The 44,414-nt window shown below is 45.5% G+C and carries 34 protein-coding genes and 5 tRNA genes (1 of these 39 cut by a window edge); 2 read left to right on the top strand and 37 right to left on the bottom strand.

The window, feature by feature from the left end; all coding sequences use genetic code 11:
• The coding region (locus tag VQ048_RS05585) for a phage tail-like protein (protein WP_503619820.1) at window positions 1-1,113 on the bottom strand (1,113 nt) is incomplete at its 3' end.
• An 852-nt stretch (window positions 1,114-1,965) separates the two neighbouring features.
• On the opposite strand from VQ048_RS05585, the gene VQ048_RS05580 reads away from it, so the two are divergent.
• On the top strand, window positions 1,966-2,631 hold the full coding sequence (locus VQ048_RS05580) for a DUF6759 domain-containing protein (RefSeq protein ID WP_327610706.1): 666 nt from the start codon (window positions 1,966-1,968) through the stop codon (window positions 2,629-2,631).
• A 73-nt stretch (window positions 2,632-2,704) separates the two neighbouring features.
• Here VQ048_RS05580 and VQ048_RS05575 read toward each other — a convergent pair whose 3' ends face one another.
• The 36 genes from VQ048_RS05575 to rpsU form a co-directional block, all read right to left on the bottom strand.
• Window positions 2,705-5,596 (bottom strand): reprolysin-like metallopeptidase, encoded by a 2,892-nt coding sequence (locus VQ048_RS05575; RefSeq protein ID WP_327610705.1) that lies wholly within the window; start codon window positions 5,594-5,596, stop codon window positions 2,705-2,707.
• A gap of 67 nt (window positions 5,597-5,663) precedes the next feature.
• On the bottom strand, window positions 5,664-6,314 hold the full coding sequence (locus VQ048_RS05570) for a DUF6048 family protein (protein WP_327610704.1): 651 nt from the start codon (window positions 6,312-6,314) through the stop codon (window positions 5,664-5,666).
• Complete coding sequence (locus VQ048_RS05565) at window positions 6,280-6,747, bottom strand: DUF6452 family protein (protein ID WP_327610703.1); 468 nt, start codon at window positions 6,745-6,747, stop codon at window positions 6,280-6,282. Before VQ048_RS05565 ends, VQ048_RS05570 begins: the two co-directional genes overlap by 35 nt.
• A gap of 30 nt (window positions 6,748-6,777) precedes the next feature.
• On the bottom strand, window positions 6,778-8,208 hold the full coding sequence (rlmD, locus tag VQ048_RS05560) for a 23S rRNA (uracil(1939)-C(5))-methyltransferase RlmD (protein WP_327610702.1): 1,431 nt from the start codon (window positions 8,206-8,208) through the stop codon (window positions 6,778-6,780).
• 111 nt (window positions 8,209-8,319) lie between these two features.
• Complete coding sequence (locus VQ048_RS05555) at window positions 8,320-9,837, bottom strand: TlpA family protein disulfide reductase (RefSeq protein ID WP_327610701.1); 1,518 nt, start codon at window positions 9,835-9,837, stop codon at window positions 8,320-8,322.
• Between the two features lie 219 nt (window positions 9,838-10,056).
• Complete coding sequence (locus VQ048_RS05550; protein WP_327610700.1) at window positions 10,057-10,824, bottom strand: succinate dehydrogenase/fumarate reductase iron-sulfur subunit; 768 nt, start codon at window positions 10,822-10,824, stop codon at window positions 10,057-10,059.
• A gap of 21 nt (window positions 10,825-10,845) precedes the next feature.
• Window positions 10,846-10,980, bottom strand: a complete 135-nt coding sequence (locus VQ048_RS05545) for a hypothetical protein (RefSeq protein ID WP_327610699.1) — start codon at window positions 10,978-10,980, stop codon at window positions 10,846-10,848.
• Window positions 10,981-10,986: 6 nt separating this feature from the next.
• A complete protein-coding gene (locus VQ048_RS05540) occupies window positions 10,987-12,999 on the bottom strand; it encodes a fumarate reductase/succinate dehydrogenase flavoprotein subunit (protein ID WP_327610698.1) in 2,013 nt (670 codons plus the stop codon).
• 16 nt (window positions 13,000-13,015) lie between these two features.
• A complete protein-coding gene (locus tag VQ048_RS05535) occupies window positions 13,016-13,675 on the bottom strand; it encodes a succinate dehydrogenase cytochrome b subunit (RefSeq protein ID WP_327610697.1) in 660 nt (219 codons plus the stop codon).
• 132 nt (window positions 13,676-13,807) lie between these two features.
• Window positions 13,808-15,592, bottom strand: coding sequence for a ComEC/Rec2 family competence protein (locus VQ048_RS05530; protein WP_327610696.1), 1,785 nt, complete (start codon window positions 15,590-15,592; stop codon window positions 13,808-13,810).
• A 123-nt stretch (window positions 15,593-15,715) separates the two neighbouring features.
• Window positions 15,716-17,872 (bottom strand): TonB-dependent receptor, encoded by a 2,157-nt coding sequence (locus VQ048_RS05525; protein WP_327610695.1) that lies wholly within the window; start codon window positions 17,870-17,872, stop codon window positions 15,716-15,718.
• Window positions 17,873-17,955: 83 nt separating this feature from the next.
• Window positions 17,956-18,384, bottom strand: a complete 429-nt coding sequence (locus tag VQ048_RS05520; protein WP_327610694.1) for a hypothetical protein — start codon at window positions 18,382-18,384, stop codon at window positions 17,956-17,958.
• Window positions 18,385-18,494: 110 nt separating this feature from the next.
• Window positions 18,495-18,665 (bottom strand): hypothetical protein, encoded by a 171-nt coding sequence (locus VQ048_RS05515; RefSeq protein ID WP_327610693.1) that lies wholly within the window; start codon window positions 18,663-18,665, stop codon window positions 18,495-18,497.
• An 86-nt stretch (window positions 18,666-18,751) separates the two neighbouring features.
• A complete protein-coding gene (locus tag VQ048_RS05510) occupies window positions 18,752-19,057 on the bottom strand; it encodes a DUF3467 domain-containing protein (RefSeq protein ID WP_327610692.1) in 306 nt (101 codons plus the stop codon).
• 107 nt (window positions 19,058-19,164) lie between these two features.
• A complete protein-coding gene (gene rpoC, locus VQ048_RS05505) occupies window positions 19,165-23,430 on the bottom strand; it encodes a DNA-directed RNA polymerase subunit beta' (protein WP_327610691.1) in 4,266 nt (1,421 codons plus the stop codon).
• Window positions 23,431-23,574: 144 nt separating this feature from the next.
• On the bottom strand, window positions 23,575-27,411 hold the full coding sequence (gene rpoB / locus VQ048_RS05500) for a DNA-directed RNA polymerase subunit beta (RefSeq protein WP_327610690.1): 3,837 nt from the start codon (window positions 27,409-27,411) through the stop codon (window positions 23,575-23,577).
• A gap of 428 nt (window positions 27,412-27,839) precedes the next feature.
• Complete coding sequence (locus tag VQ048_RS05495) at window positions 27,840-29,093, bottom strand: sensor histidine kinase (protein WP_327610689.1); 1,254 nt, start codon at window positions 29,091-29,093, stop codon at window positions 27,840-27,842.
• Window positions 29,090-29,764: a response regulator transcription factor gene (locus VQ048_RS05490; protein ID WP_327610688.1), complete on the bottom strand. Its 675-nt coding sequence runs from the start codon at window positions 29,762-29,764 to the stop codon at window positions 29,090-29,092. The genes VQ048_RS05495 and VQ048_RS05490 overlap by 4 nt, the downstream gene beginning before the upstream one ends.
• Window positions 29,765-29,815: 51 nt before the next feature.
• On the bottom strand, window positions 29,816-31,261 hold the full coding sequence (locus VQ048_RS05485; RefSeq protein WP_442872812.1) for a TolC family protein: 1,446 nt from the start codon (window positions 31,259-31,261) through the stop codon (window positions 29,816-29,818).
• Window positions 31,242-34,418: an efflux RND transporter permease subunit gene (locus VQ048_RS05480; RefSeq protein WP_327610687.1), complete on the bottom strand. Its 3,177-nt coding sequence runs from the start codon at window positions 34,416-34,418 to the stop codon at window positions 31,242-31,244. The genes VQ048_RS05485 and VQ048_RS05480 overlap by 20 nt, the downstream gene beginning before the upstream one ends.
• Before the next feature lie 32 nt (window positions 34,419-34,450).
• Window positions 34,451-35,533 (bottom strand): efflux RND transporter periplasmic adaptor subunit, encoded by a 1,083-nt coding sequence (locus tag VQ048_RS05475; protein WP_327610686.1) that lies wholly within the window; start codon window positions 35,531-35,533, stop codon window positions 34,451-34,453.
• Window positions 35,534-35,671: 138 nt separating this feature from the next.
• Window positions 35,672-36,043 (bottom strand): 50S ribosomal protein L7/L12, encoded by a 372-nt coding sequence (gene rplL / locus VQ048_RS05470; protein WP_327610685.1) that lies wholly within the window; start codon window positions 36,041-36,043, stop codon window positions 35,672-35,674.
• 47 nt (window positions 36,044-36,090) lie between these two features.
• Complete coding sequence (gene rplJ / locus VQ048_RS05465; RefSeq protein WP_327610684.1) at window positions 36,091-36,627, bottom strand: 50S ribosomal protein L10; 537 nt, start codon at window positions 36,625-36,627, stop codon at window positions 36,091-36,093.
• Between the two features lie 13 nt (window positions 36,628-36,640).
• Window positions 36,641-37,333 (bottom strand): 50S ribosomal protein L1, encoded by a 693-nt coding sequence (rplA, locus tag VQ048_RS05460; RefSeq protein WP_327610683.1) that lies wholly within the window; start codon window positions 37,331-37,333, stop codon window positions 36,641-36,643.
• Window positions 37,334-37,344: 11 nt separating this feature from the next.
• On the bottom strand, window positions 37,345-37,788 hold the full coding sequence (rplK, locus tag VQ048_RS05455) for a 50S ribosomal protein L11 (protein WP_327610682.1): 444 nt from the start codon (window positions 37,786-37,788) through the stop codon (window positions 37,345-37,347).
• Window positions 37,789-38,065: 277 nt separating this feature from the next.
• Window positions 38,066-38,608, bottom strand: coding sequence for a transcription termination/antitermination protein NusG (gene nusG / locus VQ048_RS05450; RefSeq protein WP_327610681.1), 543 nt, complete (start codon window positions 38,606-38,608; stop codon window positions 38,066-38,068).
• A 26-nt stretch (window positions 38,609-38,634) separates the two neighbouring features.
• Complete coding sequence (gene secE, locus VQ048_RS05445) at window positions 38,635-38,841, bottom strand: preprotein translocase subunit SecE (RefSeq protein WP_327610680.1); 207 nt, start codon at window positions 38,839-38,841, stop codon at window positions 38,635-38,637.
• 12 nt (window positions 38,842-38,853) lie between these two features.
• Window positions 38,854-38,924, bottom strand: a tRNA-Trp gene (locus VQ048_RS05440).
• Between the two features lie 67 nt (window positions 38,925-38,991).
• Window positions 38,992-40,179, bottom strand: coding sequence for an elongation factor Tu (tuf, locus tag VQ048_RS05435; RefSeq protein ID WP_327610679.1), 1,188 nt, complete (start codon window positions 40,177-40,179; stop codon window positions 38,992-38,994).
• Window positions 40,180-40,453: 274 nt separating this feature from the next.
• A tRNA-Thr gene (locus tag VQ048_RS05430) sits at window positions 40,454-40,525 on the bottom strand.
• A 50-nt stretch (window positions 40,526-40,575) separates the two neighbouring features.
• Window positions 40,576-40,648: transfer RNA gene (locus VQ048_RS05425), tRNA-Gly, on the bottom strand.
• Window positions 40,649-40,725: 77 nt separating this feature from the next.
• A tRNA-Tyr gene (locus VQ048_RS05420) sits at window positions 40,726-40,806 on the bottom strand.
• A gap of 21 nt (window positions 40,807-40,827) precedes the next feature.
• Window positions 40,828-40,901, bottom strand: a tRNA-Thr gene (locus VQ048_RS05415).
• 100 nt (window positions 40,902-41,001) lie between these two features.
• Window positions 41,002-41,295, bottom strand: a complete 294-nt coding sequence (locus VQ048_RS05410; protein WP_327610678.1) for an HPF/RaiA family ribosome-associated protein — start codon at window positions 41,293-41,295, stop codon at window positions 41,002-41,004.
• A 34-nt stretch (window positions 41,296-41,329) separates the two neighbouring features.
• Window positions 41,330-42,211: a tyrosine-type recombinase/integrase gene (locus tag VQ048_RS05405; protein ID WP_327610677.1), complete on the bottom strand. Its 882-nt coding sequence runs from the start codon at window positions 42,209-42,211 to the stop codon at window positions 41,330-41,332.
• 75 nt (window positions 42,212-42,286) lie between these two features.
• Window positions 42,287-42,484 carry a 30S ribosomal protein S21 gene (gene rpsU, locus VQ048_RS05400; protein WP_327610676.1) on the bottom strand — a complete coding sequence of 66 codons (198 nt, stop codon included), beginning with the start codon at window positions 42,482-42,484 and terminating at the stop codon, window positions 42,287-42,289.
• A 97-nt stretch (window positions 42,485-42,581) separates the two neighbouring features.
• Between rpsU and VQ048_RS05395 the strand changes: the two genes are divergently transcribed.
• Window positions 42,582-44,414 carry the 5' portion of a UvrD-helicase domain-containing protein gene (locus VQ048_RS05395; RefSeq protein WP_327610675.1) on the top strand. The gene runs 1,320 nt beyond the window's last position, so only the first 1,833 of its 3,153 coding nucleotides appear in the window; it begins with the start codon at window positions 42,582-42,584; its stop codon lies off the right edge, out of view.

Genomic DNA, 44,414 nt, shown 5'->3' with positions numbered 1-44,414 from the left:
TAAGCCCAAACGGCTGAAGTTCGCCGTGAGCGTCCCTGCCGCAGTGGGGGTTCCCGAGAGTTTATAGGTCAGCACACGCGACTGCCCCGGGGTAATGGTTACATTCGTTGTGTTAGAATCTCCCACTACCGTAAGCCCATTGGCCACCTCCGCAGGTGTACCGCTTAAACTTACCGCAGCACTAAAGTCTAACGGTCCCACAGAGTTGAACGAGTTGTTGGTGACCGAAAACTTAACGACATTCGCCGCATCAAAGGCTTGCGTGGTAACATAACTGCCCTCGAAGGCATCAAACGACACACTGACATTAACCGCCGCGTTTGACACGCAACGCCACTCGGGAACCGAACCCACCCCAAGGGTGTAAATCTCCAAACAATGCTTATCGCTGTTGTAAATCATCAACCCTTCTTTTGGAGAGGTGATATTTGCTTTTTCAGCTTCGGCTAAAGTAGGGAACAACACCCCGCCCGTTTCGCCCGAATCTTTACCCAACTGCGCCACCGCCGAGTGGTGGACATCGGACACCCGAAGCCCCAAACGGTTACCGCCCGTAATCAACACCTGGGCATCGCCCGTGATGGTAAGTTTGCGGTCTAAATTCGATACCGTGCGGTCGGTCGCCAAAGTACCGTCGGCTTCGTAAAGGGTGGTTTTAGTCCGCCAAACGTATTGGTTGGTAGCAGCGTCCCAAGTCAAAACCTGACCGTCCGCCGTACCGGTAGGAAGGCTGAAAGGCACGCCTGCATTCAGCTTGACCCAAGTGCCGGGATCCGAAGAAGTTTCTTGGCTGTAGTAATAATACCCCACATCGGTAATCCCCGTAATCTTGCCACCTCCCATACCGCCGGTGAGGTTCACGTCCTTCACAAACACCAGCATCGAGTGCTGGTCGGGCGTCAAGGTCATGTGGGACACGGCTTCCAAAGTCAATCGGGGAATGAGAAGTCCCTTCGCCCGCTCTTTGGGAAGATTTTCATTCGGGGCAACCTCTAAGGTCGCTCCCGGTGTGGTCGTGTTAATCCCCACACGCCCGTCGTTCTGCCCGAAGGCGTAACTGCCAAGGCCTAAAAAAGCCAAAACAGCGAAAGATGTCGTTTTTTTCATCATCATATTACTTTTTAAGTTTGTTCTTATAAATTGTTTTTAGGATTCGGCGAAGCGAAAAGAAGCAAAGGGGTAAATAAGCCGCTTTACCTTTTCGACTCGCGTCGAAAGTTCTTCGTTCTTTTGTCTTGAAACCAAAGAACCAAACGATCAAGACCCGTTTTAGCCTGTGGCTCCGCTTTTATTTTAGACGGAAAACCAAAGAACAAAGTCTTGGGCATGAACGTCTGCACTGTTTTATTGTAGGAGTCGAAGGGTTTTGCAAGAAAGCCGGAAAGCCATGGGGCGGCCTTCCGGCGGCTAAAAGCACCGATACACTTAACCTTTAACTTATGAAAACAAAGAAGGGCTTTTAGCTTGGGATTTAGTATTAAAAATGATTTTTTCGAAAAAGGAAAAAGACTAACGGCCAAAACGACCACAAAGGCAGAAACCAAAAAAGCGTTGTTTTGAGAAATAAGATTCCTCAAAACAACGCCTAAAACCAAAGCCCAAAAAAAATAAAGTGCCGTTGGTTTTTCCGGAAAATTTTTGTAAGCTACACGTGCCTGCGCGCTTTTATAAGGACTTAGGGGACGTAAGTGGTGTGTGTGTGTGTGTGTGTGTGTTTACACGATTATCCGAAACCACCAAATTTTTCGGTTGTTTTTTTTCGTTTTTTCGGATGTGATTGGGTCCCAAAAGCATAACGAGCCAAATGTAGAAAACTATGAGGACATGCACAAGAGTTTGCCCCCTATTTTTTTTGATTTCCACCCCTACGCCAACTCAAAATTATGCCAAAACCCCTTAGCCTCCGCCTTTTTAAAGTCTGAAAAAAAACACGTACTTTTGTCCCAACATCAATATTTTTTTACCGTGAAAAAACTTATTTTTCTTTTCCTTTGCCTAAGCTGCCTAACCCTTTCGGCCCAGAAAAACAAAAAACAAGACATCCTGAAAAGCACCGACATCCAAGAAATCGAACGCTTCCTGGAAACCGCCCACCCCCACGACCCCAGACGAAACATCCTAAAATCCAAACTCATCACCCTGAAAAACGAAGCTTGGACCAAAGGAAAAGAAACCCACCAACCCATGGCCGCCAGACCCATCATCAACGAAATCCCCGATACCGTCCTCGCCAACCCCACCTCGGACGAAGCCGAAGAATTCAAACGCCTAATGGCCGAAACCTCCGACGCCAAAACCTCCAAAACCATTCAACTCCTCAATACCCTATTCGACCAAGACATCAATAAAAAAGAAGCCATCCTGCTGGTGCAAAACAATTCGGATTGCAACATGATCGTCCGCATCCACAGCAAAGACCAATCCTACAACCTGGCCGTCCCCTCCAAAGGACAAAACTCTGTGGTCGTGCAAAAAGGCGAGTACCAACTCACCAGCAACGTATGCAATTCCCAATACAGCTCGCTGAAAAACATCGAAAAAAGCCTGTGGATCACCCTGAATAACCCCACCGCAAGCCCAAACCCAACCACGACCACAACAACAACAACCACAACCACAACAACCAAATAAAAAAAAGGGATTCTGAAAAAGAATCCCTTTTTTCAAAGCTCTTACCGTAACTGCTTCATCTCCCAAAGCGGTTTTAGTGCTCTTTCATTATCTTCAACGTACCTCGTCCTTCCACTGCCAAAAGATAAACCCCAGGAATCAAAAAACCAAAATCCAATTTTCCCAAAATCACCGTCCCCGAAGCCACCAACCGTCCCGAAGCATCATACAACCGATACCCCGTACCATCCGGTACATTAGACACATTAATCTCATCGTAAAAAGGGTTAGGATACGCCACCATCCCCGCCCCATAATAAGGCACCTGATCCGAAATTACCACAAGGTAGTCTTCCACCTCTCCGAAATCAAAAACCCCGCAAACCGGGGCCTCCTCAGTGCCCGAGCGTAATGCCACCCGCATTTTAACTCCTTGTTCCCCCACCAAAGCCCCCTCAGGAACCGAAAAAGCCGAAACCACCGCTTCGCCATTGGACACCGCCGCCATGATTTTTTCGTCCGAAGTCCAAACCCCGTCCCCATTAAAATCCACCCACGCCGAAACCGAAACCGGCATCACCTCCACCGCCCATTTCGGCGTTACCCGAAGACTATGCAAACTCTCCCCCTTGTTGAGATGCATATAGCGGTAAGGCGTCGTACTAAAATCCGTATATTCGGATGCCCCGGAAGAAACCGAAAAACGCCCAAGTTCTACCCGCCCTATGTATTCAGAAACCCCACTGGTGGACGAAGAAACACATCCCCGAGAAGCCAAGGTTGTAAACCAAACCCCTTCCGAATAAGCCGATTCCTGCAAAGGACAAATACTCTTCACCCTCACCTCGTAGCGCGCGCCGCTCTCCAAACCGTAAAGCGTAACCGAAGCGATGCTCCCCTCAATCGGAGTGTAAAGCGCATCGCCCTCCCGACGGTACTCCAGCACATACCCCCTCACCCCCGCAAGTGCCCCCCAAGACACCACCGCCGAGTCGTAAGAAATCCCACTAACCTGCAAGCCCGAAGGCACAGATGCCAAACAAGCATTCCCATCCACCACATTAACTTTCGGCGAAACCGCATAAAACACATTCCCCAAAGCCTCTACCCGAAACTGCAACGACGAAGTCCCCAGCAACGCCTGCGGTAAAACCACCGATGCCAAACCGTTATTCGGCACCTCGTCCAAAAGCACCGTCCAATGCCCGCCACCGTCCACCGTATAAGATACCCGCACATTCGCCACACGATAAGGCGCCCCCACCGTATTGGCCACCTCCCAAGCAAGCGCATTAGACTGCCCCGCATAAAAATTAGCCCCCTCGGAAAGATTAATCTTAAAAGGACCGTCCCCGCCCACGGTTATCGTTTGCGTTTCATAGCTCGTCTGTTGTTCGTCCGCCAAAGGATGATTATCCCTCACCGTTACCCGAAAATGCATCGGCCGAGCTACATGGGAAACCGTCTCCCAGTCTTCCGGAACCGTAAGGCGCCCCTGCATGACCGAAGAAAGTTTAGGAAAGTAACGCTCCGCCTCCGCCACCGGCAGCCACGAACGAAACAATGCCCCATCCACATTAGTCCCCGTTACAGAAGTATTTCTAAAAGTAGCCGCATCCACCTGCTCCCAAACGTAAGTGAGAGGATCCCCCTCCACATCCGTGGCCGTGGCCGTGAGAACAAAAGGAGTGGATTTAGGAATCGTATAAGCCGCCAAAGGCGAAATTACCGGAGGATAGTTCGACACCAGCTTCTCCCCCGCGCATGATTTAGCCGCCAAAACCGACTGAATCTGAGAGAGACTCAGCGAATGAAAATAAGGATCCGAATGCGGCTGGACATCCGCATTGGTAATGCCCGCATACCCCATAATCGTAGATCCCGATCCCGGCTCTACATTGGAAGAAAAAGACTCAATCGTATGCGAAAACGTATGGTATGCCCCCAACTGGTGCCCCAGTTCATGAATTACAAAATCAATATCGAAAGTCGCCCCCAAAGGACGACCGTCGGACGGAGAAGTAAAGCCCGACCCCTTATTGAGTTCGTCCTTCACCGTATTATCCTCGCACACACAGCCAATGCATCCCGAGTTGCCACCGCCCCCCGAAGCCCCAAACAAATGCCCAATATCGTAAGCCGCATTGCCAATGGTCGCCGTAAGGGTATTCTGCAATTCGGTACTCCAAACTCCTGAAGCCCCTTTAGACGCCTCCGAATAGGGATCCGTCGACGGATCGGTATAAATCAACTCAGGAAAGTCCTGAATCACCAATCGAAGCGCTAAATCTTTCTCCAAAACCCCATTAACACGAGTTAAGGTTGCATTCATCTGAATCAAAGCCTGAGAAACACCCCCAAAATACTGCGTGTACTCCCCCGTAACCGAAAGAGCCAAACGAAGTGTCCTAAATTTACGATCCGACAACCTGGAAAATTCCGTCGCTTGGTTAGAAAGCGATTTATTAGCCTTCCAAAAACGCTCCACTTGTGCCCTCGACACCGGATTTTCTTCCACAGAGCAAACCAGCCCCGTCTTCCCCGTCTTCTTAAACACCCCGTAAACCGCCTGTCCTTTGCCCAACGGCTCGATAAACTGATATTCTCCACGACGAATAATCATGGATTGAAAATCGTCCCCCGAAAGACTAAAACGAAGGTATTTCTCCGGATCATCCTTCCCACGCCCTACATAAGAGCCCAAACCATAAGCCGCCGCCAAAGAAGGAGCCACCACCGGAGAACTGTAAACCTCAAAACGCTCCAGCCGTCCCTCCAGAGTAGGAAGCTGAATCTCCACCCCCGAAGCCTTACGCCCCGTCTCGGAAGCTCCCGAAAGCAACTGTTTCATCGCAGAAACATCCAGCACATAACAGGCCTCCCCCTCCAAGGGCTTCATCGTTTCCGCTCTCAAAACCGGCCTCCACTGCGCAGCAAACCAGCTTCCCAAAAATAAAAAAAACCAAATGGTCCACCGGTATCCCATCCTTCAAACTATTCTTAAAAAATCTCCTAAAGTAAGAAACGAAAAAAATCAAATTTTATGCAGCCCGTTAAAAACGATAAGCCACATTCCAAGCAAAGCCCACCGCAAACCTCCCGGAAGATTTACCAAACCCCGGAACCACCATCGGCTGCATCCCACTCTGTTTCGTGGTGTACAAAAGATACCGCGGCTGCACGCCAACGTCAATATAAAAAGGACTTTCAAAAAGCTGAACCCTGCCGCCAATCCCCGCTTCCAGCCAATACGAAGACTGGGAAGAAGCATCAAAACTAAGGTAGGCATCCCCACTCTGACGCCCCCGAACCGGAACCTGAGCATACGTTTGCGAATAAAACGAAGCCCCGATTTTCGGCCCCGCGTAAAACCCGTTAAAATCGTTTTCCGAATCCCTCGAAAGCATATAGAACCCGCCAGCCTTCAAAAACCAACCGTTAATCCGAGCATCATACCCGTTCTTACGGTAAACGTTTTTATCATACCCCAACTCCACAACCGCGTGAATATCCTTGCGAATCTTGGAAGAAACAAACCCCTGAACCATCTTTCGATCAGAAAAAAAACCAATCCCCGCATTCAGAACATCCACCCCCACCATTACGTTCGGAACATAGCCCCGAGCCGCACGCAAACTGTCCTGCCCCCAAGAAAAAACCGAAAACAAACTAAAACAAAAGATAAAGATGGACGTAATCTTCATTGATAATTTCTTTTTGAACCAATTCGGTAGCGCTTACCGGATTTGCTTTCTGCAAATCCACCGAAATCTCCCGATAAAGTTTTTTGAACCCACAAGCCGGCGACACATATTGCGCCTCCCCAGAATAATTCACTCTGACCCGTGCCGTATCCCCCGAAGCCGAAGTCCTAATGTAAAGATCCGTATACGAACTACGATCCACCTTAAGAGGAACCAAAACCGAATCCGCCGAAATCTGGTTGACCACATTCGTCAAACCCGACCCATAATCCGCATCCACAATAATCCGATCCAAACGAGTCAATTTGCCATCCGAAGCCTTTTTAAACAAAATCTTCATCCGAGGCGTGGCTTCCCCGCTCACGCAAATATCATCGTCCGAGCCGCAAGAGCCCAGCATCATAAGCAACAAAAAAACAACTAAATATCTCATAACTGACCCAATCTCATCCATAACCACACGCTAAACCTCATCCTGAGAGTCCTCCAGCCGCTCCAACAAAGCAATATTCTCCACATGATGCGTCTGAGGAAACATATCCACCGGAAGAATCCTCACCAAACGGTACCGGTGTTTCATCAAAGCCAAATCCCGCGCCTGCGTCGCCGAATTGCAACTGACGTAAACCACTCGTTTCGGCAGGAGTTTCAAAATCTGCTCCACCACCTTAGGGTGCATTCCGTCCCGCGGAGGATCGGTAATCAAAACATCCGCCTTGGGATGAGCCGCCAAAAACGACTCCGTGAAAACCTCCTTCATATCGCCACAATAAAAAGACGTATTCGACAGCCCGTTGAGCTTCGCATGAGCCTCCGCCGCATCAATCGCCTCCTGAACCGACTCGATTCCGATCACCTGCTTGGCTTTCCTGGCCACATATTGCGCGATAGTCCCCGTACCCGTATAAAGATCGTACACGACCTCGTCCCCCTGAAGATCCGCAAACTCTAAAGTCTTACGGTATAGCTCCAAAGCCTGACGGTAATTCGTCTGAAAGAACGATTTAGGACCGATTTTAAACTCAAGTCCGTCCATCTCCTCCATCAAATACCCTTCACCGTAGTAAACCTGAATATCCAAATCGTAAATCGAATCGTTCGCCTTGGCATTAATAGCATACACCAATGTTTTAATCTGAGGAAAACGAGCCAAAAGCATCTCAAAAAGCCCCTCCCGATGCGCCCGCTCTTCACGGTAAAACTGGAAAAGAACCATCCACTCGCCCCGGCTGTTCTGACGAAGCATCAAAGTACGCAAAAAGCCCTCCTGATTACGAACATCAAAAAAATCCAAACCTTTCGCCTTTGCGTAATCCCGAACCGCTAAGCGGATTTCATCGGAAGGATCCTCCTGCAAATGACACTCCTTAAGATCCAAAATCTTACTCCACATCCCCGGAATATGAAACCCCAACGCATCCCGATCCTCAATCGATTCGGAAGAATCCACCTCGGACGGCGTTAGCCAACGGGCATTGGAAAAAGAAAACTCCATCTTATTGCGGTAGTGGTACTGCTGAGCCGACCCCAAGATAGGAAGCGTCTCAAACGTCTCAATCCCACCAATGCGACGGATATTGTTCTCCACCTCGTTTTGTTTAAACTCCAATTGCTTCTCGTAAGAAAGATTCTGCCACTTGCAGCCCCCACAAACCCCAAAATGAACGCAGCGAGGCGCCACCCTGAAAGCCGACGGACGAACAATCTCCAAAGCCTCAGCTTCATAGTATTTGGACCTGGACTTCTTTACCCGAGCATGAACCACATCCCCCGGTACCGCCCCCGAAACCAAAACGGTTTTGCCTTCCTCGGTTCGTCCCACGGCAACCCCTTTGGCTCCCGCACTAAGCAACGTAATATTTTCTAAAATAAAATTCTTTTTCTTTCTGGACATCAAATTGATTGCGTAATGATTAAATAACAAACGAATAAGTCGTTTGCAAAATTAAGGTTTTATCATAAAAAAACCTCATCAGACGATGAGGCTTGTCATTCTATCGGTAAGTTATTCGGTTTTAGGCGCAGGTTCAACCTTTTCCACCTCCAAGGGTTCTCCACCCAAATACCCCGGCAACTCAAGTTTTGCACTCGGCGCCTTAACGCCCGTCAATTTAGCCATGGTTTCCCCAAATTCCGGATCGTTCAGATTAAAGAAAGGACGTCCGTAAAGGCGACCGTCTTTATCCAAAACCACATAGCTCGGAAGTTTGAACCCATAAAGACCAAACGCCTTGGCTGCATTAGAATCAATGCCGCCTTCCACCCAATAATGCGCCCCAGAAAAACCTTTCAAAAGCGCCGCACTGGTCTTCTCAAACTGCGCTTTGGTATCGTCTAAATTCACGTAAACAAAATCCGCCTTCCCACGGTAAAGCGTCGTTACATCCCTTAGCGAAGGAACAGTCGTTAAAGCTATATTAGGATTCCATGAAGCATAAAAAACCACCACCGTAGGCTTCCCTTGGAAGTCCGACAATCCCCATGCATTCCCCTTCGCATCCGTCAACTTAAGCTCCGGCTTCGTCCCGGCCTTAAAGCCCATCAACACCTTCTGCAATTCCTTCAAATCCGCCTTAACTCCCGCATTCGAAATCGTTTCGTCTATCAATTTGGATAGCTTGTCGTAATGCTTCGTATTCATGAAATTAAGATCGGACTGCGCCAAAACATAAGCGTAAAAATAATCTTTAGCCGTTTGAGATAAATCCTTCCTCGTTTTCAAAAAGTCCGCAAAAACCTCTGCCATAAGAGGCTGCTCCTTAGGGTTTTGAGGTAGAGACGAAGCGTATTTCTGAAAATCCGACTGGAGTTTCCCCAACTTATAGTCCCTATACATCGGGAAATTACGAATCCATTTGTCGTCATTCTTCTCCATCTTCTTTTGGAAGGCCACAAAATCCTTAGACACGGTAAAGTTATTCTTCCCCGTCAGCCCCCCATGCTGCTCCTTGTAAGCATCCAAAAGCCCCATCAAACGAGCATTGGTTTCTTCGACCTTATAATCCAAAACTTCCCGGTCTGCTTTCAACTTTTTAGCCGTTTCACCCAAAGCCTTTTCAATGTCTTTCTGTATCTTCTCGAATTCCTTAAGGAAAGAAGACTCGTCCTTGGAAAGCAACTGCTTCATATCAATCTTAGAAGCATACGCCTCAAAAGTTTTTTGAGCCTCCTTAAGAAAGTCGTTATTCGCCTTAGCCTCTCCCGTAATGGTCATCTCCGAAGGAAACATCATCGCCTTGCCCGAAAGCTCCAACGTCTGCCCCCTTTTAAGATAGAGCATCGTGGAAGCCCCACCGTAAGTCAGCACATACATTCCGTTTTTCGGTGCTTTAAACTCTCCCGAAAACTGCCCTTTGGCATCCACTCCCATGTTAACCAAAGGCAACGTCCCAACGCCCGATGCTTCTATTACCTCGACACGCTCCAAAGGAGAACCTCCGGAAATCGTCCCCTTAACCGTAACCTTATCCGAACAAGAAACGGCGAAAATCGCCATCAATAACCCTAACAAATATCTTTTCATTGTTTGTTTTTAATACCGAGCAAAAATAAGATTTTCAAATTTTTAAACGAAACGATTTGACGAAAATTGTGAAAAGATTAACATGAAAAACCACCCCAAAATATCGACTATTCCTAAAAATATCCCCCAAAAAAGAATTACTTGCCTAAAAAAAATAAACCGCCTTCACAAACGAAAGCGGTTTAAATTCAATCAAAAAGGCGTTAACCCCAGTGAATCCTATCCTTTATCCACCAAAGCCGCCATATATTCGCGGTTCATTCTGGCGATGTTTTCCAAGGAAATTCCCTTCGGACATTCCACCTCGCAAGCACCAGTGTTGGAGCAGTTTCCAAAGCCTTCTTCATCCATCGCCTTCACCATATTCAACACTCTGCGTTTGGCTTCCACACGTCCCTGAGGCAACAAAGCATACTGAGAAACCTTAGCCCCTACAAACAACATGGCCGAACCGTTCTTACAAGTCGCCACACAAGCCCCACAACCGATACATGCTGCCGCATCCATCGCCTTATCCGCGTCCTCTTTCGGTACCAAAATCGCATTAGCATCCAAAGTATTCCCCGAAGTATTAACGGAAACAAAGCCGCCCGCCGCCATAATCCGGTCGAACGCACTACGATCAACCACCAAGTCCTTAATTACCGGAAAAGCCGTACTTCGCCAAGGCTCAATGGTAATGGTCTCCCCGTCTCGGAACATCCTCATGTGAAGCTGACACGTTGTAATCCCCGTATCCGGACCATGCGCACGCCCATTGATATACAACGAACACATCCCGCATATCCCCTCACGACAGTCGTGGTCAAAAGCCACCGGCTCTTTCCCCTCGTTCACAAGGTTCTCGTTCAGCATATCCAGCATCTCCAGAAAAGAAGAGTCCGGAGAAACATCGGCTATTTTATACACTTCGAATTGCCCTTTCGTTTTATTATTCTTCTGTCTCCAAATTTTCAGAGTCAGATTAAGTCCTTTTTTTGCACTCATTTTCTTTACTGTTTTTGGAGATTATTTTTCTTTTTTTGGTTTATCTGCATTTTCAAATTTCCAATCAGAAGGAGCCTCTATTGATTGAGCCGACAATGAAGAATGCAGTCCCAAAACCAAAGCTCCAAATAATAGTGTTCTATCTAAAACTTTCATTATCCTTTATTTATAGCTTCTGGTTTTCACTTCAATATTTTCGTAAATCAAATCTTCCTTGTGCATCACCTCCGCATTAATATCCTCGCCCTTATACTCCCATGCAGCCACATACTTGAAGTTTACATCATCCCTCTTAGCTTCCCCTTCTTCTGTCGCATGATCCCAACGGAAGTGCCCACCGCAAGATTCCTCACGGTTAAGTGCATCCATCGCCATAAGCTGACCCAATTCCAAGAAATCCGCAACTCTTCCTGCTTTTTCAAGCTCAGGATTCATTCCATCGGCTTCTCCCGGAACCTTCACATTCTGCCAGAACTCTCTTCTTACTTCTTCGATTTCCTTAATCGCTTCTCTCAAACCTTCCGGAGTTCTTCCCATACCAACCTTATTCCACATGATGTTTCCTAACTTCTTATGGAAGTAATCCACCGAATGCGTCCCGTTGTTGGTCATAAAGAAATTAATCCGATCTCTCACGGACTTTTCAGCCTCCTCAAACGCCGGAGAATCCGTAGGAATCGCCCCCGTACGGATATCCGCAGAAAGGTAATCCGCAATCGTGTAAGGCAAAACAAAATACCCGTCAGCCAATCCCTGCATAAGCGCAGAAGCCCCCAAACGATTCGCCCCGTGATCCGAAAAGTTAGCCTCTCCAATCACAAAACACCCCGGAATAGTCGACTGCAAGTTATAATCAACCCACACCCCACCCATCGTGTAGTGTACCGCAGGATAAATCTTCATCGGCGTTACATAAGGATCGTCCGCCGTAATTTTTTCGTACATCACGAAAAGGTTACCATACTTCTCTTCCACCCAAGCCTTACCCAGATCGTAAATCTGCTGCTGAGTCGGGTTATGAATATTTCTCTCCAAAGCTGCCTCTTTTCCTTTCTTCATAATCTCGGTGGAGAAATCCAAGAATACCCCTTCTTTCGTATCGTTATTCTCGATACCGTATCCTGCATCGCAACGCTCCTTAGCCGCTCTGGAAGCGACATCCCTAGGCACAAGGTTTCCGAATGCCGGATACCTTCTTTCCAAATAGTAATCCCGGTCTTCTTCCTTAATATTTTCCGGTTTAAGCCTTCCTTCACGAACAGCCACCGCATCTTCAATTTTCTTAGGTACCCAAATTCTTCCCGAGTTACGAAGCGACTCTGACATCAGCGTCAGCTTACTCTGCTGCGTCCCATGAACCGGAATACAAGTCGGGTGAATCTGAACAAAACAAGGATTGGCAAAATACGCCCCTTTCTTATGAATCTTCCAAGCCGCAGACACGTTCGATCCCATCGCATTGGTAGATAAGAAGTAAACGTTACCATACCCTCCGGAAGCAATCACCACGGCGTGCGCCGAATGCCTTTCAATCTCCCCTGTCACTAAGTTTCTGGCGATAATCCCTCTAGCTTTACCATCCACAATCACCAACTCCATCATTTCGTGACGGTTGTACATCTTTATGCGCCCCTTACCAATCTGACGGCTCATTGCAGAATAAGCCCCCAAAAGAAGCTGCTGCCCGGTTTGTCCCTTAGCGTAAAACGTCCGCTTTACCTGAACACCTCCGAACGAACGATTATCCAACTGTCCGCCGTACTCGCGCCCAAAAGGAACTCCCTGAGCCACACATTGGTCGATAATATTAGCCGAAACCTCTGCCAAGCGGTAAACGTTAGCCTCTCTGGCCCGGTAATCTCCTCCTTTAATCGTATCATAAAAAAGACGATAGGTGGAATCCCCATCCCCTTGATAATTTTTAGCCGCATTAATCCCCCCTTGAGCCGCAATAGAGTGCGCCCGTCTAGGAGAATCCTGATAACAGAAAGCCTTCACATTATAGCCCTGCTCCGCCAAAGTCGCCGCCGCAGAACCTCCCGCCAATCCTGTCCCTACCACAATAATATCAATTTTGTCGCGGTTATTGGGCGCCACAAGGTTCATATGGTCTTTATGATTTTTCCACTTGTCCTTTAGCGGACCTGCTGGAATTTTTGAATCTAATCTGCTCATATTTCTATTGATATTATTACAATTGTGTTACATAATGAAAAACAGCCACAAAAATGAAGCCCGCAGGAATAAGAACGGAATACCAATTCCCCAAAGCGGAAATCACCGGCGTGTACTTAGGATGTCTAGCCCCCACCGACTGGAATGACGACTGAAACCCGTGAGCCAAGTGCAACCCAAGCAACACAAAGCAAATCACATAAAATACCACTCGCCAAAGTTGGGTGAATTTCTCCTGCAAATGCTCAAACTCGGTCTCCAAACCGCCCGCTCCAAAATAATTTTTAGAAATCGTAGGCACCCAGAAATCAACCAAATGCAAAGCTAAAAAAGCCAAAACAACAGCCCCCGAAACAATCATATTTCTGGACATCCAACTGGAGTTAGACGCTGCTCCGTTCACGGCATACTTTACCGGTCTAGCCTTATTGTTTTTCAGTTCGAGAACAAAACCCATCACAAAGTGAAAAATCACCGCAAATAAAAGAATGGGCTGCATAAGATACTGAACTAAAGGATTCTTGCCCATAAAATGGGATGCTTCGTTGAAAGCCTCTGCATTGATCACCGACAAAAAATTAATCGCCAAGTGCATCACAAGAAAAACCAGCAAAAACATTGCAGACAATGCCATTGCGTACTTTCTACCGATCGTAGAACTCGTTAAACCTGCCATATAATTTGATTATTTTAATTTTCACAAAGTTAAAAAAATGTTAAGGTAACTGGAAGTGAGATTTATCAAAATCCTATAGTTTATAATCTTTCTAAATAACAAAACAAACCAAGCTCCAATACCGCCTAACTATTAGTCTTCCGCCGCCGACAAATCGTAAACCCGCCCTCTCCAACGCACCAAACGGGCATGTTCCGGCATTCGTTTCACCACACAATGCCCAAGCCCAACCCTTCGGTAATGCAGATAGGGTTTAATCACACGCTCCTTCGCCGCCGCCCAATCCACACGGTCATCCACCCAAACCACCACGTTTCCGCCTGTCTTCACAGAGAACAAACGTCCCGAATAATGCGAATGCACCACCAGTTCCTCGCACGTTTGATGATAAATCCCTACCGCCGTACGCCCTAAAACCAAAGTCAACACCGAAGCCCATAAAATCAAACGATTTTTCAGTGTTCCGAACCTCAAAACACGGTAAAGAGCTCCCAAAACACAGAAAGCCAAAACCGTTTCCCCCAAAGAAAAAGAAACCGAATCGTTAATCCCGGCCTCCACGTTTCCGAACCACCGCACCGCAGCCAAAAACCAACCGATAACTACGTCATAGACCTTTTCCAAAAACAGCCATTTCAGCCCTAAGCCTAGCCCCAAAGCCATGACCAAAGAAGCAATAATCACCGTTTGGGCAAAAGGAAACATCAAAAAATTAGCCCCAAAGGAGACCACCGAAAACTGATGAAAATGAAACAAAAGCAAAGGCAGTGTAGCCAATTGAGCTGCCACCGTTACCGCTGCCGCCGAATAACAAAATTTCAAAAAAGAGTTTTTAGACGCTGGGAAAAGGCGAAGCAAAGGGCGAGCCAGCCCCAAAATTCCCGAAACAGCCGCAAAACTCAACTGAAACCCCACATGAAACAATTGATTCGTATCCAACAAAAGAATAACCAAAGCCGCCAATCCCAAAGCATGAACTCCATCCGACTTGCGCTGCAACACCATATACCCAAAATAAGAAGTCAACATGATACAAGCCCTAAGCACCGAACTGCCCCAACCAATAAAAAAAGCAAACAACCAAACCATCACCAAGCTGCCCATTACGGCATAACGCCGATAACGCCCGACGCCAATCCGAAGAAACAAAAAATAAAACACCCCGAAGATAATGCCGATATGCGTTCCCGAAATCGCCAGCAGATGCGCCAGCCCACTCCGGCGAAAATCCCGAACCACCTCCTCGTCCATCCCCGTACGATCCGCCAAAATCACCCCTTTGAGAAAAGCCGAACTATGCCGCGACAACGAAGCCCCGTCTATCCGCGCCAAAGCCTCCAAACGTTTCTGCCTGACTTTTTCCGCCAAAGACAAATCCTCCCGCAAAGCCGACGAAACCCGCCCCGAAACATAAGCCTGAAAATAAATCCCCTGCCGGGATAAAAAACGGGCATAATCAAATTGATAAGAATTTCCAGCCCCTTTTACGCGATAAACCTTCCCTCTAGCCTTATAATAATGCTCATAATCCAACGGCGCTTCGGAAAGAGGCACCGAAATCACCAAAGGCACCCTTCGCTCATTGGTAGACCATAAGACTTCATACCTATTGTATTTGGCATTGGTATTTAGTTTTTTGGAAAGTTTAAAAACCATTTCGTTTTCCCCCTCCAACGGCGGCCACTCCGGTATACGCCAATGACGGTCGTGCAACACCACTCCCAACAACAAAAAAAGCAACGGAAGCCCAACAGCCAAATAAATCCCCCGAAGCCTTCCAAAAATCAAAACCAAAGCCAGTAAAACCAACAATATAACAGCAGCCACCACCATCCCGAAACTCCATACCGTATACTCCCGCAGCAAAATACCGCAAGCCAAACCAATCGCCACGACCACCAAAGGCTGCTTTCCCATTCGTCAGACTTTGAGGTTAAATATACTTATTTTCCGTCAATTACATTCCTCTCTTTTATCTAAACAAAAAAAAGAGCCCCCTTCTTTCAAAGGAGGCTCTTCTTTCAACTTCTCGAAAACGCATTAAAAAGTATATTTCACCGTCGTACCACCAAAAAAATAAGCCCTGGAAGGCCCGGGATTCACATCCGTAGTAACTCCGACAGGATACCCGTTGCCCAAATCCGTATCACCCACCGCATTACCCACGAAAAGAAACGAATAATTCACCCTGTTGGTCAGGTTATTCCCCGTCAAATAAGCCTCCAAAGCCCAACGTCCAAACTCTTTTTTATACCCCACTTTCGCATGGTATTGGTGAAATCCTTTCACATTAATTTCATTTGCAAAATCCGTGTAGACATCGCTGAGATAATTGAACGTCTGACGCAAATAAAACCCGTATTTCGTTTCAAAATCCAAGCCCAAAGAGTACTTCACCGACGGAACACCTACCACCTTGTTGCCCGAATAATCTACCCCTCCCGTATTGAACGAACGGTATCTAAAATCGTACTTGGAAAAATTGAAATAAGGCAAAATCTTACTCACCAAACCGGCCGTATTATAAGCATACCCCAAGCTCAGTTCCAGCCCCCGATTCACTTGATGCCCCGTATTTCCCCAATAGGAATAAACGCCTCCCGCACCATCATCCGCCCATAGCTGCGTCAGTTTGTCCTGCACCCGAATATCGAACAACGAAACCTGATAATCCAGCCGGGTCTTATCCAAAAGCCCATGAACCGAAAAATCCCACATCCTAGCCCGTTCTGCCTTTAGGGCATCGTTGGCCAGCCCCGTAGCCGAAACAAAAGCCGTAGAAGCCGTGGGCGCATTATACCCTTCACTATAACTCAAATTAAAGAGCTGGCTTCGCCATTTTTTCTGCAAAGCCACGTGAGGCGTAAAAACCACCGGAAACGATTTTTTAAACGAAGTGTCTTTATCATACCCGTCCAAAAGCCCCGGATAGGCCAACAGATCCGTACGATCATACCCCAACGTATTTGCGCTAACCCCGAGTAAAACAGACATCCCCAACGGACGATAAGTCAAACGGTTGGTCAAAAACAAAGAAAAGTTATAATTATCATACTTGAAGTACGTCCCTCTTCTAGCCAAAGGACGGGTCTGCAAATCCGGCTTATCCAAGCTGCCATCAAAACGATAATTGGAAATCAAAGCACGGGAAACCAAATACTCTCCGCCGACTTCCATTTCGTTTTCGAAATGTTCCGCCATAGGCCTAACCCATTTAAGCTCAGAGCGAACACCGTATCCCGGCTGTTGGGAATGTTCGGCCGCTCCCGCTGCCGTTCGTTTGGTATCCAAAAGACTAAAAAACACCGAGGTAGACTGGGTAAACCCCGTATTAATTTTCCACTGATGCCCCACAATCATCCGACTCGCAATAAAGTGATTTGCCGCATTTTTCCGAGCATAGGCCCCGTTTCCGGGATCTCTGCCCTCATAATAATCCTGAAGGGAAATCTGTCCCGTGACCCCCTCAAACGAGTTGTTATGGCTGGCATAAACCGTTAAACGATGGGATGGAGCCAGCTTAAACTCCCCCATGAATGCATAATTATTTTTTCTCGTATTTCCTCGAGGCCTAAACCCTTGGCTTTCCACATGCCCATAATTCAGCATAATACTCGCCTGATCCGTCACCGCCTCCAATTTCGTATTGGATTGAAAAAGGCCAAAAGATCCCAATGCCAATGCTTCCGATAAATAAGTCCCTTTTTGGGTTTCCGGCCGAATATAGAAGCGAACCGCACCGCCCGTTCCTCCACCATAAAGAGTGGAAGCCGACCCCTTGATCACTTCGATAGTATTAATGAGGGAAAAATCCAAATCCTCCAGTACCGTTACTCCGTCCGCATTGGTAATCGGTGCCGAGTTAAGGTAGAATTTCACCCCCCAATTATTAAATTTCTGATCATTACCATAGCCACGAAGCACCACACGTTGCCCCCCGAACTGCGTTCGTTTATCCACCTGCACCCCTGCCATCGTTCCCAAAGATTGTTCGATAAAATGAGGGTTGTTGCGTTCAATCTCATAAGCCGAAACAATTTCTGTCGATTGGGCATGTTTAAAAAACTCTTTCCGTTCTTGTTTCACTTTGGTTCTGGCCTTGATGACCACGCTATCCACCACGCTCTCTCTTTCCGTTTCCTGAGCCGAAATCTGCACCGACCATAAAGCCCAAACCAAAATTGCTGTTTTTTTCATTATCGTCTTTTCTTTTCGTCACATAAAAATTGGCGGGAACCCAAAACATTCCCACCAAAACTAAAAATAAATCAAAATCCCCGTTAGGGATAAACAGTAGACTCCGTGGTCTTAAACGGAGGCATTTCCACTTTATAATTCGCCCCCGACGAATCTTCATAAAGAAGCTCATAGCGCATCGGGAGTGGATTCGTCCTCCCGTCTTCGCCATAATGCCGTACGGCAGAATAAGAATACGTCCCCTCAAGCCAAAACATCCCGTTGCCTTCTTCTGTTCGGATAACTTTCAAAGGCACCTCAACCTCACCGGCTCTCAGCCGCCAAGAAGACGACCGAAAACGCTCAGAAACCGACAAAACAATTTTGTAATGTTCCCCGCGAACGCCTTTCACTCCTCCATACCATTTGCTTTTCTCTGCCGAAAGCACTCGGACGCCCCCACCTTTCGACCAATGCCTTTGCTGACAAAAGCACAACCCGAATAATAAGAACAGTCCCAAAAAATACCTCATCTTATTTAAGAATAAGTGTGGAAGTGAAAAAAGTTGCCCCCCGGCTATCCGCCTTAATCACATAAGCCCTTTTGGGTAAACGGACATAAAACTCCTGCTCGCTCTTTACGTTATCCAAGGTATAAACCAAACGTCTTCGTGGACGCATTAAACTGAGCCCTCTCGGTCTTAAATTTCCCAAGTTGTTTTTGAAGTGCAACTCTCTTTAAGTGCGTATCGGAATCCTGCGCCTGAAGCATGAAAGCAAAGAACGAGCAAGCAAATAGTATTTTTTTCTTCATAGAGGTCATTTTTACGATTCAAAATAAATAAAAAAATCTCATTCTTAAAACTAAAGAATGAGATTTTCAATAAAATAAAGAATATTTTACGCTTGAGGCGCGTTATTTCCACCCAAAACAAAAGGTTCTACTTCTTTAATTTCACCAAACTGTTGTTCGTAATTGGCGATATTTTGCTGAAGAGCTTGAAGAACTCTCTTCGCATGAAGAGGAGCCAAAATCACTCTTGATCTCACGTTAGCTTGCTGAACCCCAGGCATTAGTTGAATGAAATCCAATACAAACTCGGAAGGCGAGTGGTTTACTAGTGCCAAGTTGCAATAAACTCCTGCAGCCACCATTTCGTTCAATTGAATGTTGATGTTTTGATCTTGGTTTTGATTGTTGTCCATGTTTAAAAGTATTTAAAATGTTAATTAAAAAAGTCGGAAGTCCGATAAGAACATTAAGGCAAATATAACCATTAAAATCTTAATTTCGAACTCCCGACCTCGAATTATTAGTTTAGATCTTCAAATTCTTTTTTGGATCCGACGATGACGTTTTGGTACTCTTTCAACCCTGTTCCTGCAGGAATACGGTGACCTACGATCACGTTTTCCTTCAAGCCGTTGAGTTCGTCCACCTTACCGGATACCGCCGCTTCGTTAAGCACTTTGGTCGTTTCCTGGAAGGACGCCGCCGACATGAACGATTTGGTCTGAAGCGCCGCCCGGGTAATCCCCTGAAGCACAGGCGTTGCCGTTGCCGGTAGAGCCTCACGAACTTCCACCAACTGCAAATCTTCACGCTTCAGTTTAGAATTCTCGTCACGAAGCTCGCGCGCCGTAATCATCTGTCCCGGCTTGAACTCTTTGGAATCCCCAGCATCCACAACCACCTTCATTCCAAAAATACGGTTGTTTTCCTCCAAGAAGTCGTACTTGTGCTCCAAAGCCCCTTCCAAGAACTGCGTATCACCGCCATCCACAATCGAAACTTTGGTCATCATCTGACGAACAATAATTTCAAAGTGTTTGTCGTCGATCTTCACCCCTTGCAAACGGTAAACCTCCTGAATCTCGTTAACCAAATACTCCTGTACCGCCGTTGGCCCCTTAATCCGAAGGATGTCATCCGGTGTTACCGAACCATCGGAAAGCGGAGAGCCCGCACGCACAAAGTCATTCTCCTGAACCAAAATCTGGTTGGATAACTTCACGAGATAAATTTTTCTCTCGCCTGTTTTGGCCTCTACGATAAGCTCTCGGTTACCTCTCTTGATTTTTCCATAAGAAACCACCCCGTCAATCTCGGTAACAACCGCAGGATTCGATGGGTTTCTGGCTTCAAACAATTCGGTTACCCGAGGAAGACCTCCCGTAATATCCCCAGCCTTAGCTGATTTTCTCGGAATTTTAATAAGGACTTTACCCGCCTTAATCTTCTCCCCGTCGTTAACCATCAAGTGGGCGCCTACCGGAAGGTTATAAGATTTAAGCTCCTCCCCTTTGGTGTCCACCACTTTAAGGGTTGGTACCGCCTTTTTATTCCGAGATTCCGAGATCACTTTCTCCTCAAAACCGGTCTGTTCGTCAATCTCCAACTGGAACGATACCCCTTGGATAATATCCTCGTACTCTACCTTACCAGCCGTCTCGGCAATGATTACCGCATTATACGGATCCCATTTGGCAATAAGATCGCCTTTTTTCACTTTGTCCCCCGGTTTCACCGACAATGCCGAACCGTAAGGAATATTCGCAACCATCAAAGGCGTTCTGGTTTCATTATCGGCAACCAAACGGAACTCCGTCGAACGTGAAACCACCACTTCCTGAACTTCTCCAAATTCGTTTTCGGAAGTTACTGTTCTTACTTCATCCATTTCAACGATACCGTCACGTCTGGCCACAATCGAAGGATTTTCCGACACGTTACCTGCCGTACCCCCTTGGTGGAAGGTTCTAAGCGTAAGCTGCGTTCCCGGTTCTCCAATCGACTGAGCCGCAATCACACCAACGGCTTCTCCCATGTGAATCATCTTGCCCGTAGCCAAGTTTCTTCCGTAACACTTCGCACAGATTCCTTTCTTAGCCTCACACGTCAGCGGAGAACGAACCTCTACCGCTTCGATACCCGACTGTTCAATCGCTTTGGCCAATTCCTCGTTAATCAACTCGTCCGCATGAACAAGCAGCTCATCGGTTTCAGGATGGTAAACGTCATGCAATGACACCCTTCCCAAAATACGCTCCGAAAGTTTCTCGACCACCTCATCATTCTTCTTCAAAGGAGTCACTTCCGTTCCTCTCAATGTACCGCAATCGTCCTCGGTAATAATCACGTCCTGAGCCACGTCCACCAACCTTCTGGTCAAGTATCCGGCATCCGCCGTCTTAAGCGCCGTATCCGCAAGTCCCTTACGCGCCCCGTGGGTTGAGATAAAGTACTCCAAGATGGAAAGCCCTTCCTTAAAGTTAGCCACAATCGGGTTCTCGATGATTTCAGCCCCCGTAGAGCCCGCCTTCTGAGGCTTCGCCATTAGCCCCCGCATACCGGAAAGCTGACGAATCTGTTCCTTAGACCCCCGCGCTCCAGAATCCAACATCATGTATACCGAGTTAAACCCGCCCTGATCGGTCTTCATCCGACTCATAATCATCTCGGTCAATCCGGCATTGGTATTAGTCCAAACGTCAATCACCTGGTTATACCTTTCCGTATCGGTGATTAGACCCATGTTATAATTGGCCTTGATTTCGTCCACGTTTTCAACGGCCTTGGCAATCATGGTTTTCTTCTCTTCCGGCACCACAATATCCGCCAAAGAGAACGATAACCCTCCTTTGAAAGCGTTGGAATACCCCAAATCTTTCATATCGTCCAAGAACTTTACCGTCGTCGGGAAATCCGTATCGGCAAGAATTCGACCGATAACGTTTCTCAAGGATTTTTTAGTTAAAAGTTCATTAATGTATCCTACTTCCTTAGGCACAATCTGGTTGAAAAGAATTCGGCCCACCGTCGTCTCGATTAGTCGAGTAACCAGCTCTCCGTTTTCTTTAATTGGCAGACGGCATCTTACTTTCGCGTTCAAAGAAACACGTCCCTCCGCATAAGCGATTTCCGCCTCTTCCGGAGAGTAAAACGCCAGCCCTTCACCCTTCACCTTATGCTCCTCCGTAGAGTGGGCCTCCTTGGTCATAAAATAAAGCCCCAATACCATGTCCTGAGAAGGAACGGTAATCGGAGAACCGTTCGCCGGGTTAAGGATGTTTTGAGAGCCCAACATCAAAAGCTGAGCCTCCAAAATCGCCTCAGGCCCCAAAGGCAAGTGTACCGCCATCTGGTCCCCGTCAAAGTCGGCGTTAAAAGCCGTCGTTACCAACGGGTGAAGCTGAATCGCCTTCCCTTCAATCATCTTAGGCTGGAAAGCCTGAATCCCCAAACGGTGAAGCGTAGGTGCCCTGTTGAGAAGAACCGGATGACCTTTCATCACGTTCTCAAGAATATCGTACACCACTGGCTCCTTACGATCGATAATTCGTTTAGCTGATTTTACAGTTTTAACAATCCCCCTTTCAATCAATTTCCGAATAATAAACGGTTTATAAAGTTCCGCCGCCATATCCTTAGGAATACCGCATTCGTGAAGCTGCAGGTTAGGCCCAACAACAATTACCGAACGTGCGGAGTAATCCACCCGTTTCCCCAAAAGGTTTTGACGGAAACGCCCTTGCTTTCCTTTCAATGAATCGGAAAGCGACTTCAAAGGACGATTGGATTCGGATTTCACCGCAGACGATTTTCTCGTATTATCAAACAAAGAATCCACCGCTTCCTGAAGCATCCGCTTCTCATTTCTCAAGATCACCTCAGGCGCCTTAATCTCCAACAACCGCTTCAAACGATTGTTTCGGATAATCACCCTACGGTAAAGATCGTTAAGATCCGAAGTCGCAAAGCGACCTCCATCCAACGGCACCAAAGGTCTAAGTTCTGGCGGAATAACCGGTAGAACCCTCATCACCATCCATTCCGGACGGTTAATCATACGTGTGTTCGCGCCTCGAAGCGCCTCCACCACATTAAGACGCTTAAGCGCCTCGGTTCTTCTCTGCTTCGAACCTTCGTTGTGCGCCTTGTGTCTCAAATCGAAAGACAACGCATCAAGGTCAATCCGCTTAAGAAGTTCCTCAACCGCCTCAGCTCCCATCTTAGCGATAAATTTATTCGGATCGGAATCATCCAAATACTGATTCTCAATCGGTAAAGTTTCCAATACGTCCAAATATTCTTCTTCCGTAAGGAATTCCATTTCGTCGAAGTCCGAACCATCGGTTTTCTTGGCAATCCCCTGCTGAATAACCACATACCTTTCATAGTAAATGATCATATCCAACTTCTTGGAAGGTAACCCCAAAAGATAACCAATCTTGTTAGGCAAAGAACGGAAGTACCAAATATGAGCCACAGGCACCACTAAATTGATATGCCCGATGCGCTCACGACGCACTTTCTTCTCGGTAACTTCCACCCCACAACGGTCGCAGACAATCCCCTTATAACGGATACGCTTATACTTTCCGCAGGCACATTCGTAGTCTTTTACCGGACCGAAGATTTTTTCACAGAACAAACCGTCTCTTTCCGGCTTATGCGTTCTGTAGTTGATGGTTTCAGGCTTTAGAACCTCTCCTCTGGATTCCTGAAGAATGGATTCCGGCGAAGCCAAACCAATGGTGATTTTGCTAAATCTGCTTGATTTATTTTTATTTGACATAATTCTTAGTTTAAATTGCCGATTCCGAAAAGGTCAATCCTGACCCGCATTCCGAAATCATTAAAAATGTTTTGAGTAGCGTTTTAATTTCAAAAAAACGATTTTGAGTGATCCCCGGGCAGAACCCCACCCGGTGTCCCACAATTACTCTTCAAGCCTTACGTCCAGACCAAGCCCCTGAAGCTCATGCAACAAAACGTTGAATGACTCCGGAATACCCGGCTCTGGCATAGCCTCTCCTTTCGCAATGGCTTCGTAGGTTTTCGCCCGACCAATCACATCGTCCGACTTCACAGTCAAAATCTCGCGAAGGATGTTGGACGCACCAAACGCCTCCAATGCCCAAACCTCCATCTCTCCAAAACGCTGACCACCAAACTGAGCTTTACCTCCAAGCGGCTGCTGCGTGATAAGAGAGTATGGACCAATGGAACGCGCATGCATCTTATCGTCCACCATGTGACCAAGCTTCAACATATAAATCACCCCTACCGTAGCCGGCTGAGTGAAACGCTCCCCAGTACCGCCGTCATAAAGGTACGTATTACCGTATTTCGGCAAGCCCGCCTCGTCGGTGTATTTGGTGATTTCGTCCAAAGAAGCTCCGTCAAAAATCGGCGTAGCAAATTTCAATCCCAGCTTTTTACCGGCCCAGCCTAACACCGTCTCGTAAATCTGACCGATGTTCATCCGCGAAGGCACCCCCAGCGGGTTAAGCACAATGTCAACCGGCGTCCCGTCTTCTAGGAACGGCATATCCTCCTCTCTAACGATTCGCGATACAATCCCCTTGTTTCCGTGACGTCCCGCCATTTTATCCCCAACATTCAACTTACGCTTCTTGGCAATATAAACCTTCGCCAACTTCATAATACCCGCAGGAAGTTCGTCCCCAATGGAAACCGCAAACTTCTCCCGGTTTTTCACCCCTTGAAGGTCGTTGTATTTAATCTTATAGTTATGAATCAATTGTTTAATCAACTCGTTCTTATCCGCATCGACCGTCCAATCCGAACCGTTGATATTGATATACTCGTCGATGGATGTCAATAGTTTCTGAGTGAATTTAACCCCTTTACCAATCACCTCTTCATCCAAATCGTTCTTCACACCTTGCGAGGTCTTTCCGCTAACCAACGAATTGAGCTTCTCGATCAAAACATTTCTCAACTCATCAAATTTAGCCTTAAAGCTATTTTCGATTTCTTCAAGCTTCAATTTTTCTTCAGCCCGCTTTTTCTTGTCTTTAATATTTCTAGAGAAGAGTTTTTTGTTGATCACCACCCCTCTAAGCGAAGAGTCTGCTTTAAGGGATGCATCCTTCACATCCCCGGCCTTATCACCGAAAATCGCACGAAGAAGTTTTTCTTCCGGCGTAGGATCGGATTCTCCTTTCGGCGTAATCTTACCGATCATAATATCGCCAGGCTTAACCTCAGCCCCGATGCGGATCATACCGTTTTCATCCAAATCCTTGGTTGCGTCTTCAGACACGTTAGGAATATCCGAAGTAAGCTCTTCCATCCCCAGTTTCGTATCCCGAACCTCCAAAGAATATTCATCCACGTGGATCGAAGTAAACCAGTCTTCACGAACCACCTTCTCGTTGATTACAATCGCATCCTCGAAGTTATACCCCTTCCAAGGCATGAACGCCACCACCAAGTTACGTCCCAAAGCCAATTCGCCGTCTTCGGTTGCATAACCGTCGCAAAGCACTTGACCTTTCTCTACCTTATCGCCCACTCTGACGTTCGGTCTCAACGTAATTGTCGTTGATTGGTTGGTTTTTCTAAACTTGGTCAGATTATACGTTTTGGTGGCCGAGTCAAAGCTTACAATATCTTCATCCTCGCTTCGCTCGTACTTGATTACGATTTTGTCGGCATCCACATATTCAACCACACCGTCACCTTCGGCATTGATAAGAATTCTGGAATCTTTTGCCACCTGCTTCTCCAAGCCAGTCCCTACGATAGGGGCCTGAGGCTTCAACAAAGGAACCGCCTGACGCATCATGTTCGATCCCATCAACGCCCGGTTCGCATCGTCATGCTCCAAGAAAGGAATCAAAGAAGCCGATATTCCCGAAATTTGGTTCGGAGCCACATCCATAAGGTTTACCTCATTAGGTTCAACCACAGGATAATCGCCATCCAAACGAGCAATAATCCGATCCGTCTCAAAACTTCCGTCCTCGCTGAGCTCCACGTTAGCCTGAGCAATTACTTTTTCTTCTTCGTCCTCCGCGTTAAGGTAAATAGGCTCACCGGAAAGATCCACTTTACCGCCTTCCACTTTACGATAAGGCGTCTCTATAAACCCTAAGTTATTGATTTTCGCATAAATTCCCAACGAAGAAATCAAACCGATGTTTGGCCCTTCCGGCGTCTCAATCGGACAAATCCTTCCGTAGTGGGTGTGGTGAACGTCCCGAACCTCAAACCCGGCTCTTTCTCTGGAAAGACCGCCTGGCCCTAAAGCCGACAACCTTCTCTTGTGCGTAATTTCAGAAAGCGGGTTGGTCTGATCCATAAACTGAGACAACTGGTTCGTTCCAAAGAACGAATTAATCACAGAAGTCAGAGTCTTGGCATTCACCAAATCCACCGGCGTAAAGATCTCGTTATCCCGAACGTTCATCCGCTCGCGAATCGTTCTTGCAATTCTAGAAAGCCCAACGCCAAACTGCCCCGCCAATTGCTCGCCAACCGTTTTAATCCGACGATTAGAAAGGTGATCGATGTCGTCCACCTCTGCTTTAGAATTGGCCAACTCGATCAGGTGACGCACGATGGCAATAATATCTTCTTTGGTCAAAACTTCCGTATCCACCGAAATGTTAAGCCCTAATTTTTTATTCAAACGGTAACGGCCTACTTCACCCAAAGAGTAACGCTGCTCGGAGAAGAAAAGCTTTTCGATGATTCCGCGAGCGGTTTCCTCATCCGGCGGATCGGCATTTCTCAACTGACGGTAGATATACTCCACCGCTTCTTTCTCCGAATTGGTCGGGTCTTTTTGAAGCGTATTTTGAATAATCGAAAATTCGTTGGAGTTTTCTTTGTGAATCAAAATAGATTTCACTCCCGCCTCCAAAATCATATCGATATGCTCTTTCTCCAACACCGTCTCACGATCGAGAATAATCTCGTTCCGTTCGATGGAAACCACCTCTCCGGTATCTTCATCCACAAAATCCTCAAACCAAGTGTTAAGCACACGAGCCGCTAGCGTACGTCCTTCCACCTTCTTCAACGCCGCCTTGGAAACCTTCACTTCCTCCGCAAGATCGAAAATCTGAAGAATATCCTTATCGGATTCGTAACCAATCGCACGAAGAAGCGTCGTCAAAGGAAGCTTTTTCTTACGGTCGATGTACGCATACATCACGTTGTTAATATCCGTGGTAAATTCCATCCAAGACCCCTTGAAAGGAATAATTCTAGAGTAATAGAGTTTGGTCCCGTTCGCATGGTAAGTCTGTCCGAAGAAAACCCCCGGAGAACGATGTAATTGCGTTACAATAACCCGCTCCGCACCGTTAATAATAAACGAACCGGATGGCGTCATGTAAGGCACTGGCCCCAAATAAACGTCCTGAATAACCGTTTGGAAATCTTCATGTTCGGGATCCGTACAATAAAGTTTGAGTCTGGCTTTCAAAGGGACAGAATACGTAAGCCCTCGCTCCACACACTCGTCGATGGAATAACGTGGCGAATCCACCAAATAATCCAAAAATTCCAAAACAAACTGGTTTCTAGAATCCGTAATCGGAAAGTTCTCTTGGAATGTTTTGTAAAGCCCTTCATGAACCCTGTTTTCAGGAAGCGTGTCAAGCTGGAAGAACTCCTTAAAGGACTGCAATTGCACATCCAAAAAGTCCGGCGCTTGCACACGGCCTTTCGCAGAAGAAAAATTAATTCTTCCCTTAGCCGGCATTTCCACGGTCTTTTGCGTTTCTTTTGTTTTACTCATAATGAAGTAATAGTAAAAGTGTTGATTAAAAAATATTTTGTTCTTATCTAAAAAATATCAGAAAAGAATTAAAAAAAACAGAGAACCAGAGAAATAGAAAATCAAAACTTTTCGAGAAAATTTGGCGCTTTTCATACGATCATGTAAGTAAAGTCCTGATTTTCAAAATCCCGAGCCACCGCTCTTAAAATCTTTCCTAACTGCAACACCGGTATATCTTTTCACGGCGTAGTGCAAAATATTTTTTCTTAGTTTATTCTGATGACGAAAACCAAAGCGTACCCCCGAAAACACGAAACCCCTTCCGGAAACACCGAAAGAGTTGAATCTCAATATTTTACTGGTTTACAAACAATTAATTAGCGCCAAAAGAACTGCAAAATTACAAAAAACCACCCATAAAACCAAAAACAACCCCTCTTTTTCAATCAAAATTTTATGGTAAACCGATGGCACCCTTCAAAAAAGAAATACCGAAGCGACCATCCGTACAATCCGCAAATTTTCCTGCTGATCTCCAACCCCAAACCATTACCGTCCTTATGCCCCCCTTGACTCTTGAAACGACGAAAAAGCATCGATTCATCCAAAGCACCTCCCTCAGCCGTATTACTCACCGTCAAGGATTCTTCCGAAAGATAAACCTCCAGTACCCCCCGCTCGGGAGCATACCGAAACGCATTAGACAACAAATTCCCCAAAAGAATCTGCATCAGCGTTTCGTTGGCATCCACCACTTTATCCGTCTGATAGAAAGAAGAAACCGCCAACATTTTGTCCCCAAACAAAGACTGCAAATCCGATAAGGTTTTCTCGCAAAGACGTCGCAAAGACACCTCGCAATGCCTCTCAAACTGATGATTTTCAATTTTGGCCAAAAGAAGAAGCCCTCGGTTCATTTTAGAAAGCTTTTGGTTGGCATGGTAAATATCTTCGATGTATTGCACCTGCTGCTCAGTTAGCGGTTCCGTTTGCAGAAGCATTTCCAGTTTATTTTGAATCACCGCCAAAGGCGTTTGCAATTCGTGAGAAGCATTCTCGGTAAATTCTTTCTGTGCCGAATACAACACCCGATTGCGCTCCACCAAGTCCGCTAAAGAAGCATTGAGATCATTCATCTCGGCTACCGGGGAACGCTTAGGAACAGAAAAATTATGGTGGTCTATGCGGTACTTCTGCAAATCCCCCAAAACCTCATAAAAAGGCTGCCAAACCCGATGCCGAACCAAGCGGTTAATGCAAATAAGCGCCAAAAACAAAATGGAAAAAAAGACCAATTGCAAAAAAGCAATCGTTTTAAGAATCTTCTGATTTTCCAACAACGATTTTTTAATCTTAAAATGATACGTCTTTCCGTTCACTTCCTTATAAAAATCCAAAATCCGATGGTTCTCCAAATCATTCGTCCTCCCATCCGGCAAAACCCGATTGGTATACCGATCGCTCTTCCGAAGAATCTCGGTAACCTCCTGAATCGCTATATCCTGATTGTATTTACTAAAGTTTTCCGGCGTAGTGTAACGCATTTGGTTAATCAACCATTGTTTTTGAAAATCCAAATTACGGTCGATATTTTCCTGCATGATTTTCGATAAAACCACATAAAAAACAGGAATGGAAAGCAGCCCCATCAAAGCCGCTATCCCAATAAATCGCAACGAAATATACTGGGTTAATTTCATAAAACTTCGTACTTATACCCCATGCCATAGACGGATCGAAGGTAATCGCCCGCCCCACTGGCCGTCAATTTTTTCTTCAAGTTTTTAATATGGGCATAGATGATGTCGTAATTGCCCAAATACTCCGCTTGTTCACCGGAAATATGCTCCGCAATGGCATCTTTAGAAATCACCCTATTGCGATTAACCGCAAGATAAACCAAAAGCTCATATTCTTTTTTGGTCAAATCGATCAACTGCCCCAAATAGCTCACCGTTTTGGCTTCCGTATCGATCACAAGATCATTAACCTGAAGAACCGACTTCCCCTCAAAACGCCGCCGCCGAATAACCGAAGCCATGCGCGCCCCTAATTCCGAAAGATGAAAAGGCTTCGGCAAATAATCATCCGCCCCGAGTTCCAACCCCGTAATTTTGTCCTCCAAAGAATCCTTTGCCGAAATGATAATGACCCCATCCGTCTTATTCTCCTCCTTGAGCATTTTCAAAACGCTAAGCCCGTTGCCGTCCGGCAAAGTCAAATCCAACAGAATACAATCGTAATCGTAATCCCTAACTTTAGCCACCGCTTCCGCATAAGTATAAGCCATCTCCATTTGGTATTGCTTGGAAAAATATTCCACAATGCTTTCAGACAGCTGTTTTTCATCTTCCACCACCAGTATTTTCATGACCCAAAATTTACGAAAATTATCCTTAAAATTAAAAAAAGAAAAGGCAGCCTACTGCCACCCTCCCCCTAAACTCTTGTAGATGTCCGTTACAGCGGTAAGCTGGTTTTTCTTGGCTTCCACCATTTCCATTTTGGCATCCAGAATATCTCTATTGTTCATCAAAACTTCCAAATAATCTGCCCTTGAATTTTTAAAAAGTAGATTAGCCACCTCAATCGACTCCTCCAAAGCATGAGTTTCCTGCGATTTGAGTTCATAATAATGACCGATATTCTGAATTTTAGACATCAAATTAGCCACTTCCACGTAAGCATTGATAATCGTTTTATCGTATTCGTACAAAGCCTGGAGCTGACGGGCATCCGCCGTTGCAAAGTTAGCCTTTATCGCACTTTTATTAATCAGCGGTCCTGCCAATTCCCCCGCCAAATTATACGCCAAAGATTCCGGCATTTTCAGAAGATAATTGGGTTTAAACGCCTCCAATCCTAAAGTGGCAGAGATTCCCAAAGAAGGATAAAATTCCTTCCGAGCCGCTTCAACATCCAATTGGGCCGATTTCAACTCGTATTCTGCCGCACGAATATCCGGACGATTCGAGAGCAACTGAGCAGGAATCCCCGAATAAACCGCCGATGGCACCGCCGAAACCAATCCCGATTTATCCCGCTCTATGGACTGGGGAAACCGTCCCAAAAGTGCATTAATCTGGTTTTCTTTCTCGGCTATCGATTGTTTTACCATATACTCTTGGGCTTTGGATTTTGCTAATTCGGCTTCAAATTTTTTCACGCCCAATTCCGTTCCTGCCGACGCCTGTTTTAAGATCTTAGAAATCTCCAAAGCCCGCTCATTGATCTCAATATAGCGATGAACAATATCCAATTGATTATCCAATGCCAAAAGTTCGTAGTAATTATCCGCCACTTCGGCAATCAAACTCGAAAGAATAAAGTTTTTCCCCTCCACCGTGGATAAGTAATGCGCCACAGCCGACTCCTTCTCGGTACGGAGTTTATGCCAAATATCCACTTCCCAATTCATGGAAAGCCCTCCCCCCGTATTAAAAAGCGGATCGGGAGTTTCCTTACCCGGTACAATCTGCGTACCGGCATCGCCCGCTCCTTCACTCGTATAGCGCCCCGCCTTGCGAACCCCTTGCCCCAAACCGGCCGAAACCTCCGGTGAAAGCCGCCCGCTCCTATACATCACATTACTTCTGGCAATCTCAATTTCCTGATAGGTCTTGAGCAAATCTTGGTTATTCGCCAAAGCTGTTTCAATCAGCCCTTGAAGGGTTTTGTCCGTAAAAAACTCCCGCCAAGGCGTCATCCCTGTATTTCGTTGGCTCAGGCCAGATTCATTCTGAAAATGTTCAGGAACCGCCTGTTTCACTTGGCCATTCACCTTGGTCGCCATAGGCGCCTTGCAGCCGATTAAAGCCAAGCCAAGAAAAGCAGCCGCTAAAGTGGGTTTATAAAAGAGGTTCATCATCGTTTAGGGTTTCAGTTAATGGATATTCTTCTTCGTATTTTGCCAGTTTAGAACGTTCTGCCAACGTTCCGAAAATGTAATACAGTCCCGGTATAATCAACAACCCGAAAAGAGTACCTATCAGCATTCCTCCCGCAGCCGCTGTTCCAATCGTACGGTTGCCCAAAGCCCCCGGCCCCGAAGCCAAAACCAAAGGAATCAGCCCTGCAATAAAAGCAAACGAAGTCATCAAAATTGGACGGAAACGCAACGCCGAACTCTCCAACGCCGCTTCCCTTACCGAAAGCCCCTCAGCCTTTCGTTGAATTGCATATTCCACAATCAAGACCGCATTCTTACCCAACAAACCGATAAGCATCACCATGGCCACCTGCGCATAAATATTATTCTCCAGCCCCGCCAACTTCAGACACAAGAAAGCCCCAAAAATACCCGCCGGCAAAGATAATATCACCGGAAGTGGTAAAATAAAACTCTCGTATTGAGCCGAAAGAATAAGGTACACAAATCCCAAACAAATTAAGAAGATATATACCGCCTCATTGCCACGCCCTACTTCGTCTTTGGAAATCCCCGCCCAATCAATTGCAAACCCTCGGGGCAAAGTCCGATCCGCCACCTCCTGAATCGCCTTAATGGCATCGCCACTGCTATATCCCGGTGCAGGCGATCCGCTCACCTCAGACGAATTATACATATTATGGCGGGTAATTTCCGAAAGCCCGTACACTTTTTCCAATCGCATAAAATCCGAATACGGCACCATCTGGTCGTTATCGTTTTTCACATAGAGTTTCAAAACATCCTGAGGCAAAGCCCGATACTGCGGCCCGGCCTGAACAATCACCTTATAAGGCTTCCCGAAACGAATGAAGCCCGTTTCGTAGTTTGAGCCAATCAACGTCGATAAATTATCCATCGCTTTTCCTACACTCAGCCCCTTTTGCTCTGCAAGATCATTGTCTACCCGAAGCATATACTGCGGAAAACTCGCCGAATAAAACGTAAATACTGAGCCTAATTCTGGTCTTTTTTTCAGTTCGGCCACAAAATCCTTACTCACCTTTTCCATCATGTGATAATCTCCACTCCCCGTTTTATCCAATAATCGGAGTTCAAAGCCTCCCGCCGCACCATACCCCGGAATGGATGGCGGTTGAAAAAACTCAATATTCGCGCCCGGAATTTCTTTCGCCTTTTGCTCTAATTGTTCAATGATTTCCGAAGCACTTTCTTTCCGCTCACTCCAGTCTTTAAGATTAATGAGACAAGTTCCGGCATTCGCTCCCGTACTCTCCGTAAGGATTTCGTACCCCGCCAAAGACGAAACCGACTGCACCCCTTCAATCGCTTCCGAACTCCGCTGAAGATCGTGCGAAATCTGATTTGTCCGCTCCAAAGACGACCCCGGAGGCGTCTGAATAATCGCATAAATCATCCCCTGATCCTCTCCCGGAACAAAACCCGACGGCAAATGATTACTCAACAGATAAGTCCCAAAGCAAAAGCCCAAAAGAACCGGTAACGTAATCATTTTCCGAGTTACGGTTTTGCCAAGCATGGAGCTGTATCGGACCTGACCTTTAGTAAACAACCCGTTAAATTTGTCCAATACCACCGTAATAGGCGTCTTCTTTCTCGCCTTGCCGTGATTGTTTTTCAAAATCAAAGCACAAAGAGCAGGCGTAAGCGTAAGTGCCACCAAGCCGGACAATATAATCGAAGAAACCATCGTAATGGAAAACTGACGGTAAAATACCCCCACTGGCCCCGACATAAAAGCCACCGGAATAAAAACCGCCGCCATAACCAACGTAATGGCAATAATGGCTCCACTAATCTCACGCATGGCTTCTTCCGTCGCTTTCAACGGAGACAAATGATTTTTCTCCATCTTGGCATGCACCGCCTCAATCACCACAATGGCATCGTCCACCACAATCCCAATGGCCATCACCAAAGCAAACAAAGAAATCAAGTTAAGCGTAATGCCAAACGCCGACATAACCGCAAAAGTACCAATAAGAGAAACCGGAACCGCCAAAGTCGGAATAAGCGTAGAACGCCAATCGCCCAAAAACAAAAATACCACAATCGCCACCAACACAAATGCCTCAAAAAGTGTGTGCACCACCTTTTCCATGGAAGCATCCAAGAAACGGGAGACATCATAACTGATTTCATAATGCATCCCCTTAGGAAGCGAACTTTTTTCCAAACCCGCCAACATCGTCTTTACATTGTGAATCACCTCGCTGGCATTCGATCCGTACGACTGTTTGATGGAAATAGCCGCCGAAGGCTTCCCATTGAGCGTGGAATAAATATCGTACATATTACTGCCAAATTCAATATCGGCCACATCTTTCAAGCGGACAAACTCGCCATTGCCGTTTGATTTCAGAATAACATTGCCGTATTCCGCCTCCGTAGAATACCGCCCCGGATACTTCAAAATATACACAAATGCCTGCGAACGCTTGCCTGAACTCTCGCCCGTTCTCCCCGGAGAAGCCTCGATACTTTGGTCACTCAAGGCCTCCATTACTTCGTCGGCCGAGATATTATACGCTAACATGCGGTCGGGTTTCAGCCAAATCCGCATGGCATACTCCCGCGTCCCTAAAATATCCACAAAACCCACCCCGTCAACACGTTTGAGTTCTGGCAAAATATTGATGTCCGCATAGTTGAACAAAAATTTCTGATCCGCCTTCGGATCGTCACTATAAAGATTCACGTACATCAACATATTGGGCTCCTCCCGAGAAATTTTCACCCCCTCACGAACCACCAAAGGCGGAAGTTTATTAATCGCTGCCGACACCCTGTTTTGAACGTTAACCGCCGCCACATTAGGATCCACTCCCAAATTAAAAACCAACTGAATCGAAGCCTCCCCATCATTTCCCGAAGCCGAAGTCATGTACTTCATCCCCGGAACCCCATTAAGCGCCTGTTCCAAAGGCGTAATAACGGATTTAACCATTAACTCGTTGTTTGCTCCGGGATAATCGGCCACAATATTAACCTTAGGTGGCGAAATCGCAGGAAATTGAGTTACCGGGAGCTTGACCAACGATAAAAGCCCCAAAAACACGACAATGAGTGAAATCACCACGGAAAGAACCGGACGACGTATGAATTTGCCAAACATAATATTCTTCTTTACTTTATGCTTATTTCCTCTTAGTTAGCCTTGAGTCGGAGTGAGGCCATCACCTGCTTGGGCGATTGAAATTTCGTTTGCACCCGCTGCTCATCCTTCACTTTCTGAATACCCTCAACCAAAAACTTTTCGTTAGCCTTTAACCCCGAAGACACTACGTAAAGATCAGGCATTGCATACGCCACTTCGATGTTTCGGGAAGAAACCGTACCGTTAGGTTCAAGCACAAAAACATATGTTTTGTCCTGAATTTCATACGTGGCTTTCTGAGGAATAATCAGCGCAGAAGGCAAAGGTATTTTCATTTGAATCTTTCCCGTCTCGCCGTTTCTTAAAATATTTTGGGAATTGGGGAATTTTGCCCTGAAGGCAATATTTCCTGTCTCGCTATCGAACTCGCCTTCAATCGTTTCTATTTTTCCCTGCTCCGGGAAAGGCTGACCGTTTGCCATAACCAACGTAACCGTCCCATCGCCGTATTGGGAGCCGTGCGTCACATAATTGAGATACTCGGGTTCCGACACATTAAAATAGCCGTAAATCCCCGAATTGTCGGAAAGCGTCGTGAGCAAAGCCCCCTCCTCTACCAAACTTCCGATTTTCAGAGGTAAACGATTAATCACTCCCGAAAAAGGCGCCCGAATAGTCGTAAAAGACAGTTTGGTTTGGGCCAATTTCAACTCGGCTTTGGCAGCTTCCAACTTCGCCTGAGCCATTTTTTTCTCGTTAACCGAAACCACATTGCTCCCCGACAATACCGACGCATTCTGAAGCTCAATGGACGCCTGATTAACTTCTGCCCGAGCTTTTTGAACCTCAGCCTGAAGCAGCTGCGGCATAATTTGGAACAACGGTTGCCCCGCCCGAACATAATGCCCTTCGTCCACATAAACCCCTTGCAAAAAGCCTTGCTCTTTCGCGCGGATTTCGATGTTTTTTTGGGAACGAATTTGAGCTACATATTCCTTGACCACAACCGTATCTTTCGTTAAGGCCGTTGTCACCGGATAAACCATCTCCTGCTCTTTGTCCTCTTTTTCCTTTTTGCAGCCGATCGTTAGGAGGAATAAACCGAACAGCCCCGCGGCAAGTGCTTTTTTCATTATTTTATCTTTTGTTAAGTAAAATTACTGCCGCAAAGGTGCTTGGAAATTCTGAAGAAATTCTGAATTTAATCCCTCATTCAAATAAAAAAGCCCATCCTAAAAGGATGGGCCTATCGTATTCACCGTAAAGTGAGCTTACTTCAATTCTACTTCAGCACCAGCTTCTTCAAGTTGCTTCTTAAGCGCTTCTGCTTCGTCTTTTGGAACACCTTGCTTAATTGGAGCAGGAGCACCGTCTACGATGTCTTTTGCTTCTTTAAGACCTGCACCTGTAAGATCTTTCACCAATTTAACAACAGCCAACTTAGAAGCACCTGCAGATTTCAAAATTACATCGAATTCTGTTTTCTCTTCAGCAGCTTCACCTGCAGCAGCACCACCTGCAACTACTACAGCCGCAGCAGCAGGCTCAATTCCGTACTCATCCTTAAGGATAGCAGCCAATTCGTTTACGTCTTTTACAGTAAGGTTTACTAGCGTTTCAGCTAAATTTTTTAAATCTGACATTTTAATAATGTTTTTAGTTGTTGATTATGATATTTTTTGAGTGTAAATTATTCAGCAGAAGCAGCCTCCTCTCCGGCAGCCTCCTCGGTTTTAGACTCCGCACCTTCAGATTTGTTCTCAAGCGCAGAGAGTACTCTCTTGATCGGAGACTGAAGCAATCCGATAATCTCGCCAAGCATTTCTTCCTTAGATTTGATGCTCGCAAGAGTATCCAAATTATTATCACCGATGTAGAAAGTTTCTTGCAAATAAGCCGACTTCAAAGCAGGTTTCTCCTCTTTCTTTCTGAAGTCCTTAATCAGCTTCGCCGGAGCATTAGCCGTCTCGGAAATCATAAGGGCAGAGTTCCCTTTGAAAGTGCCAAACATTTCGGAGAAATCTACGCCCTCGATCTGTTCCATGGCTTTTTGCAAAAGGGTGTTCTTCACCACTTTTACCTTGATGTTATTCTTAAATGCTTGTCTTCTAAAATCTGAAGTTCTCGCTGCATTCAAGCCTTCAAGATCCGCTACATAGATGTTTTTCGCATCTTGCAAAAGATCCTTTATCTCCTGTATAACGGTTACTTTATCTTCTTTTCTCATTGTCTTACAGATTTTAGTTTACAGATTTAGTATCGATTGCAATTCCGGGGCTCATGGTAGAAGAAAGATAAATCGACTTCACATAAGTTCCTTTAGCCGCTGTTGGTTTCAGCTTCTGAAGAGTCTGTAAAAGCTCAGCCGCGTTTTCTTTAAGCTTCTCTGCATCGAAAGATACTTTTCCGATTGCCGCGTGTACGATACCGTACTTGTCTACTTTAAAATCAATCTTACCGGATTTCACTTCCGAAACCGCTTTTCCGATTTCCATCGTTACCGTTCCAGACTTAGGGTTCGGCATAAGACCTCTTGGCCCTAAAACTCTACCCAATGGACCTAATTTACCCATGACAGCAGGCATGGTTACGATAACGTCCACATCCGTCCATCCGTTTTTGATTTTGTCCAAGTACTCATCTAAACCAACAAAATCCGCACCTGCTTCCTTAGCTTCCGCTTCCTTATCCGGAGTAACCAACGCAAGAACTTTTACATCCTTACCTGTTCCGTGAGGAAGAGAAACCACCCCTCTTACCATTTGATTGGCTTTTCTTGGGTCAACCCCAAGTCTAACCGCAATGTCTACAGAGGCATCAAATTTCGCAGTATTAACTTCTTTTACCAGCGCAGAACCTTCTTCTAGGCTGTAGATTCTACCTTTTTCTACTTTGCTTAAAGCTTCTTTTTGTTTCTTCGTTAATTTTGCCATTTCATTCAGTTTTAAGCGTTAGCTGGTTTAGTTCCTGTTACTTTGATCCCCATAGATCTTGCCGTACCTGCCACCATGCTAATAGCAGAATCCAAAGTAAAGCAGTTAAGATCTGCCATTTTGTCTTCAGCGATTTTTTGGACTTGCTCCCAGGTTACTGATCCCACTTTGTTACGGTTTGGCTCACCGGAACCTCCTTTTAGCTTAGCCGCATCCAAAAGTTGAATTGCAGCAGGAGGCGTTTTAATCACGAAGTCAAAGGACTTATCCTCGTACACCGTAATCACAACAGGCAATACTTGCCCCGGCTTGTCTTGAGTTCTTCCGTTGAATTGCTTACAAAACTCCATGATGTTCACCCCCGCAGAACCCAAAGCTGGACCTACCGGTGGAGACGGGTTAGCAGCGCCACCCTTCACCTGAAGTTTTACCATTTTAAAGACTTTTTTAGCCATTTTTTGTTTTTTAAAATTTGAATAATTAATGAGTTTGGAAGCATTTATTATTCCTACCGAAGTGTTTATCTCACCTCACAATCCGGTATTTGAGTTTGCAAAATTATAAATATTTTTTGAGATAGCCAATAATTAAATCATTATATTTCAACAAGATTTCATGTTTCTCCGATTTACCGAGGCTTACTCCCATTTTTTCTTTTTTATTTTAGCCACTTGCTAAAATAAAAAACGTTCGAGCTTGACTCGAACGTTATACTTATATGATTTGTAATCATTACACTTTTTCAACTTGAACATAACTCAACTCCATTGGAGTCTTTCGTCCAAAAATCATCACCGAAACTTCCAATTTTTTCTTATCCTCAAGAACCTTCTCTACCGTTCCGTTAAAGCCATTGAAAGGACCATCCACTACTTTCACGCTTTCGCCCACCACATAAGGAATAGCCAAATCCGTTGCAAATTCGGAAAGTTCATCCATACGACCCAACATTCGGTCTACCTCGATTTTTCTCATCGGAACAGGATCGCCTCCTTTAGTCAGAGATAAAAAAGAAATTACGCCCGGAATGTTCTTTATAACGTGTGGAATCTCCCCCATCAAATTAGCTTCAATCATTAAGTAGCCAGGGTAATAAGGCCTTTCTTTAGGCACTTTTTTTCCATTCTTTATTTGGATAACCTTCTCCATTGGAATCACCACCTGAGTAACATAAGAATCATAACCCAAGCGCTGAATCTCATTCTCAATGTAGTTTTTGACTTTGTTTTCCTGTCCACTAACAGCTTTCAGTACATACCATTTCAAATCGCTCATCTCTGTGTACTTATTTTTAAATTTTGTTAATTGAATAGGTTAATTAGTATAGACAAAGCATTCTGTATAATCTTATTAAAGAAAGTATCCACACCAAAAAGAAAAATAGCCAGCAAAACGGTAGCTACGGTAATCACAATCGTTGAAGATTGTAAATCAGCCCATTTTGGCCATTCTATTTTTTCTTTAACTTCGGTATAAGAGCCTTTTAAAAAATCTACAAATGAACTCATAATTGTTGTTTGCACGGGCACAAGGATTCGAACCCTGACCAAAGGTTTTGGAGACCTCTATCCTACCATTAGACGATGCCCGTAGTTGTTTTTAAAAGTTCCGCAAGTTTTTTCCTTGCGGAACTTTTTATTGGATGACTATACAGTCGATTAGTCTAGAATTTCAGTTACCTGACCAGCACCTACTGTTCTACCACCTTCTCTGATCGCAAATCTAAGACCTACGTTAAGAGCGATTGGTTGTAGCAATTCTACTTCGATAGTCAAGTTATCACCTGGCATTACCATTTCTACACCTTCTGGAAGACGGATCTCACCAGTTACATCAGTCGTTCTTACGTAGAACTGAGGACGGTATTTGTTGTGGAATGGAGTGTGACGTCCACCTTCTTCTTTAGAAAGGATATAAACCTCTGCTTTGAAGTGTTTGTGTGGCTTAACAGAACCTTGCTTAGCGATTACCATACCTCTTCTGATATCGTTTTTCTCGATACCTCTAAGAAGTAGACCTACGTTATCACCAGCTTCCCCTCTGTCAAGGATTTTTCTAAACATCTCTACCCCTGTTACAGTAGAAGTAAGTTTTTCCTCACCCATACCTACAATGTCTACAGGATCACCAGAGTTGATTACACCAGCCTCGATTCTACCAGTTGCTACAGTACCTCTACCAGTAATAGAGAATACGTCTTCGATTGGCATCAAGAATGGCTTATCTTGATCTCTTACAGGAAGCTCAATCCAGTTATCTACTGCATCCATCAATTCTTCAACAGTAGCAACCCATTTCGCCTCACCGTTAAGTGCACCAAGAGCAGAACCTTGGATTACAGGAGAGTTATCTCCGTCGTATTCGTAAGAAGAAAGAAGATCTCTAAGTTCAAGCTCAACAAGCTCTAGAAGCTCAGCATCATCCACCATATCCACTTTGTTCATGAACACAACGATTCTAGGAACGTTTACCTGACGGCAAAGAAGGATGTGCTCTCTAGTTTGTGGCATAGGACCATCAGTCGCCGCACAAACCAAGATAGCTCCGTCCATCTGAGCAGCACCCGTTACCATGTTCTTTACATAGTCGGCGTGACCAGGACAGTCTACGTGAGCGTAGTGTCTGTTTTCAGTTTCGTATTCAATGTGAGCAGTATTAATAGTAATACCTCTTTCTTTTTCTTCTGGTGCAGAGTCAATTGCAGAGAAGTCTTTCTTTTCAGCAAGACCTTTATCAGCCAATACTTTAGAGATAGCAGCTGTCAAGGTTGTTTTACCATGGTCAACGTGACCAATAGTACCAATGTTCAAGTGCGGTTTGTTACGATTAAACGTTTCCTTTGCCATGATTTAAAATTATTTATTTAATTTAACTTTTTAATATTTCGGTCTGCAAATATAATGAATTTTTGAATATCAAATCTTTTTTGGAAAAAATTTGTTTCATTATTAAAATCCAAGCGGTTGCAAAATCCCGAACAACGACCAAATCAGAATGCAAAAGTACACTTTTTTCCTTCTCAACCAAAAGACAACCTTCGCACCAGCTTTCTCTCAATCTTTGCAAAAACTTTTTCCGGTCTGACAAAAAAAGACTGCCCTAAGGCAATCTCTTCTCTTGAGCCATTATCGGGATTTGAACCCGAGACCTCTTCCTTACCAAGGAAGCGCTCTACCCCTGAGCTATAACGGCAGTTTCCTTAAAAAAAAATCACAAGCCGCTGTTGGTTGTGATTTTCTTTGAGCGGAAGACGGGGTTCGAACCCGCGACATTCAGCTTGGAAGGCTGACGCTCTACCAACTGAGCTACTTCCGCATTTTTTGTTATTGTTGGTAACGGTTTGCAAATGTAAAACATTTTTCACAATCTGCAAAATTTAATTTAAAAAAAAGTGGGGAGAGCAGGATTCGAACCTACGAAGCCGAAGCAACTGAGTTACAGTCAGTCCCATTTGACCGCTCTGGAATCTCCCCAAAGTTTTTCTTAAATTAATGAGCCTCCAGAGGGATTCGAACCCACGACCCCGAGATTACAAATCACGTGCTCTGGCCAACTGAGCTATGGAGGCATTGTAGATTTCAAAAGAACTTCTTTTCGTTTTGCGGTTGCAAATATAGAACTATTTTTTTGAAACCCACAAATATTTTTAAACTTTTTTTTATTTTTTTTTACTGGTTTTTTTCTTTCTTCTTGATTAACAACTTTTTAGCTACATCCACACAAAGATCCAAACTTTCCTCAAAACTAGCCGAAGTCTTCTTCACCACGATATCATCCCCAGGAACCACCAGCTTAATCTCCGCTGTTTTATTCTCCTTTTCCGATGCATTTTCGACCTTCAAAAAAACCTGACACTCTTGAATCTTGTCATAAAACGTATCCAACTTGTTTACTTTTTTGTCGATGTACTCTTCCAAAGGTTGATGAGGCGTAAGCCCCATGGCTTGTACTGTAATTTTCATAAATCCTGTTTTTTGAAATTAAACGATGGCAATCTCAATCTTTCTTCGCTCTCGGATGCGCATTATTGAACACTTTTTTCAAACGTTCAATATCTGCACTGGTATACCCCTGAGTCGAAGCCAAACTGGAATGCCCGAGAATCGCCTTGACTTTGGAAATCTCCGCCCCATTCCCCAACACATGCGTCGCAAAACTATGCCTGAGAATATGAGGACTCTTTTTCCTCTTCGAAGTGACAATACTAAGGTAGCGGTTTACCGTGGAATAAACAAATTTTTCTGAGAGTTTTTTTCCCTTCCGATTAACAAAAAAATAAACCTCCGACTCCCCCACCGGCCGCCTTAGCCGGCAGTACCGCCGCATTAGCTCCGCCAGCGCTTCCGAAATAGGAATCACCCGCATCTTATTCCCCTTACCTACCACCCGAAGCTCCCGCCCCTCCAAATCCACATAATCCATCCGCAGCCCGCACAATTCCGCCTTACGCATTCCCGTTTGATAGAGCACTTCCACCACCAAAACCTCCAACAACCTCTCGTCCTGTACCTCTCCAAAATCTTCTCGCAACAAATCCATCTCCTCCACCGACATCGGCACCTGCCTCTCCGCATAAAACTTAACCGACTGCACCCCCTCCATCGGAGAAACTTCCACCATGCGAAGCCGTTGCAAAAAAAGATAAAAGCTACGCAAAGAAGACAATTTCCTATTAATACTCCTCTTAGCCAAAGCCTTCTCCCCAAGATCCGCCATAAAATTACGCACCACCCGCTTATCCACCCGCACAGGATCCTCATGCCCCTCCGTAGCCCGCACAAAACAAAAAAAATCCTCCAAGTCCTTGCGATAACTCGTCAGAGTATGAGGCGAATAACGCTTTTCAACCTCCAAATAATCCAAAAATTTACACACCATAACAAAATAAAATCACTTCCCAAATTTAAACATTTGGAAAGTGATTTAAAGTTTTCTTTTCTGTCAAAGACAGGATTAAGCCTGTTCTTCCTTGCTAGCTTCTCTTTGTTTATGAGCTGCTTTCAATCTCTGTTGTCTAAGGATAACCGAAGGTTTAACAAACTGTTGTCTTGCTCTTAGCGAACGTACAACGCCAGTTTTGTCGAATTTTCTCTTGTATCTCTTTAACGCTCTGTCGATAGACTCTCCGTCTTTTACTGGAATTATTAACATATTTTACATCTCATTTTGGACTGCAAAAATAGAGTTTTTTTTTTAAATACACAAAATTTACACTCTTTTCCTCTGATTTTTTATTAATTTGCACCATATGAACGAGTCCAAATCCTACATCGCCATCAATGCATCCGCCGGTTCAGGTAAAACCTACACCTTAGTACAAAGGGTTCTTGCCCTTTGCCTGAAACAAGAAAACCACCACGATGCCATTCGTCACATCCTCGCCCTGACCTTCACCAACAAGGCCGCCAACGAAATGAAAGAGCGCATCCTGAAATGGCTAAAGGCTTTCACAAAGGAAGATTACTTTTCCAACAACGACCTGAAAGCCATACGGGAAAACCTTCACCAAATGGGAATACACGTCACCATGAGCGACCTAAACCGCAGGGCACAAAAAACCTTGGATTATATTCTCCACAACTATTCCACCTTAAACATTGGTACCATCGACAAGTTCAACACCAGACTCGTCCGAAGTTTTTCTTACGAACTGGGACTCCCCCACAAATTCGGATTAGAAATCCAAAGTAAGCCTTATTTGATTGAAGCCGTGGATCAAATGCTGGATCACATCGGCGAAGATCCTCATCTTTCGGAGGCCTTTATGGATTTTGTCAATTACAATCTCGACAATGAAGCCCGGATAAGCCTAAACAGTACGCTTTATCGAAAAGCCCAAACCTTCATCAACGACACCCATTACCACCAACTCAAGGCCAACGAAAGCTTCGACTGGCAAGCCTACGAAAATGCCAAAAACCAACTGAGAGAAGAAATCGCCGCACACAAAGAGCAAATGAAAACGCTAGCCATGGAAGGCACAGCGTTGATTAAAAACAACCATTTGGAAGCCGAGGATTTTGCTTCCGCCAGCGGAGGCTCTTTGGGCAAATGGTTTCCGTCGGTCCTTCAGTTTCTCACGAGCCGTAATGCCAAAATGCCCCTCCCTGCCGACGAAGAAACCGCTTTGGCAAAAATAAACAAAGGCGCCTCTTCCAAATCCAAAAACCGACAACAAGACATCCTCAACCTCCTTCCAAACCTCCTCCAATGGAGAGAAGAAATCCTAAACCACTACATCCAAAGTGAAAAAAAAACCAAAATACTCAACGAACTTCTCCCGCTAAAAATCAATACGGAAATTCAGGAAACGCTCAACACCATCGAGGAAGAAAATGATTTGGTACTGCTCTCCAAATTCAACATCCTGATTCACGAAAACCTAAAGACCGAACCCTCCAATTTTATCTACGAGAAAATCGGAACCCAATACCACCATTTTTTCTTCGACGAATTTCAGGACACATCCACTCTTCAATGGCAAAACATCATCCCGTTGAAAGACCATACCGTCACGAGTCTCGATCATTCGTTCACTTTGGTCGGCGACCCCAAACAGAGCATCTACCGCTTTCGTGGAGGCGATAGCGAACTAATGCTCAACATTCTGGAAGGGCAAGAACCCTCCCCCGTCCCGGTAACCGTAGAAGTCCTCGAAAACAATTGGCGGAGCGCCAAAAACATCGTGGACTTCAACAACGAACTCTATGCCTTTACCGCTCAACAAGGGCTGAGTGAAGCCCATCGGAAACTCTTCTCCGACCACGCTAAACAAAATGCCGTAAAAACATTCCCCGGCAGAGTCAAAGTGCAACTCTCCCCAAACTGCCGCCGCTCGGAAGACTATTACGCCAACATTGCAGAACAAATGCACCGAAGCCTCCAAGAATGCCTTGATAACGGATTTTCTTTCTCCGACATTACGCTGCTTTGCCGTACCGGAGCCGAAATACAAAAACTTTCCCGTCTGCTGAGCAGCCAAAAAGTTTTTTACAAAGGAAAAGAAACCTACCTTAAAACCATCTCGGAAAAAGGGCTCTCCCTCGACCTAAGCCCTACCCTTCGAGCCGTAATCGAATAC

The sequence above is a fragment of the Bergeyella anatis genome, assembly GCF_036016955.1.
Classification (GTDB): domain Bacteria; phylum Bacteroidota; class Bacteroidia; order Flavobacteriales; family Weeksellaceae; genus JAYWXI01.
Note: the sequence above shows the minus strand (reverse complement) of the source record. Positions and strands in the feature narration are given on the sequence as shown.

Bases quoted from the DNA above. Each gene is read 5' to 3' on its own strand.
- VQ048_RS05575 (WP_327610705.1), bottom strand. From the start codon at position 5,596: ATGGGATACCGGTGGACCATTTGGTTTTTTTTATTTTTGGGAAGCTGG.
- VQ048_RS05570 (WP_327610704.1), bottom strand. From the start codon at position 6,314: ATGAAGATTACGTCCATCTTTATCTTTTGTTTTAGTTTGTTTTCGGTT.
- VQ048_RS05565 (WP_327610703.1), bottom strand. From the start codon at position 6,747: ATGAGATATTTAGTTGTTTTTTTGTTGCTTATGATGCTGGGCTCTTGC.
- rlmD (WP_327610702.1), bottom strand. From the start codon at position 8,208: ATGTCCAGAAAGAAAAAGAATTTTATTTTAGAAAATATTACGTTGCTT.
- VQ048_RS05555 (WP_327610701.1), bottom strand. From the start codon at position 9,837: ATGAAAAGATATTTGTTAGGGTTATTGATGGCGATTTTCGCCGTTTCT.
- VQ048_RS05550 (WP_327610700.1), bottom strand. From the start codon at position 10,824: ATGAGTGCAAAAAAAGGACTTAATCTGACTCTGAAAATTTGGAGACAG.
- VQ048_RS05545 (WP_327610699.1), bottom strand. From the start codon at position 10,980: ATGAAAGTTTTAGATAGAACACTATTATTTGGAGCTTTGGTTTTGGGA.
- VQ048_RS05540 (WP_327610698.1), bottom strand. From the start codon at position 12,999: ATGAGCAGATTAGATTCAAAAATTCCAGCAGGTCCGCTAAAGGACAAG.
- VQ048_RS05535 (WP_327610697.1), bottom strand. From the start codon at position 13,675: ATGGCAGGTTTAACGAGTTCTACGATCGGTAGAAAGTACGCAATGGCA.
- VQ048_RS05530 (WP_327610696.1), bottom strand. From the start codon at position 15,592: ATGGGAAAGCAGCCTTTGGTGGTCGTGGCGATTGGTTTGGCTTGCGGT.
- VQ048_RS05525 (WP_327610695.1), bottom strand. From the start codon at position 17,872: ATGAAAAAAACAGCAATTTTGGTTTGGGCTTTATGGTCGGTGCAGATT.
- VQ048_RS05520 (WP_327610694.1), bottom strand. From the start codon at position 18,384: ATGAGGTATTTTTTGGGACTGTTCTTATTATTCGGGTTGTGCTTTTGT.
- VQ048_RS05515 (WP_327610693.1), bottom strand. From the start codon at position 18,665: ATGAAGAAAAAAATACTATTTGCTTGCTCGTTCTTTGCTTTCATGCTT.
- VQ048_RS05510 (WP_327610692.1), bottom strand. From the start codon at position 19,057: ATGGACAACAATCAAAACCAAGATCAAAACATCAACATTCAATTGAAC.
- rpoC (WP_327610691.1), bottom strand. From the start codon at position 23,430: ATGTCAAATAAAAATAAATCAAGCAGATTTAGCAAAATCACCATTGGT.
- rpoB (WP_327610690.1), bottom strand. From the start codon at position 27,411: ATGAGTAAAACAAAAGAAACGCAAAAGACCGTGGAAATGCCGGCTAAG.
- VQ048_RS05495 (WP_327610689.1), bottom strand. From the start codon at position 29,093: ATGAAATTAACCCAGTATATTTCGTTGCGATTTATTGGGATAGCGGCT.
- VQ048_RS05490 (WP_327610688.1), bottom strand. From the start codon at position 29,764: ATGAAAATACTGGTGGTGGAAGATGAAAAACAGCTGTCTGAAAGCATT.
- VQ048_RS05485 (WP_442872812.1), bottom strand. From the start codon at position 31,261: ATGATGAACCTCTTTTATAAACCCACTTTAGCGGCTGCTTTTCTTGGC.
- VQ048_RS05480 (WP_327610687.1), bottom strand. From the start codon at position 34,418: ATGTTTGGCAAATTCATACGTCGTCCGGTTCTTTCCGTGGTGATTTCA.
- VQ048_RS05475 (WP_327610686.1), bottom strand. From the start codon at position 35,533: ATGAAAAAAGCACTTGCCGCGGGGCTGTTCGGTTTATTCCTCCTAACG.
- rplL (WP_327610685.1), bottom strand. From the start codon at position 36,043: ATGTCAGATTTAAAAAATTTAGCTGAAACGCTAGTAAACCTTACTGTA.
- rplJ (WP_327610684.1), bottom strand. From the start codon at position 36,627: ATGAGAAAAGAAGATAAAGTAACCGTTATACAGGAGATAAAGGATCTT.
- rplA (WP_327610683.1), bottom strand. From the start codon at position 37,333: ATGGCAAAATTAACGAAGAAACAAAAAGAAGCTTTAAGCAAAGTAGAA.
- rplK (WP_327610682.1), bottom strand. From the start codon at position 37,788: ATGGCTAAAAAAGTCTTTAAAATGGTAAAACTTCAGGTGAAGGGTGGC.
- nusG (WP_327610681.1), bottom strand. From the start codon at position 38,608: ATGAGCGATTTGAAATGGTATGTACTGAAAGCTGTTAGTGGACAGGAA.
- secE (WP_327610680.1), bottom strand. From the start codon at position 38,841: ATGAGTTCATTTGTAGATTTTTTAAAAGGCTCTTATACCGAAGTTAAA.
- tuf (WP_327610679.1), bottom strand. From the start codon at position 40,179: ATGGCAAAGGAAACGTTTAATCGTAACAAACCGCACTTGAACATTGGT.
- VQ048_RS05410 (WP_327610678.1), bottom strand. From the start codon at position 41,295: ATGAAAATTACAGTACAAGCCATGGGGCTTACGCCTCATCAACCTTTG.
- VQ048_RS05405 (WP_327610677.1), bottom strand. From the start codon at position 42,211: ATGGTGTGTAAATTTTTGGATTATTTGGAGGTTGAAAAGCGTTATTCG.
- rpsU (WP_327610676.1), bottom strand. From the start codon at position 42,484: ATGTTAATAATTCCAGTAAAAGACGGAGAGTCTATCGACAGAGCGTTA.